Origin of the sequence: Kangiella marina (genome assembly GCF_039541235.1) — a bacterium.
In the GTDB taxonomy this organism is placed as follows: domain Bacteria; phylum Pseudomonadota; class Gammaproteobacteria; order Enterobacterales; family Kangiellaceae; genus Kangiella; species Kangiella marina.
On the sequence record NZ_BAABFV010000001.1, the window covers coordinates 115,200 to 172,870 of the forward strand.

General features: G+C 41.7%; 42 protein-coding genes (2 of these 42 cut by a window edge). 16 read left to right on the forward strand and 26 right to left on the reverse strand.

The genetic code is table 11. The features are described from left to right. Both ABD943_RS00545 and lolD read left to right on the forward strand, forming a co-directional pair. Positions 1-93, forward strand: partial view of a lipoprotein-releasing ABC transporter permease subunit gene (locus ABD943_RS00545; protein ID WP_345291249.1) — the 3' portion only. 1,155 nt of this gene lie to the left of the window's left edge; 93 of the gene's 1,248 nt are visible here — the last part of the coding sequence; the start codon falls outside the window, past its left edge; the stop codon is at positions 91-93. 7 nt (positions 94-100) lie between these two features. Further along, positions 101-817 carry a lipoprotein-releasing ABC transporter ATP-binding protein LolD gene (gene lolD / locus ABD943_RS00550; protein WP_345291250.1) on the forward strand — a complete coding sequence of 239 codons (717 nt, stop codon included), beginning with the start codon at positions 101-103 and terminating at the stop codon, positions 815-817. Positions 818-824: 7 nt separating this feature from the next. Here the strand turns inward: lolD and ABD943_RS00555 are convergent, their stop codons facing one another. Then, positions 825-1,439 carry a DUF2062 domain-containing protein gene (locus ABD943_RS00555; RefSeq protein ID WP_425559449.1) on the reverse strand — a complete coding sequence of 205 codons (615 nt, stop codon included), beginning with the start codon at positions 1,437-1,439 and terminating at the stop codon, positions 825-827. A 75-nt stretch (positions 1,440-1,514) separates the two neighbouring features. Between ABD943_RS00555 and ABD943_RS00560 the strand changes: the two genes are divergently transcribed. From ABD943_RS00560 to ABD943_RS00610, 11 genes are all read left to right on the forward strand, one after another. After that, positions 1,515-3,842 carry a DNA internalization-related competence protein ComEC/Rec2 gene (locus ABD943_RS00560; protein WP_345291251.1) on the forward strand — a complete coding sequence of 776 codons (2,328 nt, stop codon included), beginning with the start codon at positions 1,515-1,517 and terminating at the stop codon, positions 3,840-3,842. Positions 3,843-4,016: 174 nt separating this feature from the next. Next, positions 4,017-4,712 (forward strand): MotA/TolQ/ExbB proton channel family protein, encoded by a 696-nt coding sequence (locus tag ABD943_RS00565; protein WP_345291252.1) that lies wholly within the window; start codon positions 4,017-4,019, stop codon positions 4,710-4,712. Between the two features lie 13 nt (positions 4,713-4,725). Then, complete coding sequence (locus ABD943_RS00570; protein ID WP_345291253.1) at positions 4,726-5,145, forward strand: ExbD/TolR family protein; 420 nt, start codon at positions 4,726-4,728, stop codon at positions 5,143-5,145. 15 nt (positions 5,146-5,160) lie between these two features. Next, complete coding sequence (msbA, locus tag ABD943_RS00575; RefSeq protein WP_345291254.1) at positions 5,161-6,921, forward strand: lipid A export permease/ATP-binding protein MsbA; 1,761 nt, start codon at positions 5,161-5,163, stop codon at positions 6,919-6,921. 5 nt (positions 6,922-6,926) lie between these two features. After that, positions 6,927-7,892, forward strand: coding sequence for a tetraacyldisaccharide 4'-kinase (lpxK, locus tag ABD943_RS00580; protein ID WP_345291255.1), 966 nt, complete (start codon positions 6,927-6,929; stop codon positions 7,890-7,892). A gap of 12 nt (positions 7,893-7,904) precedes the next feature. Continuing rightward, positions 7,905-8,084 (forward strand): Trm112 family protein, encoded by a 180-nt coding sequence (locus ABD943_RS00585; protein WP_345291256.1) that lies wholly within the window; start codon positions 7,905-7,907, stop codon positions 8,082-8,084. Beyond that, the gene (gene kdsB / locus ABD943_RS00590) at positions 8,084-8,863 is read left to right on the forward strand and encodes a 3-deoxy-manno-octulosonate cytidylyltransferase (protein ID WP_345291257.1); all 780 of its coding nucleotides are present in this window, start codon (positions 8,084-8,086) and stop codon (positions 8,861-8,863) included. The genes ABD943_RS00585 and kdsB overlap by 1 nt, the downstream gene beginning before the upstream one ends. 16 nt (positions 8,864-8,879) lie before the next feature. Then, positions 8,880-9,371, forward strand: a complete 492-nt coding sequence (locus ABD943_RS00595) for a low molecular weight protein-tyrosine-phosphatase (protein ID WP_345291258.1) — start codon at positions 8,880-8,882, stop codon at positions 9,369-9,371. Continuing rightward, positions 9,358-9,912, forward strand: coding sequence for a DUF924 family protein (locus ABD943_RS00600; protein ID WP_345291259.1), 555 nt, complete (start codon positions 9,358-9,360; stop codon positions 9,910-9,912). The genes ABD943_RS00595 and ABD943_RS00600 overlap by 14 nt, the downstream gene beginning before the upstream one ends. A gap of 112 nt (positions 9,913-10,024) precedes the next feature. Then, positions 10,025-11,791: an arginine--tRNA ligase gene (gene argS / locus ABD943_RS00605; protein WP_345291260.1), complete on the forward strand. Its 1,767-nt coding sequence runs from the start codon at positions 10,025-10,027 to the stop codon at positions 11,789-11,791. A 103-nt stretch (positions 11,792-11,894) separates the two neighbouring features. Next, positions 11,895-13,328, forward strand: coding sequence for an NAD-dependent succinate-semialdehyde dehydrogenase (locus ABD943_RS00610; protein WP_345291261.1), 1,434 nt, complete (start codon positions 11,895-11,897; stop codon positions 13,326-13,328). A 70-nt stretch (positions 13,329-13,398) separates the two neighbouring features. On the opposite strand, the gene ABD943_RS00615 is transcribed toward ABD943_RS00610, so the two are convergent. From ABD943_RS00615 to ABD943_RS00710, 20 genes are all read right to left on the reverse strand, one after another. After that, positions 13,399-15,009 carry a BCCT family transporter gene (locus tag ABD943_RS00615; protein WP_345291262.1) on the reverse strand — a complete coding sequence of 537 codons (1,611 nt, stop codon included), beginning with the start codon at positions 15,007-15,009 and terminating at the stop codon, positions 13,399-13,401. Between the two features lie 11 nt (positions 15,010-15,020). Beyond that, positions 15,021-16,124 (reverse strand): hypothetical protein, encoded by a 1,104-nt coding sequence (locus tag ABD943_RS00620; protein ID WP_345291263.1) that lies wholly within the window; start codon positions 16,122-16,124, stop codon positions 15,021-15,023. Between the two features lie 149 nt (positions 16,125-16,273). Next, positions 16,274-18,007 (reverse strand): EAL domain-containing response regulator, encoded by a 1,734-nt coding sequence (locus tag ABD943_RS00625; protein WP_345291264.1) that lies wholly within the window; start codon positions 18,005-18,007, stop codon positions 16,274-16,276. A 14-nt stretch (positions 18,008-18,021) separates the two neighbouring features. Then, entirely contained in the window at positions 18,022-18,447 is a 426-nt protein-coding gene (locus ABD943_RS00630) for a response regulator (RefSeq protein ID WP_345291265.1), read from the reverse strand. 12 nt (positions 18,448-18,459) lie between these two features. Beyond that, a complete protein-coding gene (locus tag ABD943_RS00635; protein ID WP_345291266.1) occupies positions 18,460-20,235 on the reverse strand; it encodes a CHASE domain-containing sensor histidine kinase in 1,776 nt (591 codons plus the stop codon). Positions 20,236-20,461: 226 nt separating this feature from the next. Beyond that, a complete protein-coding gene (locus ABD943_RS00640) occupies positions 20,462-20,908 on the reverse strand; it encodes a YqaA family protein (protein WP_345291267.1) in 447 nt (148 codons plus the stop codon). A gap of 60 nt (positions 20,909-20,968) precedes the next feature. Then, a complete protein-coding gene (locus ABD943_RS00645; RefSeq protein ID WP_345291268.1) occupies positions 20,969-24,091 on the reverse strand; it encodes an efflux RND transporter permease subunit in 3,123 nt (1,040 codons plus the stop codon). Next, on the reverse strand, positions 24,084-25,571 hold the full coding sequence (locus tag ABD943_RS00650; protein WP_345291269.1) for an efflux RND transporter periplasmic adaptor subunit: 1,488 nt from the start codon (positions 25,569-25,571) through the stop codon (positions 24,084-24,086). Before ABD943_RS00650 ends, ABD943_RS00645 begins: the two co-directional genes overlap by 8 nt. Continuing rightward, on the reverse strand, positions 25,564-26,958 hold the full coding sequence (locus ABD943_RS00655) for a TolC family protein (protein WP_345291270.1): 1,395 nt from the start codon (positions 26,956-26,958) through the stop codon (positions 25,564-25,566). Before ABD943_RS00655 ends, ABD943_RS00650 begins: the two co-directional genes overlap by 8 nt. A 128-nt stretch (positions 26,959-27,086) precedes the next feature. Next, positions 27,087-27,464 (reverse strand): hypothetical protein, encoded by a 378-nt coding sequence (locus tag ABD943_RS00660; RefSeq protein ID WP_345291271.1) that lies wholly within the window; start codon positions 27,462-27,464, stop codon positions 27,087-27,089. Between the two features lie 226 nt (positions 27,465-27,690). Continuing rightward, on the reverse strand, positions 27,691-28,791 hold the full coding sequence (locus tag ABD943_RS00665) for a GGDEF domain-containing protein (RefSeq protein WP_345291272.1): 1,101 nt from the start codon (positions 28,789-28,791) through the stop codon (positions 27,691-27,693). Positions 28,792-28,940: 149 nt separating this feature from the next. Continuing rightward, a complete protein-coding gene (locus tag ABD943_RS00670) occupies positions 28,941-29,660 on the reverse strand; it encodes a hypothetical protein (RefSeq protein ID WP_345291273.1) in 720 nt (239 codons plus the stop codon). A gap of 35 nt (positions 29,661-29,695) precedes the next feature. Next, positions 29,696-31,114 (reverse strand): CHASE domain-containing protein, encoded by a 1,419-nt coding sequence (locus ABD943_RS00675; RefSeq protein ID WP_345291274.1) that lies wholly within the window; start codon positions 31,112-31,114, stop codon positions 29,696-29,698. A gap of 70 nt (positions 31,115-31,184) precedes the next feature. Then, positions 31,185-35,309 carry a hypothetical protein gene (locus tag ABD943_RS00680; RefSeq protein ID WP_345291275.1) on the reverse strand — a complete coding sequence of 1,375 codons (4,125 nt, stop codon included), beginning with the start codon at positions 35,307-35,309 and terminating at the stop codon, positions 31,185-31,187. Positions 35,310-35,314: 5 nt separating this feature from the next. Further along, positions 35,315-39,481 carry a hypothetical protein gene (locus ABD943_RS00685; RefSeq protein WP_345291276.1) on the reverse strand — a complete coding sequence of 1,389 codons (4,167 nt, stop codon included), beginning with the start codon at positions 39,479-39,481 and terminating at the stop codon, positions 35,315-35,317. Between the two features lie 94 nt (positions 39,482-39,575). Beyond that, complete coding sequence (locus ABD943_RS00690) at positions 39,576-40,415, reverse strand: hypothetical protein (RefSeq protein ID WP_345291277.1); 840 nt, start codon at positions 40,413-40,415, stop codon at positions 39,576-39,578. Then, positions 40,405-42,753 carry a hypothetical protein gene (locus ABD943_RS00695; RefSeq protein ID WP_345291278.1) on the reverse strand — a complete coding sequence of 783 codons (2,349 nt, stop codon included), beginning with the start codon at positions 42,751-42,753 and terminating at the stop codon, positions 40,405-40,407. Before ABD943_RS00695 ends, ABD943_RS00690 begins: the two co-directional genes overlap by 11 nt. After that, a complete protein-coding gene (locus ABD943_RS00700) occupies positions 42,750-45,911 on the reverse strand; it encodes a poly-gamma-glutamate biosynthesis protein PgsC/CapC (protein ID WP_345291279.1) in 3,162 nt (1,053 codons plus the stop codon). Before ABD943_RS00700 ends, ABD943_RS00695 begins: the two co-directional genes overlap by 4 nt. Positions 45,912-45,913: 2 nt before the next feature. Next, positions 45,914-46,273, reverse strand: coding sequence for a response regulator (locus ABD943_RS00705; RefSeq protein WP_345291280.1), 360 nt, complete (start codon positions 46,271-46,273; stop codon positions 45,914-45,916). Next, positions 46,266-48,497, reverse strand: a complete 2,232-nt coding sequence (locus ABD943_RS00710; protein WP_345291281.1) for a hypothetical protein — start codon at positions 48,495-48,497, stop codon at positions 46,266-46,268. Before ABD943_RS00710 ends, ABD943_RS00705 begins: the two co-directional genes overlap by 8 nt. A gap of 679 nt (positions 48,498-49,176) precedes the next feature. Between ABD943_RS00710 and ABD943_RS00715 the strand changes: the two genes are divergently transcribed. Continuing rightward, complete coding sequence (locus tag ABD943_RS00715; protein ID WP_345291282.1) at positions 49,177-50,088, forward strand: pirin family protein; 912 nt, start codon at positions 49,177-49,179, stop codon at positions 50,086-50,088. A 42-nt stretch (positions 50,089-50,130) separates the two neighbouring features. On the opposite strand, the gene purT is transcribed toward ABD943_RS00715, so the two are convergent. Then, a complete protein-coding gene (gene purT, locus ABD943_RS00720; RefSeq protein ID WP_345291283.1) occupies positions 50,131-51,312 on the reverse strand; it encodes a formate-dependent phosphoribosylglycinamide formyltransferase in 1,182 nt (393 codons plus the stop codon). A 110-nt stretch (positions 51,313-51,422) separates the two neighbouring features. Between purT and ABD943_RS00725 the strand changes: the two genes are divergently transcribed. Continuing rightward, complete coding sequence (locus ABD943_RS00725) at positions 51,423-51,776, forward strand: hypothetical protein (RefSeq protein ID WP_345291284.1); 354 nt, start codon at positions 51,423-51,425, stop codon at positions 51,774-51,776. Continuing rightward, a complete protein-coding gene (locus ABD943_RS00730) occupies positions 51,760-52,506 on the forward strand; it encodes a HesA/MoeB/ThiF family protein (protein ID WP_345291285.1) in 747 nt (248 codons plus the stop codon). The genes ABD943_RS00725 and ABD943_RS00730 overlap by 17 nt, the downstream gene beginning before the upstream one ends. On the opposite strand, the gene ABD943_RS00735 is transcribed toward ABD943_RS00730, so the two are convergent. From ABD943_RS00735 to ABD943_RS00750, 4 genes are all read right to left on the reverse strand, one after another. Further along, positions 52,503-53,438: a zinc transporter ZntB gene (locus ABD943_RS00735; RefSeq protein WP_345291286.1), complete on the reverse strand. Its 936-nt coding sequence runs from the start codon at positions 53,436-53,438 to the stop codon at positions 52,503-52,505. The two genes, ABD943_RS00730 and ABD943_RS00735, sit on opposite strands and share 4 nt — an antisense overlap. Then, positions 53,438-54,349, reverse strand: a complete 912-nt coding sequence (locus ABD943_RS00740) for a mechanosensitive ion channel family protein (protein ID WP_345291287.1) — start codon at positions 54,347-54,349, stop codon at positions 53,438-53,440. Before ABD943_RS00740 ends, ABD943_RS00735 begins: the two co-directional genes overlap by 1 nt. 117 nt (positions 54,350-54,466) lie before the next feature. Then, entirely contained in the window at positions 54,467-56,656 is a 2,190-nt protein-coding gene (locus ABD943_RS00745; protein WP_345291288.1) for a carboxy terminal-processing peptidase, read from the reverse strand. Between the two features lie 179 nt (positions 56,657-56,835). After that, positions 56,836-57,671, reverse strand: the 3' portion of a protein-coding gene (locus tag ABD943_RS00750; protein ID WP_345291289.1) for an acyl-CoA dehydrogenase. Its footprint extends 343 nt past the window's final position; the window shows 836 of its 1,179 coding nt (coding positions 344-1,179); its start codon lies off the right edge, out of view — the gene reads right to left on this strand; the stop codon is at positions 56,836-56,838.

Here is a 57,671-nt window from a genome sequence, read left to right on the forward strand (position 1 = left end):
CTATCAGCCTTTGGTATCAGTGTTTTAGCAACGTTATATCCTTCGTGGAAAGCGTCAAGAACTCAACCTGCGGAGGCCCTACGTTATGAGTAATTCTGCTATGAGTGATTCTGTTATGAATGATTCTGCTGAGAATAGTCCAATTATTCAGATTGATTCGTTAAACCGTACTTATAACGATGGCGCTAATAAGGTTCAAGTGTTAACGGATTTAAATTTAGAGGTAGAGAAGGGTGAGCAGTTGGCCATCGTCGGCTCTTCGGGGTCTGGTAAAAGCACTTTACTGCATTTGATCGGTGGTCTTGATAAACCGACCTCAGGTACTGTCTACTTGAACGGAACCAATATCCATTCGCTTTCAGCTAAAGCCCAAGGCGAGTTCCGAAACCGTCATATTGGTTTTGTGTATCAATTTCATCATCTGCTGCCTGAGTTTGAAGCTCAGGACAATGTTGCGATGCCACTCATTATTCGCGGTATGAAGCGAACAGAAGCTCACCAGATTGCTAATGATTTAATCGATCGAGTCGGACTCGGTAAGCGAAGAACTCATAAGCCCGCGGAGTTATCTGGCGGTGAGCGTCAACGTATTGCGTTTGCCCGCGCTCTCGTTACTCAGCCAGACTGCGTATTAGCCGATGAACCGACGGGGAACTTGGATCACGGTACCGCCAATCAGGTTTACGAATTAATGTGCGAGCTTAATCGTGAAATGGGTACCACCTTTATTACCGTGACCCATGACTTAGAACTTGCGGGGAAAATGCAGCGTCAGCTACATTTAGAAGATGGTACTTTAAAGCCGTTGAACCTTTAAAAGATAGTTACTTTTTATCTGAAGACTCAGGCTTGTCCTGAGTTTTTTCGTTTTTAGAAGCTTCTTCTTCACTGTCACTGTCTAAGTGCAACTTATGTAAAAGCTTCTCTTTCCAGCGTTGTTGTCGCGCTTTCCAAGCCATGACTACATGATAGCGCCAGGACAAACTAATGGTGTAATAGCCAATAATCGCTGCAACGGAACCACAAATAAGACAGCCTAATAAGAATGGCTGCCAGATATGGATCAGTTCATTGCCTAACCACTCAAAACTCAACTCAAATTCGAACTCGCTCGGTGGCCAAGATAGCACCCATGTTCCAACCAAGTACGCAAAATAGAACATTGGCGGAATTGTCAGCGGGTTAGTGATCCAGCAAAGCAATACTGAAAGGGGGAGGTTCACGCGAAGCAAGATTGCGGCGCCAGCAGCTAGTACCATTTGAAAGGGGATGGGCATAAAACACATGAATAAGCCCACCGCAAAGGCACCAGAAGCACTGTAGCGGTTAAGGTGCCACAGTCCAGGATCATGAATCAATTTACCAAATATCTTTAAAAAGCGATTATCAGTAACTTTCTTCGGATCAGGTGTAATTTTTCTTAGTAACTTGCGCGGCATAGAGTATCACGGTTACACTTGCGTTAGTTTATAGTACAACACTTATATTAAAGCTTGGATAAGGATTATCCTAGAATGTTCAAATGGATTTTGGGTCTTTTGCTAGGCGCTTGCATTCTTCTGGCGCAACCCAACACACTGTCAACGCTCAGCACTGTTATCTTTCTTACAGTAGCTGCTGCTATTTTGTTCATACCCAAAAAGTATCGTAAACACTCATTACTTTCTGCTTGTGTTGTTTTCGTTAGCGGACTGATGTTTGGACTAGGCTGGTCATCGACTCACGCATCATGGCGTTTATCACAGCAAACTCCATCGCCGCATAATGAAAGCGTGCACATTATAGAAGCAGAGGTCAATTCATTACCAGCTATTTATCCCGAATATTGCCAGTTTAGCGTTGATATCATCAGTAGCAAAACCTTAGAGCTTGTCGATAAAGAACTTCGTCTCAAAGATTATTCAAAAGAGTGTCTTTATGAGCTGGGTGATAAATGGTCAATGACGATTAAGCTCAAACCGATTTATGGCCCAGTCAACGAGGTTGGCTTTGATTACGAATATTATGCATTTGAGCAGGGCTTTGACGGAAAAGGGTACGTTAAGTCGTCGGTCAAAATTCAGTCGGGCACAAGCATCGGTATTAACGCTTTACGCCAACATATTTATAAAGAGCTTGCTCGGTTTAACAATTCAGGACTATTTCAAGCATTATTGATTGGTGAAAAATCGGGCATTTCACGCCACGATAAAGAGCTATTACGTCAGTTAGGGCTCAGTCATCTGAACGCTATTTCAGGGCTTCATATCGCCATAATCGCTGGAGCAAGCTTTTGGCTTTTCTTCAAATTTCTCGCTTTTTCAAACCGCATTATGAACCGAAGTCGGGTAGAGCCTTTGAGGCCAGCCTTGATCATCAGCGCCATGACGGCTTTACTGTATGCGGCGTTAGCTGACTTTTCTTTGCCGACAGTCAGAGCGACTATTATGTGGTGCTGTGTCGTCCTTGCTTTGCTGAGTCAGCGCCAAGGAGCTTTCTTAAGCGGTCTACAATGGGCGTTACTGGTGATTCTATTATTTGATCCATTGAGTGTTTTATCAGCAAGCTTTTGGATGAGCTTCATAGCGGTTTGTGTGATCAGTTTCATGGTGAGTGGGAGAGTGGCGCGAAGCCAAGGGTTAGGCTCAAAGTTAGCTAGTCTGACGAAAATCCAGATCGGTATTTCAACGACACTACTGCTACCCAGCGTGTACTTTTTTCAGCAAGCAACTTTACTGGGGCTTTTTGTCAATATTTTAGTGATTCCGATTTTCAGCCTACTCATACTGCCGGCTATTATCCTGTCTGTGATAGCGTATATGCTGCTGTCAATAAGCTTTCCGATGGAGTGGCTCGACAAAGTCATCTCTTCGTTATTGGGCTGGGGTAAAGATTTAGCGTCTATACTCGATAACATGATCATGGCTTTCTCACTTCCAGCATGGCTAGTGATAGGGGTATTCGCGCTCACACTGCTCTGTCTTTTGCCGCTCGGACGACTCATTTATGGTTTTGCCGCCTTAGGAGTCATAATAGTCTGTTGGCATGCAGTAGTGCCTCCCCATAAAACCCATGAGCCAAAACTTGTAGTATTTGATGTGGGCCATGGTCTAGCGGCATTGCTGACTGATGGAAAACATCATATTTTATACGATACAGGCTATGGCGCAGCCCACAACTCAGCCTTCAACAGCTATATTCAACCTTACTTGTTGAGGAACAATATCAAGCAGCTTGATGCCCTTATTTTGAGCCACAAAGATAACGATCACTCAGGCGGCACCCAGCATATTCTTGAGCAATTCAAGGTACAACAATTGGTCGCAGGACGCTGGGCCCTGGGTAAGTTTCATCAGAGAGAGGTTGAGCTTTGCCAGGCCGGTTACCTAAAAACAATCGGGGCTTTTCAGTTAGAGGTTATACACCCAAACGTATCTAGCACGGGAGATAATAATGACTCATGTGTTTTAAAGGTGAAGGCGAGGCAGGCTGAGCAGGATTTTTCTATTTTAATGACCGGGGATATTGAAAAAGATACTGAGCTCGATTTAGCTGAGCATCAGACCGATAAATTGCGCGCCAATTTACTTCTGGTGCCACACCATGGCAGCAATAGCTCTTCGACTTATCCGTTTATCAAAATGGTGCTACCTGAGACTGCTATTTACTCAACGGAACGCTACAGTCGTTACCATTTACCCAACCAAAATGTTGTCAGGCGGTACCACACTTTTGACGTTAAACAGCTGCATACGGGGTGCACGGGGCAAATTACCTATTTTCTCACACAAGATAAGGCGGATTGGTCCCGAAATGATGCAAAGATCTGGCGTAAGAAGCCCTGTGAAATGACTGAATTATAAGCGTTTTAGGCAAAAGCGGTGGACTTGTTCACAGTTGATGCCAATCAACACTTGCTCTTATTTTGTAGCTACTGCACAATATTTTGATAAATGAATAATAAATGATTAATATTTATACAGTTTTTGCGTTGCCAGCATCGCAAACAATAATTACGCATTGAGGTAATGGGGACCATGGTTATATCTTTCGCAGTCACATCTTCAGCTGTTATCGCAACTGCTGTCACTTCAACGGGCACGCTGTTTGATTTATTCAAAGCCGGTGGCTGGACAATGATCCCAATTGCTATTTGCTCTTTGATCGCAATGGCTATTATGGTTGAGCGGATCTGGGCATTGAAGCGTGAACGTATTTTACCTAAACACTTAGTCGCTCAGGTGTGGACTTGGATCAAAAACGGCCAGTTCGATAAAAGTAAAATGCGTGATTTAAAAAACAGCTCTGAACTGGGCGAAGTATTAACTGCGGGGCTTTTGAATCACCAGTATGGCCGCGAGTCGATGAAGGCGAGTATCAATGAGGCCGGTAGAGCAGTGGTTGTTCGGTTAGAGCGTTACTTGAACACCCTAGGGTCTATTGCCTTGGTCGCCCCATTATTAGGACTTTTAGGGACCGTTATTGGCATGATTAAAGTCTTTACTGTCATGCGTGTTGAGGGTGTTGGTAATGCCGATGCGTTAGCTGGCGGTATTTCAGAAGCACTTATTACAACCGCCGCTGGTATGGCTGTGGCTATTCCAACCTTAGTTTTGCATCGTCACTTTATTCGTCGCGTTGAAGAGTTAGTGACGGATATGGAGCAAGAAGCATTAAAAATGGTGGATGTTTTACACGGTGAACGTGAAATCTTCACTTCGAACCAAGACTAATTAGAGATTAGCTATGTGGTTAAAGAAGAAAAAAGAAGATGTCCAAATTAATCTAACGCCATTGATTGATGTGGTTTTCTTGTTGCTGATCTTTTTCATGGTGTCGACCAGTTTTAAAAAAGAAACCAAAGTCAGTTTAACCTTACCGGAAGCGAATGGGGAAACTCTTGATGCGCCAGCGCAGTCTATCGAGGTTACGGTGACTAAATCGGGCGATATTTTTGTTAACGGTAACGGTTTAGTTAATCGCAACATTGAGACCATTAAAACTGCGATAAAACAATCGTCCACAGACAATCAAACACCTGTTATAATCAGCGCAGATGCGGCTGCTCCTTATCAAGCCGTGATAACGGTAATGGATGCTGCTGGGCAGGCTGGTTTTAATAACTTGACCTTGCCGACTCAGAAACCTGCCACTGATGATAACTAGCGTTTGAAGTAATTCATGTCGGAAAAAAACTCAGAAAAGAATTCAGAAAAAAACTCGGTCATTTATAAGCGATTACTGGGCTATACCAAGCGATATAAATGGGTGTTTCTTGTTGGCGTTCTAGCCAACGTTTTTTTTGCGCTAATTGAAGCGACCTTCGTAAATGCTATTCAGTATCTTATCGATGATGGTTTGAAAGAGCGTGATCGTTACTTCCTGTTAGTGCAAACCCCGTTATTCATTATTGGCGCGATTTTCTTGCGCGGAATTTGCAACTTTGTGTCGACTTACTGCATGGGGTGGGTGGGTCGAAAAGTTGTGCAAGATTTGCGTGAAAGCCTTTACCAGAAGTATATTCGCCAACCCGCTAAGTTTTTCTCAGAGCGCGCTCCAGGTAACTTGTTGTCGACCATGACCTTTAACACTGAGCAGGTCGCTGTAGCTAGTTCAGACGCGATTACTTTAGCGCTGAGAACCGGCGGAACCATTCTTTTTGTTTTAATTTACCTGACCTTGATAAGCTGGCGCCTTACTGCGTTTTTATTCTTTGTCGTGCCGATTATTGGCTGGATTATTCATGTAAGTGCTAAGCGTTTAAAGCGTGTCAGTAGTAATATTCAGAATGTGGTAGGGGATGTCACTAAAACCGCAGAAGAAACGATTAAAGGCAATCAAGTCATTAAGATTTTCGGCGGCGCCAAGCGTGAGATCAAAAACTTCAACAACAAAGCGAACCGTAACCGCCAACAAGAAATGAAGCTTATTGCGACCAAAGGTATTGCTTCACCAGTGATACAAATCGTAGCTGGTGTAGGCTTCGCAGCCATTATGTATTTTGGTAGCTTGGAGCTGCTTGATAATCGCATGACTGGTGGGGAACTGGTGACGTTTATTACCATGATGGGCGTTATTTTAAAGCCAATGCGCGATATTAGTAACGTTAATACTCATCTACAGCGGGGTATTGCGGGCGCGCAAAGCGTGTTTGAAATTTTAGATTTAGACGACGAGCCAGACACTGGGACAAAAGTTATCAAGCGAGCAGAAGGTAAGGTGAGTTTTGACAAGGTCACCTTTGCCTACGAGGCGGATAAAGCCATTCTTCGAGAGATCAGCTTCACCGCAGAGCCTGGGCAATCAATTGCCCTAGTCGGTCGCTCTGGCAGCGGTAAAAGCACTATCGCTAGCTTGATACAGAGACTATACAATCCAGACTCTGGCTCTATTACAGTCGATGATATGGCGATTGAGTCTTTCACGCTTTCGTCGCTACGAGAGCAAATAGCCACCGTCTCTCAAAATGTGGTGCTATTTAATAACACCATCCGTCATAACATAGCTTACGGCCGTCTAGAAGATGCAACTGATGAAGAAATCATCAAGGCAGCAAAGGATGCATATGCTTGGGAGTTTATTGAGCAGCTGCCCCAGCAGTTGGATACCCAAGTTGGTGATAATGGTTTATTACTTTCAGGTGGGCAGCGTCAACGAATTGCAATTGCTCGTGCGATGCTTAAGGATGCCCCCATACTGATCCTTGATGAGGCAACGTCAGCTCTGGATACTGAGTCGGAGCGCCATATCCAAAAAGCTCTGGAAGCATTAATGGTCGGTAGAACGACTATCGTGGTAGCGCACCGTCTTTCAACCATTGAAAATGCGGATAAAATTCTGGTGGTTAAAGATGGCCGCATTATTGAGTCAGGTTCGCATCACGAGTTAATGAATCAAAATGGCGAATATACCCGCCTACAACAAATGCAGTTTAGCGAGTAATTGTTGTGGCAATCTCTAAAAGCCAACAATTCTTCGAGAGCTTATGGTATCGCCCAGCACCTTGGTGGCTTTGGCTCTTCTTACCGTTACAGTTATTGTTACGTTTGGTTGTTTTTACGCGCCGACTTTTCTACAAGCTTGGGGTTTTCCGTTCCGTCAAACTGTCTAAGCCTGTCGTCGTTATTGGTAATATCAGTGTCGGCGGCACTGGCAAAACCCCTTTAGCAATCTACCTACTGCAATGGCTTATGGAGCAAGGTTATAAGCCAGGGCTTGTCACACGAGGTTACGGTGGCACTGCTGAAAATTATCCGTTAGTCATGGACGACGATACCCCACCTGAAATTTCTGGTGATGAGCCTTACCTGATCTATCATAGGACAAAGGCTCGACTGGTGGTTGATCCCGTTCGCAGCCGTGGAGGCCAGACGCTGATTGACCTAGGCTGTGATATTGTCATTTGTGATGATGGTTTACAGCACTACGCACTGAAACGTGATATGGAAGTGGCGCTGATTGATCAGTCAAGAGAGCTTGGCAATGGTTGGTTGATGCCGATGGGGCCGCTAAGAGAGCCGCCAACACGCTTGGAGCAAGTCCAGATGACACTGGTCAATGGAACTGATATGACGCTAGAGCCACAGACCATAAAAGGAGTTGGCCACACTCAGCCTCTAACCAGCAAGTTTGTTAATGGGGTTGCCGCGATTGGTAATCCACAGCGCTTTTTTGATACGCTAATACAGCAGGGTTTTGAGGTTCTTCCCCATAGTTTCCCCGATCATCACCAGTATCAGGGGGCAGATTTTACTGACATAGAAGGGCCTGTCGTGATGACCGAAAAAGATGCGGTAAAGTGTCATCATTTCAGTGAAGATAGAATGTATTATCTGCCTGTCGAGACTCGCCTAACGCCAGAAGCAGAAGCGGCTTTACAGCGTCAGATACTCAATTTATTGCAATACAATTGATTAGAGACAATCATGGACCATAAGTTAATTGATGTTTTAGTTTGCCCCTTGTGTAAAGGTGAGCTGATGTACCAAAAAGAAGCTAAAGAGCTAATTTGCCGTTTTGATAAGTTGGCTTACCCGATTCGTGATGACATTCCAGTGATGCTGGAGGAGCAAGCACGCAAAGTTTCTGCTGAGGAACTGGGTTAATGGCAAGCACTGGCAAAAACCGTTTTGTCGTGGTCATCCCTGCGCGTTTCGCATCGTCACGACTGCCGGGAAAACCACTGGCTACGATTGGCGATAAGCCGATGATACAACACGTATACGAGCGTGCCTTATTGTCAGGTGCCGATAAAGTGATAATCGCCACGGATGACGAGCGTATTAAGCTGGCGGCTGAGGGCTTTGGTGGCGACGTTTGCATGACGCGAGATGACCATGTCTCTGGCAGCGACCGACTCGCTGAAGTTTGTCAGACCTTGGGCTTTGCTGAAGAAGACATTGTGGTGAACGTTCAAGGCGATGAACCTTTTATCTCTCCAGAAAACATCAGTCAAGTGGCCCAAAATCTTTCTCAACATTCTGACTGCGTGATGTCGACCTTGAGCACGCCCATTGTTGAAGATAAAGAGGTTTTCAACTCCAACGTGGTCAAAGTCGTGGCATCTTCCGAGGGCAAGGCGTTATATTTTTCGAGGGCACCAATACCTTGGCAGCGTGGTAGCTTCGAACAGCAGCAAGTTGACGTTCGTCAGTTTTGTCAGCGTCATATTGGTATCTACGCTTATCGAGCCGGCTTTTTAGCCACATATGTCAGCATGCCTCCGGCAGACATTGAGAAGCTAGAATCTTTAGAGCAGCTTCGTGTTATTGCTAACGGCTACCAAATTCATGTAGAAACCGCGCAAGAGGTTCCTGGCTTGGGGGTTGATACCGAGGAGGATTTGGACGCTGCAAACCTCTATTTTAGACAGCACCAACTTTGAGAATGGGGAGTAGGGCATGAGTCAGTTTTCAGTCTTATTTGTTTGTTTAGGCAATATCTGTCGATCTCCAACCGCAGAAGGTGTTTTTCAGCACAAAGTTAATGCCGCTGGTTTAACTGATAAAATTCGCGTGGACTCTGCTGGAACGAGTGCCTTTCATGTCGGTGAATCACCTGATCACCGTTCGCAGCAAGAAGCAAAGAAGAAAGGCTATGATTTATCTTACATCCGCTCACGAAAGGCTGAGGCAAAAGACTTTGTTGATTTTGACCTTGTCATTGCAATGGATCTTGAGAATTATCATAACTTATCGCTTTTAAAAACAAGTGGTTACGATGATAAATTAAAGCTATTTATTCGTGATTATGCGCCGGAGTTTGATATCGAGGAAGTGCCCGATCCTTATTATGGCGGTGCGGATGGGTTTTCCAAGGTGCTGAATATGATTGAGGTGGCGAGCGATAACTTGTTAGAAGAACTCAAGGAGCAATTTAATGCAGCCAGCTGACATTCTGAGCTTCTGGTTCCAAGAATTACAACCCAAAGATTGGTGGGTCAAAAGCTATGATTTAGACAATAGAATCGCTGGTCGCTTTGGAGAGTGTCATTTAGCGGCCTCTTTAGGAGAGCTTGAAAGCTGGCGCCGACAAGGAAGAGAGTACTCTGCATCAGGATTACTTGCTGAAATTATCGTCCTCGATCAATTTTCCCGTAATATCTTTCGCGATAGCCCAAAAGCGTTTGCACAAGATGCTCAAGCACTGACCTTGTCACAACTTGCGGTATCTTTAGGCCTAGACTCTACATTAACCGACTCGGAAAAACAGTTCCTTTACATGCCTTATATGCACAGTGAATCGCGCGTGATACACCAGCATGCCGTGCCACTGTTTAAAGCGCTTGGCGATGACAAAGGTTACAGTTTTGAGCTTAAACACAAAGAAATTATAGACCGGTTTGGCCGTTACCCTCACCGTAATTCGATCCTTGGTCGGCAATCAACTGATGAGGAGTTAGAATTTTTGCAACAACCAGGCTCGTCTTTCTGATAAGAAACCAATATAAGCGTTTAGTAACATAGCAATTCGGGCGGAGTTTTTAGTATAATGCCTGCTTATTCGACCTAATCCCTATCTTTTCATTAACCTAAGAATTATTAGCATGTTAACCACCATTGAACACGATTTAAGCCAATTATTTGGTCAAGCCTTCGAAGCAAACGACTTATCATTCGATTTTGGATCAACAGTTCGCTGTACACGACCAGAATTAGGCGATTTTCAATGCAATGGTGCTATGGCTGCGGCGAAACAGGGTGCCGGAAATCCTTTTGTAACTGCGGAAAAGGTTGTCGCAAGTTTAGCAAGCAATGATGTTATCAAAAAAGTGGATATTGTCCGTCCTGGCTTTATTAACATCTTTGTCGATGAAAATTACTTAGCCAATAAGCTAACAGTGTTCGCTGCTGACAAGACCTTCGGGGCGTCAGAAGACTTATCCAATACCAAGGTCATGATTGATTTTGGTGGCCCAAACGTCGCTAAATCAATGCATGTTGGACATCTTCGAACAGCGATCATTGGGGATTCGTTGCAGCGAATTTTCCGCTTTAAAGGTTACACAGTGGTATCCGATGCACACTTAGGTGACTGGGGCACCCAGATGGGCATGTTGATTGAAGGCTTAAAGAAGCGCCAGCCAGATCTCCCGTATTTTGATAAAGATTTTAAAGGCCCTTATCCTGAAGAGTCGCCAGTCACTATTCAAGACTTAGAAACCATCTATCCAGAAGAGTCAGGACTCTGTAAATCAGACGATGAGGCGGCTGAAAAGGCTCGCCAAGCGACCCTCGAACTACAGAATGGGCGAGAAGGTTATAGAGCCTTGTGGCAACATTTCGTATCGGTTTCGATTGCGACTCTTAAACGTGATTATGGTGAACTGGGTGTCTCTTTTGACTTATGGAAGGGGGAGAGCGACGCTGATCCTTTCATCCCGGTGATCTTGAAGGAGTTGGAAGAAAAGAATATTTCCATTAAGGATCAAGGCGCATTGATTGTTCCTTTTGTGGATGATGCCGGCGAGAAAATCATGCCTCCGCTTATTTTACGCAAATCCGACGGGGCTGTGATGTACGGAACTACGGATCTTGCGACATTGTATGAGCGCGTCTATGAAGATCAGGCCGATATCGTGCTCTATGTTGTTGATGGTCGTCAACAGCAACACTTTAAGCAAGTATTCGCGGCGGCAGATCTCATGAGCATGGATCGCAAAACGGTTTATGAGCACACCTATTTTGGAACCGTTAACGGCAAGGATGGCAAGCCATTCAAGACGCGTACCGGTGGCGTTATGAAGCTCCACGATCTGATCCAGATGGCGAAAGAAGAAGCTCGAAAGAAGCTTGCGGAATCTAACTTCGGGGTTGATTTTGAGGATGCTGAAAAAGAAGAAATAGCACACAAAGTTGCTATTTCGACGCTTAAATTTGCTGACTTGAGAAACTTCAGAATTAAAGACTATATTTTTGACTTAGAAAAATTTAGTGAATTTGAAGGGAAAACGGGCCCTTACTTATTAATGCAAGTAGCTCGAATTAAGTCGATTTTGCGTAAGGCAACGGAAGTTGACGCCGCGCCTGGAGCGCTACAAGCAACCACTGATAACGAGCGTGCGCTAACCTTCAAGTTGCTTGAGTTCAACGCGGCAATGAATAAAACCATTGAAAAACGTGCACCTCACTTCTTATGCGAACACCTCTACAATCTTGCCCAAGACTTCAGCTCTTTCTATCAGAAGCAGCACATTCTTAAGGAAGCTGATGAAGAAAAGCGTGCGAGTCTATTGCAGCTATCTTCAATTTGTTTGAGCCAGTTAGAAGTCGGTTTAGAGTTGCTCGGAATTGAAACTTTAGAAAGAATGTAAGGTAAAAATATACAAATATTACAAACAGTTCTTTTGAAATACTAATGATGTTCGTTAAGATGGCTCTATTATAGAGCCATTTTTTTGGTGTAGAGAAAAGATTATGAATAAAGAACTATTGAAAGAGCAGGCTTATATCAACGGAGAATGGATTTCAGCCACTAACACATTTGATGTGGATAATCCTTTCGATAATGGTGTTATTGCATCAGTAACTGACTGCACAGCAGAGCACGCAGACAATGCGATAGAAGCCGCAAGTGAAGCTTTTAAAAGTTGGTCAAAGACAACAGCAAAGCAGCGTTCTTCGTTGTTGTTAGCTTGGCATCAATTGATCATCGATAACACTGATGAGCTTGCTGAACTATTGACCATAGAGCAGGGCAAGCCACTGTCAGAAGCTAAAAATGAAATTCTTTATGGTGCTTCTTACATCAAGTGGTTTGCCGAAGAAGCACTGAGAATCAATGGTGACTTATTACCATCCCCCGACGGCGAGAAACAGATTCAAATTCATAAGCTTCCGGTTGGTGTCGTTGGTATTATTACCCCCTGGAACTTCCCGCAGGCTATGATAGCTCGTAAGGTTGCTCCTGCACTGGCTGCAGGCTGTACCGTTGTGATAAAACCAGCTTCCGAAACACCTCTCTCAGCATTGGCAATGGCTGAGCTGGCAGATCGTGCTGGCATTCCTGCTGGCGTAATCAATATTGTTCCAAGCACATCATCAAGTGACATCGGTAAAGCACTGACCTCGAACCCTAAAGTTAGAAAGATTTCGTTTACAGGCTCGACCGCGGTCGGAAAGAAGTTAATAGAACAGTCAGCTGAAAACGTACAGAAAGTCACAATGGAGCTTGGTGGTAATGCACCGTTCATCGTTTTTGATGACGCAGATATTGAAGCGGCCACCGAAGGACTAATGGCCAGCAAGTTCAGAAACTCGGGACAAACTTGTGTTTGTGCGAATAGAGTGTTTGTACATGAAACTCTTTATGACGAGTTCATTAAAGTTCTTGGTAAAAAAGTTTCAGCACTTACTTTAGGTAATGGATTAAGTGCCAGTGTTCAAATCACGGCACTGATTAACCAGAAGGGCATCGATAAAGTCTTACGCTTGATCAAACAGGCCACGGATTCTGGTGTAGAAGTTTTGGTGGGTGGAAGCCTAAGCAAAGAGTATCAAAATATTATCGAACCGACTGTCTTGTCAAAAGTCAGTAAAGATATGGAGATTTCTTGTGAGGAAATTTTTGGCCCGGTCGTTGCGCTGATTCCATTTAGTCAGGATGACGAAGTCATAGCTGCCGCCAATGATACCAGCGCTGGTCTCGCGTCTTACGCGTATACCGAAAACAGACACCGTATAAACCGTCTCATTCATGAGCTTGAATACGGTATGGTTGGCATTAACACAGGCAAGTTGTCCAACGAAATGGCACCGTTTGGTGGCGTGAAAGAATCAGGAATGGGAAGGGAAGGCTCGAAGTACGGTATTAGTGACTATTTAGACATTAAGTACGCTTGTATTGATTAGTATCAGCTTACACAGAAAAAGAAAAAAGCCCCAAGTGCGGGGCTTTTTTTTGATTGAGTCACAGTGAAAGTCATTGCTTATAGTTCAACTTATAAGCGGCTCTTAACCCCATAAACAAGCTGACACACATCAGTAATAAGACAATAGTGAAGGGTAGTCCTACGGTAATGGCTGCGGCTTGGAGCGCGCCTAAGGCTTCTTTACCGCCTCCAAAAAGTAGCACCGCGGCAATAACACCTTCCATCGTTGCCCAGAAAACACGTTGTGTGACTGGGGCATCTAACTTGCCACCGGCAGTAATACTGTCGATAACCAACGATCCTGAGTCTGATGATGTGATAAAGAAAATCAGCACTAAAATGATCGCAATGGTTGATGTGATGGTGGTTAGCGGCAAGTTTTCTAGCATTTGAAACAGTGCTAATGAGCTATCGCCAATGCCGTCTGCTAGTTTACCAACATCATTTTTTACTTGTTCAATACCAGAGCGGCCAAACACAGTCATCCAAACAGCGGTCAAAAGAGTAGGAATGATTAATACTGCTGAAATAAACTGCCTTACGGTTCTGCCTTTAGATACACGCGCAATAAACATGCCTACGAATGGTGACCATGAAATCCACCACGCCCAGTAGAAAATTGTCCAGCCCTTATAAAACCCTTGGTCCTCGCGCCCAATCCAGTTACTTAGTGGGATAACATTTTCGGCATAACTGATTAACGTATTGCCGACACCATTTAGAAGCATAACCGTTGAGCCGGCAACAAAAACGAATATCATTAGTAGGGCTGCCAGTGACATGTTGATATTACTGAGTAGTTTAACACCGCCATCAAGCCCACGAACTACAGAAAATATGGCAATAACGGTGACACCGAAAATAATAGCAAGCTGAGTAGTTATGGTGTTTGGGATATCTTCATACAGAAAATGCAGCCCACCAGCGGCTTGACTAGCTCCGAAACCAAGCGATGTCGCTAAACCAAAGATAGTCGCCAGTACGGCAACAGTATCAATAACATTACCGGTCGCACCCCATACGCGATCACCAAAAATAGGGTAAAAAGTTGAGCGAATTGTTAGTGGGAGATTGCAGTTATAAGCAAAGAAAGCCAGCGATAAACCGACTACGGCATATATGCCCCAAGGGTGTAACCCCCAATGGAACATTGTTGCCCCCATGGCTGTTTCTTCTGAGTTCGGAGCTCCCGGAGGGACATTAAATGGCGTTGCACTGTCGCTGGTAAAGTAGCCAACGGGCTCCGCAACAGAGAAAAACATTAAGCCGATACCCATGCCGGCAGCGAAAAGCATTGCAAACCATGATATTAATGAGAACTCAGGTTTAGCTTGTTTCCCACCAATTCTGACTTTTCCAAAAGGCGATAGGAGTAAAAATAAGCAGAACAATACGAAAATATTACCGCTAATCATAAATAACCAGTCAAAATTACCGATTGACCAGTTTTTTGCAGCTTCGTAATAATCGCTCGATTTTTCAGGAAAGAGTAGGGTAAGTATGACGAAAATTACCACAAAAAAAGCCGATGCAAAGAAAACCGGGTTGTGTAAGTCCATGCCAAGAACTTCAACATTGTTCTCCCCGACCTCATGATCAGCGTCGTATTTTTTATGCAATGGATTTGGTGACGAATCGTGCTCTTTTAAAGAGTCACTCATGAAATCCCCCCTTAGAAGTAATAACCAATATTAATGTTTAAGCGTGAATGCCACTTTTCAGGGCCATTGTAGATACCTATACCAGGGCCTCCAGCAAACCACATGTTCTTACCGGCAATCCAGTCTACATAAGTATAAAGACCGTCTTTAATCAGTGTACAACCAGTAACATTTTGTATTGAATCTGTTAGTCCCGGTTTATTCTTGGTTGCTGTGTAGGTGTAGTCGTTATAACAGACCACCTTATCGAGAAATTCGTTGTTGATGGTGAACGTTTTGGCAAGGTTAAAGCTGGTTACATTAGCCTCTGCAGCTATTTCAAAAGGGAAGTCGAACGCCGACATCGCAATACGATTATTAGCGGTTTGAAGCTCAGGAGCAGCTTCAAAGTCATAGTAAATGTGTTGTAACTGCAGGTTCCAGCTATCAAAGTGGCCATCAAAATGTACTGCGGCTGCTATGTGATCACCTTTATTTCCCGTGGTTCGATTGCGAAACTTTCCTGCTTGAAGCGATGCACCAATGGTATGTTCCCCCCATTGATACTGAGCACGGAAATTACCATGACCGTCTTCTTTATTATCGCTACCGTCAATGCTAGCTACATCAAACGAATAGCGTCCGTACCGGGCCGAGTCATCATACTCACTGTTGAAAAAATAGGCTGTATCAAAGGTCCAATCTCCCGACGTTTTAGTCCATTTCGCTCCAGTGTCATAGTCATCCTCGAACCCTAAGTAATATGTTCCCCCAAACCAAAAGCCATGAGAAGAATAGGGACTAATGCCAAAAGGAACTTGTGACACACCAACCGCTAGTCGATTAGACTCGTCAAAATTGTAACCAACTTCAGCATGATGCACTGCATTGAAAGTTTGATAAAATCGAAACTGAGAATCAACGAACCATTTACCTTTGGTAATATCGACATCGACAGCAAAGAGTTCAAAGTCAAATGAGCCATCGCTATCATCATCATAATCTTTCCAGCCGTAATTGAGGCGAACAGCGCCGCCAAGTTTCACCTCTGTCTCATCGCTAAACGCATGAGCAGAACTTGGGGTCAGAAATACACTTAGAAGTGTAGCCGTGAGTACAGAAGTTTTAGTGAACATAAATCCTCGCGCGTACTTTAACAGTTATTTAACTATACTGGTAAGAGCGGAAAATTGATACCTTTGGCAAACATATATGCGCATAACTTATATTATGTTAAATTAAGTATTGAGTAATAACTCTATAAGTTAGCCTGCTTAATCATGAGCTAATTTTGCAGCTGAGAATCACTCGCTTCGATCATGTAGTCGTTATGTAAGAATTTGGTTTGGAAATCATTTGGATGCATCGGTTTTCCAATGAAATAACCTTGTATCATGTCAACTTCCATATTGACGCAAGTATCGAAGTCGAGTTTTGATTCTACCCCTTCAGCGACAACCTTAGTCTCGATCGTCTTTAATAAAGTAATGAGACCGTTAAGCAGTTTAGAGATTTCATTAGTACTGGTGGAACTAGGCATCAGCGACCTATCGATTTTAACAGTATCAATCGGGAAACTATGGAGGTGTGAAATTGATGAAAAACCTGTTCCAAAATCATCTAAAGAAATACGACAGCCTAACTCACTTAAACTATGAATGACTTCTGAGGTAGCCTTGCGCTGAGTTAACAATGCTGTTTCAGTTAGTTCTAGTTCTAATAAACCTGGTTCTACTTTAAACTCGATCAGGCAGTCTTTTATCAGTTGTACTAATTGGTTACTTAGCTGAATTGGTGAAATATTAATGCCCATTAAAAGTGGTTTTTCTCTATCTTGATTCCAAATAGATAGCTGTTGAATTGCTGATCTGACTGCCCAGTTTCCAATTTGTACAATGAGTCTGGATTTTTCAGCTATTGGAATAAAGACGTTAGGCCCTAACGGCTGCCCATCTATTTTTAACCTGATAAGCGCTTCGGCACCGATGACTGCACCATCAACCGAAGAAATAATGGGTTGGTAATCCATGTAAAAGGAGTTGTCTTTAAGCGCTTCTTTTAACTGATTCTCAATAGTGAACTCTGACAAAAACTCTTCTTGCATCTGCCGTTTAAAGCAACTGTATTGATTTCTTCCTAGCTCCTTTGAGCGGAAAAGTGCTATATCAGCAAATTTCAGCAGTTCCTTTTCATTCTTGGCATCATCTGGGTACAGGGCTATTCCAATGCTCGCAGAAATATCAAGATTGAGGTTTCCTACCTCGAAAGGCTCTTGCATACTTCCTAATAATCGCTCGGCTACCCTCTTCGCAGCCTCTGGTGACTCAATCCCTTTTAGCGTTATCGCCAACTCATCCCCGCCTAGTCGTGAAAAAAGCTCGTTGTTTCGTAAAGTCCTCGCCAAACGCTTCACAACTTCTATCAGTAACTGGTCACCCGTGTCATGTCCGTGATTATCATTAACAAATTTAAAATGATCCAAGTCTATTAGCAATAAGCCAAGTTTCTTGTTCATGGTTTCATGTTGTTTTATTTCGTTACGTAATACTTCATCAAAATAATAACGATTCGTCAGTCCCGTCAAGTTATCATGTTCTGCTAGCTCTTTCGCTTTTTGAAAGCTATGTCGTAAGTTTTCTTCTAATTTTGTTCTAGCTTGAGCATTGAGGATAGCTCGTTGCAATCTAAATGCATTGATTTCTGTTTTTATTAAGAAGTCTTGTGCCCCTGCTTTTATGCACTCTAAAGCGATATCGTTGTCGGTAGATGCACTGACCATAATCACTGCAGTGCTTTCTTTAAGACTTTCACTTTTGAGTAGTTGCAATAGTTCCAGACCAGTGGAGGAAGATAGGTTGTAATCCAACAGAATCACATCAAATGAGATCAGTTTAATCAGCATGCTGGCTTCAGATGCACCTTGCACTTCAGAAATGTCCGTTTCAAAATTTGCCCCTTTGATAGCTCGAATCATGGACTCTCTATCAATGGCATCATCATCAATGATTAGTATTTTCATTTTGTCACACTCACTCACCCTTCAGGAAGATGGACAATTTTCCAGTAATTGTCCAGAACGCCAACTATGTCTAAAAACTGCTCTCCAGCTTGTCCTTTAACAAAGTACCCAGCTATGTTTTTCTTGTATGTTTCAACAATGTCCCGTTGCGATTGTGACGTCGTCAGCACAAAAACCACGGTGTCTGAAAGTTTTTCATCACTCCGTAAGGCACCGAGGAACTCGACCCCATCCATACGAGGCATCTGTAAGTCCAGTAAAACTACGTATGGCTTTTTGACAACTCCGTCTTGTAGCATCGCCAGCCCTTCTAGCCCATCTTTAGCTCTAACAATCGGGTTAGCAATTTTCTGTTTCAAAAAGCTGCGCTCAATAGTCATAGCATCGATATCATCATCTTCTATTAGTAGTAGCGTAATATCGTGAGAGTTTTTAGGCATTTTTTACTCCTATTACTTATCAGTCTTACTTATCGGCCAAATCAAAAGCATCGTAGTACCATTTTCTCCATCTGACTCAATCTCAACTGAGCCACCAAAGTTTTCCATGATACGCTTTACAATCGCTAGGCCCATACCACTGCCCTCAACTTCATCTCTGGGTTTTAATGTCTGAAACATTTCTAACACTTTATGATGATACTCTTTGTCAATTCCTGGGCCATCATCGGTTACTTTAATGACATTATCGGATGTCGTTTTCGAGTAACTTACCGTAATTACGCCACTAGTTTGATGATGATGCTTTACTGAATTTGAAATTAAATTTCTCAGCATGATTTCTAGAGGCTCTTTGGGGAAGTTAACATTGATGTCCTGCCCTTTTACTTTGAATGCTTGAGGAATATCCTGTAGGAATACTATGCTTTCAGTTAAGTCTTTTAAATTAACCGAGTCATTTGAGTTAACAATTTTATGTAACCGGGAATAGTCCAATAAATCCGTCAATAACTTTTCCATACGTATGCTACGCTGTTGCAGTAAGTTTAGATGACGCTTAGACTCGTCGGGCAAAAGATCATAACAATCTTCTATTACCCAGCTTGATAATTGCTTAATGGCATTCAGTGGTGATTTTAGATCATGTGATGCGACATAAGTAAATTGCTCAAGATCATGGTTCAGCTTTTCTAATTCTTTAGTCTCTTGCTCTAGAATCTCAGTCATATTGTCTGCATAACTCAGAGCCTTTCTACTGAATTTAGTAATGGAGTAAAACAGAAGAATCAGCATCAAATTAATCAACAGACCACCAATTAGGATAAACCTGGACTGAGTGTAATCAACGGCCTGTTCGAATTCAGTGCTGGATTCTAAATAAAAATCCCATGTTCGGCCGTACATAGGTATCTGAACATTTTTTTCAAAAATGGGGGTATGTTCCTGCTCCACAGCATTTTTCTCATCAAAGATCATCTCCCCGCCATCTTTAATTTTTAGGTTAATCTGTCTTTTTTCTTGAGATAAGGTTCCATTCATTAAGTTTTTCATGATGAAGGGAGCGTAAACCACCCCGATTATTGATCCGACATTTCCTTTTATGCTGTTATTGCCATGGTTCTTGTTAGCGGTTTGTATGCTTTGCTCGTAGAAAGGTACATAAAACAAAAAGCCAGGAGTTTTCTCGGAGTCTTGGACTAATTGGATGGGGCCTGTTATTTGAGCTGAAGCAGTCTCCTTCGCTTTTGTGATTGCATCATAACGGTTTTGTTCAAAGGCGACGTCCAGCCCCAAGGCTTGTTGATTTATTTCTAAGGGTTCAATCAACGCTATGGGCCAATGTTCTGGGTTATTGTGTTCTGGAAAAACCTTAAAGTCCGGGCGCTTTTGTCTTTGAATGGCGATAAAGTCATCCAGTTCTTCTGGCTTTAGATTATAAATAACACCAAGCCCATTGATCCCTGGGTGTGAAGTTGTGATGTCCAATCTTTGGGTGTAAATACTCCACTGCTCTATATCAATCTTATTATCATTGGCGACTATAAAAGCAATACCACCTTCCAATGCATTTTTGTAGATCTCCATACGCTCTATTACTTGAGAGATGGCCTGCTCAGAGTATCGTTCAAATCTAGCCTCATGCTTAATAAGGATGCTTTTATTAGAGTAGTACCAAGCAACAATAGTAAGAATTAAAGAAAAGAATATGACTATCCAGTGGATATATTGAAGCTTGCCTGAGCTTTGTAACTGATGCCTTGCCGTTAACGCTGAGTGTTTTTCCGTCATTCGTTCCAGTTCCTAAAAGAGTACGGTTTTCTCTTCGTGAGCGAAAAGATCTCAACTCCTTACTTTAGGCGTTAAAAACCGACAAGTTCGCACAACATATAAAAAAATTACCACAAAAAAGAGGTTAGTCAACAATAAAATTAACTAGAGCCAATTAGCAAGTCAGATATGACTTGAGTTGTTCAGTTTCAGCGCCGTAAAAGCAAGATTATTGATAATTTAAATGCTAACTAGGAAACTCACCTATAAGAAAGTAAGCAAGTAAAAAGTATCGTAAGAACTTTCCAGTTGTCACTAGAATGATGAACCATAGAAGTTTTACTCTTAAAATTCCGGCTATCACTGTAATCGGATCGCCGATAATGGGAACCCATGCAAACAATAATGCAGTTAAGCCATACTTGTTGAAACGATGCTCTGCTTTAAGAAAGTCTGCATCCGATATTCGCAGCCACTTTTGAATAAAAGACTTGCTCGCCCAAAACCCTAAACAATAATTGATTAACGACCCTAAGACATTGCCTACTGTTGCAATAATAACTAACCATGTTGGTGACAACCCGTTGAGTAACAGGGTCGTCAGCACTAGCTCAGAACTTAAAGGTAAAATTGTTGCGGATAAAAACGCAGCGACAAATAATCCTTGATAACCATAATCAATCAGGAGCTCCATAAAGCTCCCTCTTAAAGTTATTCAAATTCAACATGGCACTTTTATCAGTCTGGTTAATAATCAAAGTTTTAAGCATTTCTTTTTCCACAAGTAGAAAATAGCTGGGATAACGATAAGCGTTAAGATTACGGCACTGGCCATGCCGCCAACCATGGGGGCGGCAATACGACTCATTATTTCGGAGCCGGTGCCTGTTCCATAGAGAATCGGCAATAAGCCGACGATGATCGACAACGCTGTCATCATGATAGGACGGACTCGCTGTCCCGCTCCCGTATCAACAACGTCTTTTAACTGTTCGATAGTTGGTGACGTTCCTAACTCGCGAGCCTTTTTGAGCATGGCTTGGTACGACTGATTCAGATAGACCAACATAATGACACCAATCTCAACAGCCACACCAGCAAGGGCAATAAAACCTACGCCAACAGCAACGGAAAAATTGAAGCCTTGCAAATACATTAACCAGATACTACCGACCATAGCTAATGGTAACGTTCCCATGATGATAGCGACTTCGGCGAAGCTCTTAAAATTCAAGAACAATAACAGCACTATAATAGCTAATGTTAATGGGATGACATAAGTCAATTTTTCTTCTGCTCGAAGCATGTACTCGTATTGCCCCGACCAATTGATGGCATAACCCGCTGGTAGATCTAACCTTTCAGATACGACCTTCTGAGCATTTTCAACATAGGACCCAAGATCCACATCATTAATATCAACCAGTGTCCAACCATTCAGTCTTGCATTTTCACTTTTGATCCCAGGTGGACCATCTTTAATTTTTATGCTCGCAATATCGCCAAGGGCTACTCGTTGCTTGCTTGGCGTTACAATGGGGAGCTCTGCTAATTTCTCTGGCGAATTTCGATACTCTTGTGGGTAGCGTACATTGATTGGATAGCGCTCTAAGCCCTCAACAGAGTAAGAAACATTCATCCCTCCGACTGCGGCACTGATAACACTTTGGACATCTTGAATACTGAGTCCAAACCTCGCTGCTTTAAGCCTATCAATATCAATATCAATGTAACGTCCCCCTGCTACTCGTTCTGAATAAACCGAGCTGGTTCCTGGTACATTCTTCAATATCGACTCTAACTCTTTGCCTATACTTTCTATGACTGAAAGATCTGGCCCAGATACCTTAATACCCACAGGCGTTTTAATGCCAGTGGCAAGCATATCGATACGAGTTTTGATTGGCATAACCCAGGCATTTGTTAATCCTGGAAATTTAACTAATTGATTAAGTTCATCTCTAATCGTATCGGTGGTAACCCCTTCTCTCCACTCTGACTTAGGTTTAAATTGAATAAAGGTTTCAATCATGGTTAATGGCGCCGGATCGGTAGCGGTCTCTGCACGACCAATCTTGCCAAATACCGTTTCAACTTCCGGTACCGTTTTAATTAACCGATCTGTTTTGTGAAGAATTTCTCTCGCTTCTCCTACCGATAAACTGGGGTAAGTCGTCGGCATGTACATAAGATCACCTTCATCCAATGGCGGTATAAACTCAGTACCAATTTTATTGGCTGGCCAAAAACCGATAACAAGAATAACAACCGCCCCTGCGAGAATGCTTTTGGGATAGGTTAACGCTGCTCGAAGAACAGGCTTGTAAAGAAAGGTAAGAAAGCGGTTAACTGGATTAGCATGTTCTGCGCGAACTTTGCCTCGAACAAAGTAGCCCATGAGCACTGGAACCAGCGTAATAGCCAATGCAGCTGATGCAGCCATGGCGTAGGTTTTTGTGAAAGCTAATGGCGAAAACATCCTGCCTTCTTGTGCCTCTAAGGTAAAAACCGGCACAAAACTAACCGTAATAATCAATAAACTAAAGAACAGCGCAGGCCCAACTTCTTTAGATGAGTTATAAACAATTTCCCAACGGTTTTTAGCAGTTAAAGGGGTTCGTTCCATATGTTTATGCATATTCTCAATCATCACAATCGCACCATCGATCATGGCGCCAATGGCGATAGCAATACCTCCAAGAGACATGATGTTCGCGTTTAATCCTTGGAGTTTCATGATGATAAAGGCAACTAAAATACCTATTGGTAAACTAATAATGGCGACGAGAGAGGAACGTATATGAAACAAGAAGACAATGCAGACTAAAGCAACGACCCCAAACTCTTCTAGCAGCTTATACCAAAGGTTGGTCACGGCATCTTGAATGAGTCCAGAGCGGTCATAAACGGTGACGATCTCCACACCTTCTGGAAGACCTTTTTTAAGTTCTTTAAGTTTCGCTTTAACACCGTCAATGGTTGCTTGTGCATTTTCACCATAGCGCATGACGACAATGCCGCCGACTACTTCACCTTCACCATTCAGATCAGCGATACCTCGTCGCATTTGAGGGCCGGTCGTAATCTCAGCGACCTCTCCCAACAGAAGTGGCGTTCCTTTAATATTGGTTCCAAGAGGTATGCTTTTTAAATCATCTGTACTATCGATGTAGCCACTTGCTCGCACCATGTACTCGGCTTCTGCCAGCTCTACGACCGAAGCTCCGACTTCTTGATTGCCTTGCTGAATAGCATGCCTCACCATTCCCAAAGGAATGTTAAGGGCTCTAAGCTTTTCCGGGTCCACTTTGACTTGATACTGCTTCACCATACCGCCCACTGGTGCAACTTCTGACACACCAGCGACCGTTTGTAATTCGTACTTTAAAAACCAATCCTGAATGGAGCGTAATTCACTTAAATCATGCTGCCCAGTTTTATCAACCAATGCGTAAAGATATACCCAGCCAACACCGGTTGCGTCAGGGCCAAGCTGGGGTTTAGCAGTATCGGGTAAAGTTGGTGCAACCTGACTCAAGTACTCAAGCACCCTGCTTCTCGCCCAATAAAGGTCGGTATCCTCATCAAAGATCACATAGACGTAAGAGTCACCAAAAAAAGAAAAACCTCTAACGGTTTGAGCGCCCGGCACAGATAACATTGCGGTGGTCAAGGGATAAGTAACTTGGTCCTCAACCACTTGAGGTGCTTGGCCTGGATAATTTGTTTTGATAATGACCTGAACATCAGACAGATCTGGGATAGCATCAACGGGCGTATTCTTAAAGGAGTACACTCCCAGGCCAGCAATAATGACAGTGGCTAATAAAACTAAAAAGCGGTTTTTAATTGACCACTTAATGGTTTGATTAATCATGCTGATGCTCCTTCATATCGTGGTGTAACTGTGTAATGAAGAATCCGCTATCACGTACTTCAAAAGTGAAATCAATAGTCTCTCCAACACGAAACTTATCAAGAGAGACTGATGAGCCCACATCAAAATCCATCGTCATAGGATCACGGTTCCACTTCTCAATCGCGCCACGAGAAATATTGACTGTTTGACGTTGCCTATCAATCGAGTTAACAAGGCCAGTGACCCTAGCTGAGGGCAGCATATTTGATATCGTCTTACTATCGCTATCTGTAAAACGTTTAAAATCTGACTCAATACTGGATTCAGAATCAATTAAGAACTGTCCACTCAAGACCACATTATCGCCTTCAACCAAACCACTCAGAATCTCTACCGAGTTATTCGTTGTGCGGCCGATATCAACACTCACGGATTTAAACTTACCATCACCAAGAGCTAAAACCACTCGATTATTATCCTCGGTACGAATGACGGCACTTTGTGGCACTTGTAGGACCATTTCATCGGTCTTGGTATTAATAGCAATATCGGCGAACATGTTTGGTTTTAATTGGTGCTCAGGGTTGTCAAACTCTAACCGAACTTTTGCAGTACGATTAGTTGAATCAACCATCGGATAAATATAGTCGACTGTTCCCAACCAGCTTTTAGACGGCAAATAATCAAGCTTCATCTTGGCCGTCTGGCCCTTATTAACGTAGGGGGTTTGACGGGCAAACAACTCAACTTCGACCCATACAGTATCTAGGCTTCCGATGGTCATAAACCTAGTTCCAGGCTTAATAAAAAAGCCTTCTCTAACATTTAGGTTATCGATGACACCATCTGCTTCGGCATAGAAAGTGACGTTTTGCAGCGGCTTACCGGTTTGATTGATTTTTTGAAGTTCATCGCTACTAAACCCGAGCGATTTTAAGCGCTGCTTTGCAGCGAGCAATAATGATTGGTTATTGCGCTTTTTGGCCAATAAGTACTCTTGCTGAGCATTAACTAATGCCGGTGAATAGAGTGTGTACAGTGGTTGACCCGCATCAATGTACTGTCCGTTATGACTCACATAGAGCTTTTCAATCCAGCCATCGGTTCTTGAGTGGATATGTGTCAACGTCGTTTCATCATACGTAATATAACCAACCGTATTCAGTCTATCGATAAGTGCCGACTTTTGAACTTGTCCAGTTTTAACGCTTAAGTTATTGATTACCTTTGGGTGAATTTTTATCGTTCCTGGGGTGTCCTCATCATCTCCACCCTCTTCATAAACAGGAACTAAATCCATGCCCATAGGAGACTTACCGGGCTTATCTCGACGGTAATTTGCATCCATCGGAGCAACCCAGTACAAAGGTTCGTTTTTAGCAGACATTTTTGAGTCAGAACTATCGCTATCATCGGCGCCGAATTGAGTTGCCGCAATCATGGCGATGATTCCTAAGGCAAAACCAGTTATAGCGTAAATCAGTGGTTTTTTAGTCATGGTTTTCTCCTGAAGAATCGTTTATTTGCTGATGGGTTTGGGCTGTCGTCTGTAAAGATTCAGTCGGTGTGTTAATTAGTGCCATTAATTCTTTAGCGTTACTAGCCTGGTAGTAATTAGCGCGAACTTTAGTCTTTTCAATCTCAACCGCTATCTCAAGAGCCGTTAGCTGTACATTAACCTCATCTATCCGAGCTCTAACTAACTCAGCAAAATCTGCTTCATTGTTGCTATAAGCGATCATAGAGGCTTCCCCCTGTTGTTTTACTTGCGGAGCTAAAGTCTGGCTATATAAGGACTGGCGTTGTTTTAATCGCTGAAGGCTAGCAAGTTGCGTCGACAGCCCTGAGTTGAGCTGATTCAAGAGTAAAGCTTTTTCTTCTTTTTTAGCTTCTTTCATAAACACAGCACTTTTTACATCTTGATCTTGCTTACTGTCGGTAAAAAGTGGCAAGTCAAAGCTAACGCCTACGCTAAAAAAGTCAGGGCGCTCCATACCATCAGGAGCATTCTCACGAAAAGCGTAGCTACCGTTTACTGTAAACTGTGGTTTATACGCTTGCTCCTGTAGCTCAACAGTTTTCAGTGAGGCTTTGATGTCGGTATCTATTGCTTTAACTAAAGGGTGTTGCTGCTGAGTCTTATCTCTTGTGAGAAGCGTAATTATCGGTAATTTTTGACTAACAAAGTTATGATTGTTATTGCTATAACGTGATAAATAACTCTGTGGCAAGGGAACATATTCGCTTAATTTACGAATAGATGTGTCGAGCTGTGCTGAAAACACAGTGACTTGATCATGCAGCTTGGCCAGTTCCAAGTCAGCTCGGATCATTTCCTGTTGGCTGGTTTTCGACAGTGCTGATGTGTAGCTAATTTCGGCAGCCTCTCTTAGCTCTTCAAATAAGTACTGTTTATTAGCAATAAGAGCTATGCTCTGTTGTGCTTTATAGACATCAAGCCACAAACTACTCACCATCATAATCAACTGGTTTTTTCGGTTTTCCCTCAGGTGAGGTTCTAACCCTGCCGTCAGCTTATTAATATCACCTTTGATTTCAAGTGAATCGCCGCGTGCGAAACTTTGACTTAGGCCAAGTTTGAACTGGGTCATTGCTTGACTGTTTAAGCTAAAATCATCAACAGGAACGTTGGCAAGATTAATCGACGCCTTTGGGTCCGGTAAACGAGATTGTGACTTTGACTGAGACAGTAACGACTTTTCTTTGAATGTGCTCTTTTTCAACCAAGGGTCATTCTCTAATGCCATAATCAGAATCGACTCTAAAGTATAGCCATAACCTTGATTTTTACTTTCTGCTGCAAAAAGAGTTTCAAACTGAATCAATGCAATAAATATTACGGTAGCAATTTTGAGAGTGCGCATAACCTTCTTCTCTAGTAAAACATTTTGGCGTACGATTACGCCACTAAAGGAGGTTGAGCGATTTATAACTTATTCTAAACGGAAGTATAAACGGCCCACCAATTTCGTAAGGATAGATCTATCCTGCGTTAGCTTAAAATTGGTGGCTTATAGAGAGAGTGAAGCTCGAGGGACTCGAAGTTTCGATAATATAAAGAAATATGGCTAGATTGGCGGTAATGCTCAATTGACGTTAGGCTTGAACCAAGCATCATGACAACACAACTGGCCATATCACATCCAGATGACATGTCGCAACAAGGCATAACTGGCGTAGTGTCCATGGAGGATTCCGTGCCATGCTTACTATGATCCATTTGACTATGATCCATTTGACTGTGATCGACGCCCATAGTCATCTGGTTAGGCTCCGAAGTCATGTCACAATGCTGATTAAAAGCCGTAAGCTGCCCCGCTACTGATAATAGCGTTAACAATAATATGAGGCGAATGGCTTGTAACGTCATAACTTTTCCTAACCTAAGAAAGTACATTGTATTTCAGTCAGCCTTCTATGGCAAACTTAAGAACATACCTTTACTCAGCTTTACAACGAGCCTAAATAGCATTCCTCAAGTCGCAATGGGAGGGAAGTAGCAGAAAAGTGTGCCCTCTCGAGGGGATTAAAGTCTTCACAACTGGCTAAAAGGATAAGTTACACTTTACAGAATTGATATGTTTATCTCGCAGAGATTAAGACTCTGAATTAAACACTGTAAATCGGTTCTTACCATTCTTTTTTGATTGGTATGCAGCAACATCAGAGTTATGAATCAACTCTTCTATGTCATACACACTCCCTTTAAAGTCTGTTGATGCGACTCCAATTGAAGCAGAAATGATTTTACCATCGTCGCTAGACTGGATTGAAAGACTCTTAATATCAGACAAGATGGACTTACAGATACCTTCAATATGACTTTGGTTGCTACCATACAACAGTACTGCAAACTCATCACCCCCCGTTCTAGCGACGAAGTCTAGCGGTCGTTTACAATATTTTTTGATGATGGTAGAAATTTTAACAAGCGCGTCATCTCCAGCTACATGCCCGTATGTGTCATTGAGCAGCTTAAAATTATCTAGATCAATTGTGACTATCGAGAGCATGGACTGTTCACGTTTAGCTTGGTGATAAATACGGTGTAGATTCTCCACGAAATATCGACGGTTAAATACCTGAGTCAATTCATCATAAATTGATATGTGGTAAATTTTTTGTACCAGCTGATAATTTTCCTTCAGGATGAAGTAACAAACTTTATTGGCAATTAAGCAGCATACTGAGAACAAAGTGTAAAACGCTGTTAATAGGGCTATATTAATCACCGGCATTGACGTTAAGTAATACACCACTGCGGCTGTAACGATTAGAACGACTGCACAAATAGCCCCAAATAAAATAGGTAGCCCCAGTAATAAACAGGAATAAAGTAGTAGCATGGCCATCCCGACTTTTGGGAAAAAGCCACCACTCATAATTACTGTGTAGTAGACAAAACCATGAACTAACCCACTGGCGATCCCTAAATAAAGCAACAGCCCAAGATTGAAGGTATAATCGAACTTGTCTTTTCTCCAATAAGTCCAAGTAATGAACATTAGAGGTACTAGAACCAAAAACAATCGAGCAGGAATAGTTTGTTGATAAACAGCAGGAGGGAATCGAAAGTCGGCAATTGTTGAGAGAATATAGTAAATTAAGCCGCCTAGAAGCGCCCATTTCTTTAGCTGCAAGCTCTGTCGAATTAAGTATTGTCTCTTGGTTTCATTCTGAATGTAATGAACTTCCACTCTACTCCCCGCCATAAAGTCATAAAAATCAAACACTTATTGTTAGAGCTATTAAAGTCACTTATAAAGCGTTAAGCCTATAATTGCTATATTCGCAAGGTGTTTCAATAATCATAGCAGGTTTAGCAATACAGTCCATTCTCTTAAGATTAGAATACCACTTTATATTGAAGGCCTATTGCTGTGTTATTAACGTCAGTTCTTCGATATTGGTTAATACGCCATTCAGCAACTAGGTAGAAGTTCTCTGTCAATTGATAACCGAGTTGCGTTTCAGAAACAACGGGGTTGTTTGGAATTACCGGAGCTGTAGTCTCATTAAAGGTATGATCGATAAACCCTGACAAGTACAGTTTGTCTGATAGGTAGGGAAACTTCATGAAGTAAGCATGCTCCATTTGCCATACATGGTTGGGGTCATTATCAAACTGTATAAGATGAAAGTTTATGGCGTACTTAAGGTGAATGCTTGAAAAGAAATCTTCCAGCGCGCTGGTGTCATTCAGTCGCCACCTCAACCCAAGTCTGTGCCTATCATTGTCTTGACCAGTTCTGAAGTTAGCTTGCACTGTCGCATCAAAAGGCGTTCCTTTAAACTTCCACCGCAAGTTTTGCTCTGTATAAAAGCCATCCAGATCATTAATGTAATGCTTATCACCTTGGTTATAAAAGTTATTGAGACTGAAATAAGATAGATTATCACTGAGATTCGCACCCAAGTTAATCGTAAACACGCTGTCGTTGGTCACGTCAGTTAAATATGGGTAAATATTGATATCGATAAAGCCCTTTGCTTTTTGTGAGCTATTGGCTGCTTGTGTCGTTAAAGCTCCTAGCATCAAAGTGGTGAAGACCAGTAATTTATTCATAAGTTTCCCGCATCATACCCTCATCATAATTGTCATTAGCTATACTCTTTTCTTAGAGCTGCTAGTGCCTTTTGTGCCTTCACTCGTTCGTCGATATTTTTAAGCTCTAGAACATATTGAACTGTCCCGCCGACTTCATGTTCCGTCAGTGTCACTTCAAGGAATGTACCATCTTTTATCGTTATTTGTGTTACCGTGTTTTCCTTTATCTGCTCTCCTTTAGGCGTAAATACACTCTGTTGGCTCGGCTCATACTGAAAGCCTGTAAGAGACAGTGACTCTCCTACGAGTTCCGAGTGATCAATGCCGAGAATAGTGTCCACAGAACGGTTAGCAAAGAGGACCTGGTTGCTACTATCGAAAGTGATTACTCCACTACTCATGACTTCTAGCATGCCTTTCAGTTTCACTTGCTCTATAAGTGCTTTTCTAGACATTTGTTTCGCGAGTGTTGAGGCTCTTTTACTGGACGATGCTAGCAGAATAAATAATGTTAAAAGCATCGCGTCAATGATGATACCAGCGACAAGAATCATGAGGGGCTGCTTACTTGCTTGAACAGTTCTAAACAACTCAGATGATTGAATCGTGAATTTCCATGTGCGCCCGTACATCGGAACCGCTACCGTTTTGCTATACATTGGGTTAGAGTCATAGTTTTTTGTACCCTCAGTAAGCTCATCGTATAGTATTTCACTTTTATCAGTTACTCTAAAGTTAACTAATCTGTTTTTATTATGAAGCGTTCCCTGCATTAAACTCTCTACCACAAAAGGTGCATAGACTAGGCCTACAAATTGTTTTCTTCTTTCTTCAAGAGTTTCTGGGGGAGCTGCTGAATCATATAAAGGTGAAAATAATAAGAAACCTGGGGTTCGTTTAACATCCTGCACCAGAATAATAGGGCCAGTTGCCTGAGCTCTGCCTGTATCTCTCGCCTTTTTAGCTGCTGTAATTCTGTTGTTTTCATGAGCCATATCAAGACCAACTGCTTTCGCGTTAGTAGCCTCCGGTTCAATATACTGAATCGGCCATAGTTCATCACCCTCATGCTCTGGGTGTATTTTAAAATAGGGTCTTTTGGCCTGCTGCTCTGCAAGATAGGCATCCTTTTCCGTTCTTGAAATTCTAGTGATATACCCTATCCCATTGATACCCGGATAACGTTTTTCGACCGATAAGCTTCGCGCAAACTTTCGCCAATCGGTAAGCGATACTTGATTATCATGGCTCTGATAGTTAGAAACACCTGACCATAATGCTGTCTCATACTGCCTCATCCGATCTTTCACTAATGGAATGAGCAAATCAGCTTGGTAGTTAAACTGGGCTTCTTGCTTTTTCTGCAGCTGTACACTGGATATGTACCACGCAGATAATGTCAACAATAAAGATGACACCACGACGAACCAATGAAACCAATGCAGGTTTTTTAGTGCTTTTGTTGTCTTCATAAGACGAACCCCTAGTGCGTTACAGTCAACGGTTAATACCTTCAGCTATAAGTAATAACCTTGTGATTTATTAAAGCTTGTTGGTTAGCCAGCCGCCCTTCTGTCGTTTATTAAGCCGTTTAAGCTCAGAAATTGCTCGATTAACGCTAATACGATTATTGGCTAAATCCTTATAGATACTGTTGGCGTTTTTACGACGTCTCACAGCATCTCCTAGGTCAAGTATCTTTTCTAAAAATGAAGCTACTTGCCCCTCAAATATTGATTTTTTCTTGTGATCTGAGATTGCAACTGAATCTTTTATATCGTCATATTCTTTTAACTGCAATGAATAGTTTTCTTCAAGCATGGTGACTTTTTGCTGTAGAGCATCATCTTGAAATAATCGCCGTTTCTTTAATTGATTGATACACTCCGCTATCGCTTCAAACGAAAGAGCTCCATACTCTTTGAAAGACACCAAATCATCAACTGCCTGTGTAACCTGCTCACTTAACGTATTGCTATTTAAGACTTTCGTAATGGCTTTCGAGCACTTTTCCCACGCTTCCCAACGATAAACAAAGTCCAGCCCGGTTCCCTTGATATTCTGTAACCCCATTATATTGTTGGTAATTCCTATTGGGGTTGTTTCAATTACTTTCTTGAGAATTGATTCACCAGGCAAGTGAGGATCTTCAATAACAATGACTTTATTCTTAATGAGGTTATAGCAGTAGGCGCTAAATGTTTTATTTGCATCGTTAGGTCTTGATGTTCTGACTTTTTCGACCACTTCCTCATACTGCTTTAATTCATCAGTCAATTTATCATAAAAAGATTTGATGTCGTCGTAATGAGGGAATAAGTTTAATTTCTTCACGATGCTATCCAGTGAACCTTCTGCATCAAACATCGCCTTGATATCTTTTTTAGAAGACTTAGAAAGCTCTGCAAGAGTCGCTGATAGTCTTAATGTGACATGTTCTTTTGTACTATGGACTCTTAATTTATTGGCAAATGACTGTAACTTCTGAGTTAAATCATCCGAACTTAATTCATTCTCACCCTCTTCGTATAAATAGAACAGCTCTTTATTATCTTCCCATGCTTCTCTGAGGTACTGCATAAAACCATTCAGATTAGTACCAATCAAGTAGTGGCTATCGACATAAAGATCTCTTAACAACATTTCAGCAAAAACTTTTGAGCGAGGCACCCTATCCGCTCGGTTGTTAATCACTGTACTGACCCAAGATCCTGGCGATTCAATGATGCTGAACTGGTCAAATTTCATACGTTGCCAGTTGCCTATAGCACCAAGGCGCTCATTCGCCGAGTTACCCATGACGTAGATTAAGGTTCGATCATTAACATGACTAACGGGGTAAGTTTTCAATACACCCAAGTCTAGAACCACATGATCGGCCATAGCTTTCAGTGCAAAGTTAGAAGAAACACCTAAAAGCTCGCAAAGCCTTACGACCAAGGCAATGTTGTTAGGATGCTCTTCATAAGGAAACCTTTCTAGAACATCGTCGGTGATAATGCCAGATTCATACCAACTCACTTTATGACATTCGGTATTCAGTTCTCTACAAGCGTTATTCAGGATAGGATACATCAACTCTTCAGTAGTAATCAGTGTCGAGTCTTTAGGAATAAACTCAGTCATTACTTTAGGGATATCGTAACCTGCCGGGCCTTGGACATCTTCATGATCGGGGTAGGTATTGGTAATGGTGGCATAGTCATCACGCATCCAGTGCTTCTGTAAAATATGGACGTAAGATGGAGTTAAGCCCATACACTCCCAGAGGAAGACATCAGCTTTGAGTTTATGGGAAAGGTTCAGAAGGTTAGATTGCTCCCAGATAGTAGCTTTATCGTATGGTCTAAACAAAAACACTTCATTTAACTTTTGATGATGACGTCCAGTCAGAAACATGGCTTCGCAGCCGGTTGTTTTAGACACGACGTTGAGTCCAAGACCTGAAAAAACAGCAGCCTTTAATCGCTCTGTACCCGACTTTCCTCTTGTCCCCCACCCTCCGATGGATAATGGTATTCCTTTTCGAACACGATTGATCTGGCTATTAACCCAGGCATGCTTAAGGAAAAACAAGCTAAAAATACCAATGATAAAAATGGTTAGCTGAGTTAAGTTGTTAGCATATATCGAATTGAAGTAGTTTTTTAAATTAGCCCAATATTCAGAAGCCAGTGGAATTACTGGGATTGAGAAAAATTGTGCGATAGATGGATGGCTACTCGCTTTTTGACTCTTATCTGTCACTCCGCCTTGATAGAGGTAGTCGTTGTATCTAATCTCAAAACCCATTCGACGTAAAGCTGCAATATAATCACCAGTGTGTGCACCAGTGCTGTTTCTTAGGTTTGCTATTTTGGCAAAGTTGACCGTCAAATTAATCTTGGCGATCATTCGTTTAATAAAACTTTTCGGTGGGTTTATCGTCGTAACACCATCGGTAGAGTAAATTTTAAAGGGTTCAATCGGCCAGTTTTGATCGAGACATGAGATCAGCTCATCAACAAGGGGTAAGAATTGTCGATTCCCCCCTTCTTCCTTGTCAAAAACAGGTTCCCCTGGCACTTTTGTTTGGGTTTGTTCTGCCATAATCGGCGAGGCGATTAAAGTATTATCGTAATACACTCTTCCCACTGCGTGCTTATGGCCTTGGCGCTTGTCGCTGGCTGGTTCTTTTAGTTCATATAAAATACGCCACAATCTAAATTTAAACTTATTCCAGCGACTGACTCGAAGATATTTATGCGTAACGCTTACATTGAGTGGAAAATCATTCTCACTGAGCAGTGTTAGTAAGCGAGAAATATCTGAGTTGCTGAGTTTGTCTAGATTGGGAATGTTAAGGCGCTTTCGTTTCGATAATGGTAGCTGCTGTATTTGAGTGGTTAACTCTTGCAGCAGATTCTTTCTTTCGCTATCTGATTGTGCCCAAATGTGGTTAATGGTTAACGACACTAAGCGGCGCATTTCAGACGACACGATTTCCTTACGGTAATTCACCAATTGCCCGATGATATCTTTACTAACAGCAGAAACCTTTTTCTCAGTACAGGAAGCTGTGATACGTCTAATGCTTCGCAGAGCAACTTTTGCCACGAAGTCACTATTCGCTAAACGAGCAAAACAAAGCTCTAGAACTCGTATCAGATCAGATTCACTACTTAAGGTAACCTTACTCAATCTGTCGATGGCCACTGCTGCAACCTTATCCGAAACTTCCCTCTCAATAATTTCCCCTAAGGTGCTTAAGTAAATATCAAACTCGGTTATTGGTAGGTGCTTTATGGCTTGCTGCCTTACAAAATCACTCGGATAAGCCGTGAGCTTGGGGTAATACTGAGAAAATTGTTCAGAATTTGGTTGATGGGACAAAACCTTAGCTAAATGAGCCAGTAGAAATATGTCGGCCTCTTTCTCACTTAATAGTTTATCGACGACTTTGGTAAAAATTTCAGGGTAAGCATTACCAAGGATTGAAAGTGAATACTGCTGAAGTTCACTGGGTTGTGATGGATCTTGTGGTAGCAGCGCAATGTAGTTTACGGCATTACCATCCATAACTGAGTGGATCTCACTTGTGTTAATTTTAAACGTCAATATTGACGCAGAATGTAACGCATAAGATTGAACAAAAGTACTGCTTGTATAAGTTAGTCCCTTAAAGTAAATCTTGCTTATATTGTTTTTCAAATCAGCGTCAAGCTCATCGCTTAGCTGAGATGAAGAAAGTTGCGATAACCAGTAACCTAAACGATTAAACAAATATGCTAACTTACGTTCTTCGAGGGTCAGTGTATCTTTATGCCGCTCCGATACAGCATCAAAATCAAAATATCGGTCTAAAGCTTTTTTATCTTTCCGACTATGGAACCCTTTCAGCCTAGCGGTAAAGGTCAATATGGTCTGTCGCTTTGATTGTTCGGATACGGACTCAGAGTAATCTCTCTGAAAATCCATAAACAATGACTCACTGACTTTAAGTTCTTTAAAAATAGTGTTTATACGAGATGTCACCATTTCCAATAAAGCATTGAGCTCATCAACCTTCTCTAGTCGTTTGGTTTTAATTTTTTTATAGCGGGCCTTGAGCTGAGTAATATCATCTCGATAAACCTTAAGGTATAAAGGGGCAAGCTCATCGGTAAAGTAGTGTTCAGCTAACTTCATCTCTATTAATTCCTTTGTAAAAAGTCATAAGTTGAAATTCCTGAGAATACTTTTTCAGATGGCCTTAGAGCATTGAGGTAGTTACCTTGATGATCTGAGTAGCGTATACCAAGGTAAAAGTAATCCGACTTATCCTCTATATCTCTGACATAATCTGCGTATAAAGTCAGCATGTTCTCCTGCGTTTGGTAAATATTCCAATCCAAATTTACTTGGAGTTGTGAGGAACTAAACTGTTCAGCTCTAAAGTCATCACTAAAATAGAGCTTGTTTCGTATTCTGGTTGAGTAATAGAAAGCATTTATTTTTCCGCGTAAGCCAAGTTGAGTGCTGAATTGATCGACTGAGAAAAGGTCGGCATTAGACTTTACACCAACTCCAGCGAAAGTATGAAAGTCTACATAAGGCTTTAGTACAAGCTCAGAGCTGAAGCTTATCTGCTTATCATGGTTTTGCTTATAATCACTCCAAACAAATGTTGGATAATCATTACGAGGGTCGTTAATTTGATTGAAGTTTTTTCTATAGACTAAGGAAAGCTCAGAATTAAAGGCTGCCCAGTCATTATAGTCATAATTTTTACCTAAGGTGGCTTCCCCACTAAAGATAAATGAGCCGCCAAAGTCACTGTTATAGTACCACCCGGAGAGGCTAAAGAGTTTGTAAAAATAGTCTTCTCTAGAGTGATCGTCATACAATAGTTTGGAGTTTAAAGCTTGGTAATCGCTGGAATGATAAAGACCAAGATTTAGCCCTTGATATTGATTATCGTCTTCTCTGTGACGTAACCGATACTTTACTGCCTGAAAACTTTCTAAATCGCTGAATGAGGATTCTTGGTCCAACGTTCCTTGAGTTCCTGTCTCTAGCGATAAGTCTTGATAGTACAGGCCTGCACTCCGATCAACTGTTAGCGGTAACTCTGCCACCATATCGACTAATTTGGTTTCGTCGGAAAATAATTGTTTATTTGGGTCATAAAGGTAATCGCCATACTTTCCAGTGTACCTGTTGTCAATATGACCAGTATAAGTGAGCTCATAGAGTTTATAATATCGACTGGAATTTAAGTTAAGCTGCGAACGATTCAAGCCATATTTAACAAGTGTTGTTCCATCTGAGTACTCGACAAGTTTATAAATGTTACCAGGGTAATTTCTGATATAGTCAATGACATCGTTACTTTGATAAAAACGCTGTTCGGTTCTGTTATCAAGGTTTTCTATTTGTAAAAAAACATCACTCACATCAACCGAAGGTTTTAGCCAGAGCTTTAACTCAGCAGAGTGTGATGTAATGGTGAAGTTAGCTTTATTTTGCTTTGGGTTTAACGCCACTTCTCTGACTTTGCCATTCCCAGTTTGGTATAAAATGGCTATGTCCTGACGCATGTTTTTGTATAGCTGAGGGATATATGCTGAAAAACGAAGCGTTTTACCTATATCGTACCGAGATAGATTAATAGCTAGCCGGGACTGATTCGATAAATAATACCGTGGTATTTTTGTATCGCTCAGCGCTAGTAAACTTTGTCCTCGCTTAGATTTAGGCAGGTAATCAGTCGTAGGAATAATAAGCATATCTCCCGTTGACAGATCGGGGACCTCCAGCCAATCATAATAATCCATGAGATACGACTCAAAACGCTTTATTGCTCTATTCTGAGTTTGACTAACCACACTCATTATTTCTTTTGCAGAGTCTATATGGCCTTTTATCGCTTTATTCCAGTTTTGATAGAGTTTGGTATATAGTGCTAGAGGCTCACTGCTTAGCATACTATTACTGTCAGGGGCTAAATACCTCTCAAGAACAAACACCATATCGTTCGAAGATTCAAACTCAATCTCAAGGCTGTCTTCTGAGACCTGCAGATACACAAAGTCGTGAGTTCCAATATATACACTGTTACCAAGTGTCCAGTTTTGCGACGGAAAGCTTGAGAGTGGGACGTCTAACTCAGTGTCACCCAAGTGAACTTTTAAAGTTTGCCGCGCGTCAACATCTGAGTCTTCTGTATAAATTTGGGCAATTTTAATACGGTAATGGCCCGGGTTATTAACCGGTATTTTAGTAGCTATATTAGCTTTCAGAGAATAATATTGCCTGTAGATATCATTCTCGATTGAATGAGCAACTTTAGTGTCACCCAATGCATATGGATATTCATAATAGTGCGCATACATTGGGGGGGTTATCTCACCGTCTGTGTTCTTAAACAACTCTTCTACTTTATACTTAGCTTCACACTCACTAGTAGAAAGGTAGTCACGATACACTTCACAGTAATTATTAAGCGTTACCTGGGAAATGTTAGTGTGTTGAATCTGAAGAGTGTTTAAGCCGGCAAAGAATAAAGCGTTTTCAAACTGATGGGTGAGATAATAATACTTTACCAGTTCCAACAATGTCGACTTTTTAGGTTTTTTAATGAACAAGTACTGAGCTACAGCTAAGCCATTATAATAATTTTCATCATCAATAAGGCTATCGTAAAGTGTGGTTAACAGGTCTTCTGATAAGGCCTCTTTAGCGTTGTTTACGACAAAATACATCAAGTAGTCACGCTGAAGACTGAAACTGGGTTCGTTAAGTTGTTTAAGTTTATCTAAGACCTCTCTAGCGCTGACATTGGCTTTATAATCAGGGTTATAGTACTTGGTTTCAAAATCATCTTCAGCAGTATAAAAGCGACTTAAATGCTGATAATAGCTTTCAGCTGACTGGCACTCATTCGACTGATACGACTGAACACCAAGTTTGTTATTATTATAAGTTGCTATAAAACAATCTATGCTCAAGCTGTCTCTACTCAACTGCTCGGTTGTGTCTAGACTTTTCTTACTTTCTAAAACAGACAGATCTGCAAAGAGGTTTTCTACATTACTTTTTATGCTGTAGGCCTCGGTCTTACCAATAGGCAATGTTAAGTATTCGCTAGTAAAGTTCGCAGTTGTATCTTGGTCTACATCACTCTCATTTATCAACAAAGGAGCTTTTGAAAACTTTTTGAAGAGCGGGTCAAATGTTAACTTTAGAGTTTTACCTCTCCCTGCCTGAATATCGATAATGGCATTAGTCTCAAAGCTTTCTGGAGTTAGTAGGTCCAACTTCAATTGGGACTTCTTCGAATCGACATTTTCGTAAGTGATAGTATTATCGAGTTCATAGAAGCGCTTTCGAGTGTAAAAATCGTGATAGTTTTCAGGCTCAACAATTATTGGGTTGTTTAACTTTTGATCGTAGCCTCTCTCTACTCTCTCCTGCCGTGCGGAATAGGCATCTTTAAATGACAAGTTGGTTGAGTCAAGTGGAGAGTAAGTTTTATAAAAGGTGCCATCTTTGATAGCCGACAAACTACTCAATGGATAACGTTCTGTAAAAGCTTCAATCTCACCAGTCAACTCGTTCCTAAAAGACAATTCGTTATAGGATAAGATCAGATGCTGTAATCTCTCCTGCTCGTCGAGAAGATCATCTATATAGCTCGTCATGTAATTAGAGGTATGCAAATAATCTTCAGTAGAAAGAGAGTCAAAGTTGACAAAAATAGACTGGCTAGCGCTGAGGGTTAATATGTCTCCAGATTCTACTTTCAGCAAGGTACTATGGCTTTGACTGAATCTTTTATGCTGAAAATGCCTTCTATAGTCCCACTCTGCTGTGTAATAGTAATCATCGAGAAGTGCATTGGTCTTAATATTTAAAAGGTAGTCTTGTCTGCTTTTGCCATTCCTGATAGCGCCAGTCAGATCCATGTAGTGGTTGATTTTAATATAGCCGGTGAAAGGTACCGTCACTTCAACACTGCTATCAGCTGCTAGAAAAATCGATTTTTGCAAACCATTGTGGTGTAAAAACTCATGCTTTATATAAGGCTCGTCTGATAATAGTATAGGATGAAATGCACTAAAGACTGACTGACGCTTATCTGAGAGTTTTTCTAACGTAAAATTATCCTCGTTGCTTACCGTTAATCGTAACCAAGCCCCTTGATGAGTAGTTTTAAAGTAATGATATTCGTTTTCACCTACCTTAAAGAGCGATGCCTCGTGGAAAAAACCTGAACCGGAACTTTGAGCAGCCCTGATGGTTCCATCGGTTTTAAACCTAACAACACTTCGGGCCCCTATGTAATAATAGACTTTGTTGGTCTCAGTCTCGGAAATCACTGTATACTCTGAATCATCAATTTCAACCCAGCGATAGTCCGTGGTCGCTTTTAAAAGCGAAGCAAACATTAGCAAGCCATAAAAGATTAAGGACTTAACCTTCATGCATGAGTTCCCCTAAACAAGCTCTAAACGACTTGGAGCGTTCTTTGTCTGATAAAAGCCCTATTCTTGTTTCATAACTGAGCTCAACTTGAATGAACTTGTCGCTAATCCCCTCTGCGCGCACCGACTTATTCAAAAAGTTCTGAGTTCCCCCGAGTTCTGAAACGTTCGTACCGTATAAGTACACGTTTTCAAATCTGCTATCAAGACATTGATAGAGTTTTTTGGTGGCGTCAGAAGCCATCGAGTGACCTGAGCTAATAATCATATCCGCCTGAAGCCCTGCTTCAGTCTGCCTCTTCCCCCTAGCGAACCCATGGAGCTGTATAGCGATAAGCTCTTTGTTTTCTATCATTAGGTCGAGTGCAACTTTATTCAGCAACGTTGGATCCGTTGATGAGTCTGTAACGGCCCTTGAAATAGACGCCATATAGCCGATGGTATGCGACATTCCGCTCATTAGGTTGAGTAGTATCTGACCAGTGAAAAGGTCATTGTGTGTGTGTGTAGCCTGTAAAAACAACTTTGGTTTAGACGGGCCTTTACCCAGTAAAAAATAACCTTGATGACGAGAGCTGGATAAGTAAAGGCAGGTTAATTGTTTATGGTCAGTAAACTCAAAGCCTTCTGTAGAAAAGCTGGTATATAAATCATTCACAGCTTGCAGTTGTTCGGAGGTGGCCTTTTCAAAAATTCTACCAGGAACCTCTGAGCCACAATCACCAAGCGGTGCCGGTTCGAATGTTTTATTATCCATTAATAGAACAAACGATAGACCTGTAAGCAGCAGAAGTAATATTAGTGCTATGGCATAGTGTTTATTGCTCATAATAATACTCTCTTGTTATTTCATTACCGCCGTAGTGGCTAAGAGACAAGCTTACATAGCATTCCTCACAATCTTTGGTTGATACCTCGAGGCTGTAATCACCCAAATCAAGGTCATCATTTAAGACAAAAAATTGACGCTCATAAAGTATGCAGCCTTCGCATTGCGATAAATTTGCTATGCTTTCCGATGTGCTCAAGCTCGTGTCATCGTAGATAATTTTCAAATAGTCGGTGGTGGTAAGTGTATTGACGCTACCAGTTTTGCTTTTTAACTTTAGACTAAGTGTTTTCTTGCCGGCACTGGTAGCTAGTAACTTTATATTAATAAGTTGCTTATACTGTTGTAAACGCTGAATCTTAAAGCTCATTTGGTCTTGAATTTTAATGAAGTCAGACCAAGACACTTTAGTATCTGTCTCACGGATGAAGTTAAGATAATAACGATAGTTGCCATCCGCGTTGATACGGTACTGCTGAACTGAACCGTTAGGAACTCTAGGTAAGTGAACGACGGTGAATGCTTTTTTAGATTTAAAACTTAAGTCGCGACCAGCCAATCTAACACTGCCTGAAGGGTTTTCTTTATCACCGATAATGATTAACTTGGGATTAATCATTTCTTTGCCAGTAGCGTTGATATCTTTAAAGCGTATCTGTCCACGAAGAGTAGGTACTCGGTAATAAGAGTTACCGGTAAAGCTTGTATCAGAAGGCTGCTCAGCCAATAAAGCAACCCTTTTGGAGATTGTGCTCGTTTCAGGATAGAGTCTTTCAAATTCTGTTTCTTCAGTCTGTGACAATCGATACTTATCGATTTGTTCTACCGGTATGTACCCTTTGTTCCTCAGTAAAGACAAATGCTCCGAGCTCTTAATTGCCAGCCAGTCTTTATAAATAATATTAGAATCGGTTTCTTTTGTATTGATAACTTTCAAGCTCGGGACGGTCGAGAAAGTATTATAAAAAGCGATCAGGATTGGCTCATAACGTGTTTTAAGTGTAATTTCAATCGGAGCAAAGTCACTTGGCGTAACATCAAGTACCGCCCGGTTAGATGTATCAATGATACCCTCTTCTGAGTGGATACTGAAAGGGGCGAAAGGGTCTTGGCGATAATTTCCTTGGAAGCGCTCATAACTCCTTTCAGTACGTTTAGAACCTGCGTACTGCACATGAATATCGTACTCACTCACAGAAGAAGCACCAATAATTTCAGCCTTAAACCTTTGTCTCTGCCCCGGAATTTGAGTGGTGCTATAGCTAATTAAGGCACCCGGCTTTAAATAATAATAGTAAACACTTAAATCTGGTCGTTCAATATTCTCGTTATCGTCAGTCTCATTCAATACAAACCCAATCGCCCGGGAAAAGGTAATTTCGTATTTTCCAGGCTCAAAAGAGATGAGCTTTCCGGATGATAAAGTCAACTCACGACTGGACTGCTGTCCATCAAGCGACTGGTGGTTTAGCAGAGCTTTTACCGGGGCTGGAATTCCTTCTATACTGTTAAATTCGAACGATCCAGTCGTTGTTGATAACACATTAAAAGTATAGGTATTCCCTTTCGGCAAATACACAAATCGAAGATCAAGCAGCTCTAGACGGCTTAGTGGGACTAATGAGCTCCGTTCCTTGTACTCATAGAGGTCAGCCACTTGGATAACTTCTTCTGATGAAATGACAGGTGAAATTCGACTCCAAAGATTGCTATACAAATTATGAATTTCGGTACTTGATAGCTTCTGTACGTCAAAGGGGTAACTTTTAGCCAGTTTTTTCTTCTGCGCGATAGAAGTTCGAGACCACTCTGTTGATGAACGATTAGCCGTTTTAGACTTTTGGATAAACGCTCGGACAACATAGCTACTAAAATCACCGCTATCCACCTCTATCATTACTTCGCGGGAATTACCCAAGCGAACTTCTAACAGTCGACTACTACCAACATTCAAATCGTCATTAAACAAAAATGGATGCTTAAGTTCGTTGAGCGTAATGTCTTGATAAGGTTGTTGGGTAGAGCTTAGCTCAAACTCACTGCTGTCATCGCCGTATGAGACTTTTAGAGTATACTTGACGTCCGTTTTTTCGTTAGCATATTGCTTATCTACCAGAGGGTATATCAGCAACTTAAAATTGGTTGCATTAGAAGGCAGTTGATACTCTATAGAGTGTCCTGTCTGTGCTCTCTGAACTCTGTGAGTGGTATAGTCTCTAAGTAACTCGCGATCATCAATTTGCCTATTGGTGAAGGTTTCCTCGTAGACTGTATACAAGTAATAACTGATCGGCAATACGATCAGAAAGATCAACAAAAATTTAGCTAATATTCTCATCTAGGCGCCTCCAGCCATGTGGCGCGTAAATCCAAGAATGTACTAAAGTCTGTCCTGTCGATTTCAATGTCATTGATACTGTTAACGTTTCTCACTGCCACCAGCTGGTTATCTCTTTTGATCAATAAAAACATCTGATTAGTAGGCTGGTCAAGGAATAAGCTATAGCGATACTCATCCCTTTGTTTAACTTTAATCAGGTAAGCAATATTTTCTGTTTCAAGATAACTTTCAAGATTACGCTTTGCTGCTGCAGGGAACCGCTCGGATGATAACTCCTGCGACTCGAAGTACTGTGCAATATCGCCCTCTTGATAGGTAAACTCTAACAGTTGAAAATGTTTTCTTAACCACCATAAACTTTTATTCAGCCTCAAGCTCAGGAATAATGATGGTGATATCCAGTGAGTGAATATCGATTTATTAGCATGATAGCGAAGTTGATTTGTCAGACTATTGCCACTAAACATTAACTGGATATTATCGGTGCTACTGAATTCAATACTTAAGCCGGTGAGCATAGATTGTAGCCTTTGCCTCACTTCTTGGCTTTCATTGATTTGCAAAGTGTTGCTATCTTCTGTGATGACCACATCATTACTTATATCATGCTGATCACGATTAAAAGTCCTAATAAGATGAGCTACGCGATATGACAAGGTTTCTTCGTTGAACAGCAGGTAATGAACAATACCAAACAAATGGGTCGGGTTTTGAATACTGAGTAAGTTTGAACTTCCATCAGTATTAGTAAACGAATGGGCGCCAGCAATAAGTAATGCCCTTGCGTTTGATGTATCAAACAAAGACACGCCATATTCGTAAGTCCCTAGCTCTAAAAGTGGACGAGGCACTTCAATTACATCATCCGAATCACTGTTTAGCGCAAAAACGTAAAGACCCCAATGTTTTTGGCGTTCATCATTATCAATTTCACTTAAAATTAGGTACTCCTTGTTTTGTCTATCGTACTCGTACAAGGTGTACTGGTAGTTAAATATAGAGGCTAAAGAATTTAGTTTTTGCAACGCCAAAAAGTCACTCTCAGTCCAGTCACTTTTGGCTTTCTCCAACAACGGTTTTACGGGTTCCAGAATCTCATCATAAAAAAAGTTAAGTTCGTACTCTTTGGGTACTCTGTATGATTCGCTGTTACGACGAGAAATAGCCAATTTATTACTGTAAAGTTCTTCAAAAAGGTACGACTTAATGCTGAGGTTGGTATCCAATGTCTCAACATCAGCCAGGTTATGAGAAGCAAGAACATTTAACTTTGAAGCCACTCTTCTATCAATCAATAATTCGATGAAAGGAACGTCTGACATACGACGCTGCTGATTTTTAAACTGAGGTGACTTCCATAGCACCTTTGGAGAGTTCAGTAACTCGCTCAGACGATGAAAATTTAGCCCTACTGGAATATCACCCCTTACCCACATATAAGAATTTCCTGCAGAAGTAACCGTATCATCAAACTTTCGTGCCGTTAGTAATAAATCAGACGTTGTCGAGGTTCTCAGCTGGAGAATGGCTCGTTTGTTAAGGGCATTGTGAAACTGATTAAAAAATGTACTTGAGCTCAGTAGGTCATCAGAAGAACCATCGCCATTGACTGCATGTGGATTGCTCGAAATGGCGAGATATTTAACATTGGTCAACTCAAAAAGTGAGAAGATAGAGTCAAATGACAATCGTTCATCAATCCCTCTAGGCGATGACAAAATAATGTGTTGTGCCTGAGGGTTATAGTTAAGCGCAAACATACCCCTAGATACATCTCTTGCGGGGTATAAAAAAACGTAGTCCTTGTAGGTAGCTATTCTGTAGCCAAAGTCATTAATAGAGATAAGCATTTCATCGCTTATCTGCTCTGGATTATCAAGCCTAGAAAGCTGGTTAATGACGTCACTGAATAAAAATAATTCTTTAGGCGTCGGCTGAACGACATAGTCTTCAGACTTAACTTCATAAAACTGTAGTTTCTTTTCATTGAACCATGAACTGAAATTTTCGATAGGATGCGGTTCTATAATGATCTGCTCACTATCAGATTGTTCAATATAGTTAATCTTTGCGAAAGTTAATGAGTAACCTATAAATGTTGCTAAAATAATAGCTGTTAGTGACGTTTGCAGAGTGGCCCTGGAAATATGTATGACATACTCTTTGTCATGCATCTTAATTGCTATCAAGGTACTTAATAAGTAACCAAAAGCAAAGTAATCAGATGTTTTGGTATAAGGCGATAACCACTGCAAGTAATACGCCAAGGCGAACTTATAAAGGATGCCGATGGTAAAGAATAGGACAATCTTTTTCGCCCCAAGAAAGTTCTTATTAGCAAAAAATGGTAGCTTCATCGTAAAGACTGCGATCCCCAGAATGATGAAGGTTTCTAAAAAAGTAACTAAAATCTTCTGTGGATCATACCACTGTAAAGCTAGCAGCGAGGGGATCAAAATACCACTGTATTCCCAGCCGTACAAAAGATTCATTCGTGAAGCGATATAGGCGCAAACCAGCAGAATAATATAGCTTTTAGGGCTCGATAGGATCGCTAATGAAATCTCCTCATACATAAAGCTGAGGTTTTCGACATTAAAATTGGTCAAGTTCACCAGCACAACAGTGATGATAAAGTAAGTGATGGTAATGCCGGTTAGCGCATGAAATATTCCTCTTACAAGGCCTGTTTTCCACATCTGGTTTGCTAACAAAGCGATAACGATCAAGCCGAAACTATGAAGGTCATTTTGAATGCTTAAAGGTTCTCCTGTGTATTCTGATATTTCTGCGGATAAATATGGGAATAACGTTGAGTCAAAAATAAGTCTGACAATAACGCTGACCAGAATAATCAGAAAGAATCGATCCCGTCCAAAAAAATGACTTAACTTGAGCTGTATGGTCAATCTGTCGCTGATGTAACGGCTAAGAATATAGGTGACGATCGCCTCGAATATAACAACCCAGAACGATACTGGCTTAACAATCAATAGCGGAACTAGATAGCCAGGAACTACTAAGCCAGATAAGACCCAGCCAAAGCGTAAATTAAAGAAGGCAACAACTAAAACACCAATCCAAACAGTAATGACCAGAGAGCTGGATAAGCTCCCTTCAGGAAATAGGTTTAGTGGGAATAGTGATTCAAGCACTCCTAGCTGCCTATAAGTTTTGTGATTTCAAGCGTCAATCGTTCCGCTGACATCGGCTTTTGTATAACACAGTCAACATGAACCCCCTTCTTCTTTAGTTGACGTTCTGCATGATACTCTTTAGTTATGATGATAATTTTTATGCGAGGTTTTATCTCTTTAATGACATTTAGAAGTTCGAAAATGTTAACGCCTAGAACGTGTAACTCAGAAACTACCAACTCGATATTTTCAGTTTCAAGTAATGACTCGATATTAGCAGCCTGGTTCTTAATAATCGCTTCATGCCCCATTCGCGAGCAAAGCTTCTCGAGTAGATGAGCAATATTTTTGTTTGACTCTAGTATAAGAATCTTACTCATACAAACTCCTTATCACAGGCAAAGTGATCTCAATACTTGTACCCTCTCCTACTACTGAGTCTACGGCTAGTTTGCCACCATAAGAACTAATTTGCTCCACAAAATAGGCGTATTTATTACCGAACTCCCCACTAAAGCCATCAGCGTCAGATGTTTGATTAGCGAGCAGACCATAACCCTGGCTATCAAAGTGAACGATAACGTTTCCTACATCATCAGTTCCTTCTTCAGGAACCGACTCAGACAGCATGACTGTTAGCGTTGAGTTTACGATCGAGTCTGAATAAAGCGTATCTAAGCAGAACTCCAATACATCCACGAGGAAGTAATAGTCAGTTCGTACTTTAGACATAACATTAGGCGCAGTTTTTTCAATGAGAATATGCTTTTGAACAAACGTATCTTCTTTAGTCGATAACGCTTTATTCACTAAACGCAACACATCAACAGGGTAAGCACGTTTTCGGATAAACTTATTAATCTCAACGTTCAACTCGCTTGGGGCTTTAAGGCCAGCTGAAGAGTCAATCAACGAGTCAACGGTGCTTGATAGATCTGTTCCGGAATCATCTACGGCAATCTTCAAGACTGTTTCAGTTAACTTATCCTTGAATTCAGCGTTCAGAGCATCAAGATAACCATTTCGGACATCCCGCATTTCTTCAATGTTTAGAACCCTGACAAAACGAAGCAGTATACCCGAGTAAATATCAGCTTCTTGACCAAAGTAACTTAACTCCAAGACATATGAAATTTGCCCCCATGTTTCATCAAAAGGCAAGGTTATCTTGCTTTTTTCAATTGACAGTTGTATCAAACTTTTATTTAGCGAGTCCCTATCAAGACCTGTCAATACGGATAGTAAATTAATTAAGTTGAGATCATACAGGTTAATTTTGTAAGCAATGGCAATTTTTATAGCAACCTTGTTAGCGTGCAAGATTTTGCCATTTGAGTCATAAATAGCATGAGCTTCAGTATTGGCATCAAAAGCTCGTTTAATCATTGAATACTCGTTAATAAACTTGTCACAAGTAAACCTGATGTGTCGACCGTAATCGTCCTCCTTTTTCTGCACCCGGTTAACATTCAAGTACTTTTTATTAGCTGACAAAGCAACGGGGATGAAGTCGTCGGCCAAATGCTTTAAGTGATGCTTGCGAGACTCCAAATAGAAATAGGTGTTTTTACCTGTACCGGCAGATGATGGTTTCTTGTAGTGAAGGATGAATGCTTTATTTTGAGTAACCTGAACCGGGTAATGCTCAAACTCGTCCAAGTTATCCTGTAAATCATCCAACACCCTATATATAGCGCCTTCGCTAAGTTCGTAGAAATAGTACTTATCCCCTACCTCAATGCTCATGATTAATTTATTAATATCATGTAACTGCAGAAAGTACTCAAGAAACTCAATTAAGAACTCATTTGAGCCATGGCTAGTTCTGGTGATGTTTGTTGTGTTGGATTTCAAGACTGGAAACAGTCTGCGACCAATAATATTTTTGGTTATGGCATCCTGGTCAAACCGGTTTGGCATAAATATTGCCGGTGTGATAATCGATACCAAGAGTCCCTGAATAGGAAAGTAGATATTGCTGACATTAAGCAGTACATAAGACCCAATAACTGCAAACCCACACAACAACGAAGTGACTTTTATTAGCGATGTTGTCGCCAAGGATAAAACGAGAAGGCTTACCCCCGCCGCTAAAATGACTAAAAGAGGGATGCTTAAAAGTGGGTTGGGAGTCACTATCGGCTTATTATTAATAACCGTTTCGAAAAGATAGCCTATATAGTGACCATAGTTTGTGCTTCTGGTATCGGTCAAAGGCGTTGGGATCACTGTATTATGTCCAGCGATGAACAATACAGACTTCCCTTCGAATAAAGATGGCGCTAACGACTTATCTAAAACGTCCTTGTAATGGACCGTTGGCAAAAAACTACTGCCGTATTTATAGTCGATAAGGATGGAGGCGTCGGTTGAAAACTCAAAGTTTCTACCGGCTTCCAATACAATGTCATTACTTAGAGATATCAGGTTGGGCTCATAGCTAATCAGCAAACCATCAATATAGTTTGGTAAGTTCATCGAGAATATCGATAAGCCTTCGAGATCCTGGTATTGCTCTACTTCTAAACTATCATTCCCTGCTCGAGACCTCTGCTGAACAATTTTAAGCCTATCTAACTCTCTAAAGTAATTTCTATTGGCCATAAGGTCTGGTTGGACCCCAAAAACATAAATGTTTTGGTCAGTCCACTCTGTCAAGGTACGTAAGGATTCTTCCAAATCACCTGCCGATAGTCGGTTATCATCAACCCTGACGGTAATGGTTTGAAATTCAAAGTCACTGACAAAGGAATATTCTTGGAATAAACTTAAGAAATACGTGTTTATACTCGTGAATAGGCCACTTAAGCCCAAGGTCCAAAGAACAACTAGGGTAACTGCCAGTTTTTGTAGTTTTTCTTTCTTAATGCCCGTCGCTCCAGGAAATCACGTCTCAATCAAATATTATCATAATAATCAGATAGTTAAATGTATTTTTTTGTAATACTTAATGCGATCTTTTATTGGCTGTATAGGAAGCGCATCTTATTATTAATGATTACTCATCTTACCAGTATCTAATTGGTTATGTGAATACTCTGTGAAGCCTTATAAACAAATAATCACAAGCCGAACATACTCGTCATAAAACACTGGTTGTCCACAAAAATCGTTGATAAGCCTGTGGAAAAGTATCAGCAAGTCATGATTGTGGACTTTTAGTGAGTATGGTCATTTTTAACTCACTTCATAATGCCGGGGATTGATACCGGATATGAGTAATTGGTATTAGAATCGTAGGTCTAACCTTGTTATTTTGGAATCAATCAGCTGGGAGAATATTATGAGCAACCTACTCCAATCAAAACCTGATGCCGAATGCACGGATCAACCCTGTAGCAGCATCAAACAGATTATCGAGCCCAAAGAAAAAGATTTAGGCGGCTTTTGTGTGCGCAGACTTTTTCCAGCAGTAGGCGCTAAGTCAGTTGGTCCCTGGGTTTTCTTTGATCACATGGGCCCCGCCACATTCTCTCCCGGCGATGGCGTTAACGTCCGTCCTCATCCCCACATAGGTATCGCCACCGTGACCTATGTATTTGAAGGTGAGATACTTCACCGAGACTCTTTAGGCAGCTATCAAACGATAACGCCTGGAGACATTAATCTTATGGTTGCCGGTAAAGGCATTGTCCATTCCGAGCGCGAGCGTCCAGAAGTTACGCAATTACCTCATGAACTTAATGGTTTGCAGTTATGGATGGCATTACCGATCGACAGTGAAGAGATTGAGCCTGAGTTTCACCACTATCCTTCCTCAACCATTCCCACAGTAACATTAAATGGCATAAAAGTTCGTGTCATGATGGGAAGTGCTTACGGGGTTAAATCGCCAGTGAAAACCTTTGCAGAAACCCTATATTTAGAGTGCTTACTAGAGCCTAAAGACAGCTTGCCTATGCCCAAAGCCGAAGAGTTAGCTGTTTATGTTGCCAAAGGAGCTATAGAGATTGATGGCGTAGTCGTCGAAGAGTATTCAATGGCGGTATTAAACCCTACAGAGAACCTTGAGATTAAGTCTCTTAACAGCAGCCGGGTCGCTATTATTGGCGGCGAAAATCTTGGCAAGCGTTTTATGGAATGGAATTTTGTATCAAGCTCCAAGGAGCGAATAGAACAAGCGAAGAGAGACTGGAAAGAAGGCCGATTCCCGAAAGTGACAGGCGATGAGGAGGAGTTTATTCCCCTCCCCTAACTAGTGGCATACTCTTTGGAAGTATCTAGACTATAATTGCTTCTATAAAATTACTTTCACAGAACTAGAAGCACCACGCGCTTTTGAACGTGCTTTATCAATAGAGTCAGCTTTCGCTAAAGCGACCCCCATACGACGTTTCCCTTTTACCTCAGGCTTTCCAAACAACCTTAAATGAGTATCCATATCGAGAAGAGCCTCATCAAGGTGACTAAAACTGACCTTGTCCGAATCCCCTTCTACCAATATCACTGAAGAAGCCGAAGGCCCATTCTGTCGAATGACTGGGATTGGCAAGCCTAAAATCGCTCTAGCGTGGAGTGCGAACTCTGACAGGTCTTGCGATACCAGCGTCACAAGGCCTGTGTCATGAGGTCTTGGCGATACCTCGCTGAAGATAGCCTCATCACCTTTGATGAAGATCTCAACACCAAATAGTCCTAATCCCCCTAAATCATCGGTGACTGCTTTTGCCATATATTGGGCTTGTTGCAGTGCCTGAGGTGACATGGCTTGAGGTTGCCACGATTCACGATAATCACCATCTTCTTGCGTGTGACCAACCGGCTCGCAGTAATGAGTACCATTAACCGCACGAACCGTTAGCAGCGTAATTTCATAGTCAAACTCAACAAAGCCCTCGACAATTACCCGACCTTCTCCTGAGCGGCCACCTTCTTGTGAATATTTCCACGCGGTTTCAACGTCAGATTCAGACTTGATTGTTGATTGACCTTTACCGGAACTACTCATGACTGGCTTAACCACACAAGGGATACCGACATGCTTTACCGCTTCTTGGTATTCTTCATAGGTGTCAGCAAACTGATAAGGAGACGTTGTAAGGCCTAAGTCCTCGGCTGCTAAACGACGAATACCTTCACGATCCATGGTTAAGTTAGTCGCTCTTGCTGTTGGGATAACCTTAAAACCTTCTTGCTCCAATTCAAGAAGCGTCTTTGTGGCAATAGCTTCTATTTCAGGAACGATAAGGTGTGGCTTTTCTTGCTCCACCAGCGCCCTTAAAGCTGCACCATCTAACATATTGATTACAAAGCTTTTATGAGCCACTTGCATGGCCGGCGCATTGTCGTATCGATCAACAGCAACAACCTCAACGCCAAATCGTTGAAGCTCTATGGCGACTTCTTTACCGAGCTCTCCTGAGCCGAGCAGCATCACTCTTTTTGCAGTTTCAGAAAAAGGGGTTCCAATCTTGGTCATAATAGGGCTTGTTCAGAATTTTTAGCTAGATTATCAGTCGCTAATGCTGCGTGCAACTTGTTTGGCTCTATGGTTAAATTACCCAAAATATTGTGTTCTGAGATGACTAAATGAAAGCCAGTATATTCCTTTTCTTTGTAGGCATTGCTTTACTAAGCCCAGCGACAGTTAATGCTGAAGACGCCTGCCCGGATTACCGTAAATTTGACGAAGGTAACATCATAGACTCGCTGAAATCATCCAAAACAACAACTGCTTGCGAATTACGACTGCTAGAACATGTGCGCTCTCGATTAAATACTAGTGACAAGCCTAATAAAAAACTCTTACGAGCCTACGATCGCCGTGCATCTAAAGCGATTAAAGATAATCGTCACATTACAGAGCAATTAAACCAACATGCTTCACTGCCAAGCACTTTAGCAGAACCACAACAGAAAGGTTTTTATGTTAACCCAGTCTGAATTACTACAGTACAGCCGCCATATAATTCTTCCGGAGATTGATCTGGCAGGTCAGGAATCCATTAAAAGCAGTCATATCCTTATCATTGGTATGGGAGGTTTGGGCTCACCCGCGGCATTGTATTTAGCCGCTGCTGGTGTTGGAAGTTTGACTATAATCGATCATGACACCGTTGAAACCTCTAATTTACAGCGTCAAGTTATCCATGATCTAGAGAATATAAGTCAGTCCAAAGTCACTTCTGCTGAACAAAGTTTGTCGAAGCTGTCAGCCCACTTAAAAGTGCATTCAATTCAACAAAAAGCGTCTCTTGAGCTGCTCAATTCACTGAGTGATAAACATAGATTTACAGCAGTATTGGATTGCAGCGATAATTTTGAAACGCGCTTCATGTTGAATCAATGGTCAATAGACAGTGGCATACCGCTTATCTCAGCTTCTGCAGTTGGTTTTACAGGACAACTGGCCGTCTTCAATCAATCAACAGAAAACGCGTGCTACCAGTGTCTTTACAGTCAAACAGATTTACCCGAAGGAGACTGCGAAGACCAAGGTATTCTATCTCCTGTGGTTGGCACTATGGGAACTTTGCAGGCAACTGAAGCTTTAAAGTTGATACTAGGGCTCGGTACGATGAAAAAAAGCTATCTGCTTAAGTATGATGCCTTAGCGACCGAGTTTAAACGCTTTAGTATTACAAAAGATCCTGAATGCCCTATCTGTAGCTAGTACCATTTCTTAAACTTAAACCAAAGCATTAGACCAATCGCTATCACCAAACATAATCCAGAAACAACCCAAAAAGCGTTGTTATTCTCCGTTCCTGGTAGGCCCGCCACGTTCATCCCCAACATTCCAGACAAAAATGTTAAGGGTAAAAATATAGCCGATATAATAGCCAGCACGTAAAGACGGTTGTTTTGTTCATAACCTATTTGAGTCAGCAACTGCTCTTGCAAGGCCATAGAGCGCTCACGAGATAGCTCCAAGTCTTCTAACAGTCTCGCTGTTTTATCTCGGTCATCTTTTAGCTCTTCAAGTAACTGGCGAGTTAAAAGTGGGCTCTCACAACGAATTAATTTGTCGAGTGCATCTTTTTGAGGCGTTAAGTAGCGCTTAACCGTCGCTGCCTGACGACGAAGGTTACCAAGCACACTACCCATGCAACGACTATCAACAGACTCAATCCGATCTTCCTGATAATCCAGCTCTTCCTCAAACTTTTCAAAGAAATCTTCAATTCTAATCGCAAGCCTTTCAATCAATAATGCTAAAAACTCACCCGGTGTTTTGGGGCCGATACCACTTTCCAGGTTTTTAAAGATATCTTGTAGCGATAAACTCGATCGATTACAGCTTGTGATGACTGTAGTGTTGTTCATCCACATGCGGATCGAAATCATATCTTCTGGATCGGCATCAGGATTAAGGTTTACGCCACGCAAGCAAATCAGTAATGACTCTTCATCTTGATACAGCACAGGACGTGTTTCAGCTTTCAATAACTGCTCTTTAAACACACTGTTTAGTAAAGGACTTTCATCCAACCATTCACAGTCTTCTTCAATCGAGTAATTCATCCTGTACCACCGATAAGCTCTTGGAACATCATCGGTTTCAGTAATTAATGCCCCTTTATTAGAAATGTCTTTATAGTCCATTACTCATCACCTTTCTCGCCATTATTAGGTTTTTTGCTACTCCGCTGATCACTGATTGAGATTGGGAAGTTGGCTTGGTCATCAAACTTGAAGTGCAAGTCTCTTTGCGGGAATGCAATGACAATACCCTCTTCCTTGAAGTGTTTGTTGATACTAAAGCGTATATCACTTCTGATGACGCGTAGCTCTCTAACAGCACCCACCGTCGCCCAAAACCACAAGTCAAACACCAAAGCACTATCGGCAAAATCTTCAAAGATTACCGCTGGCGCGGGATCATCGATAACAGACTCATGGTCTTTAAGAATCTTTTCAAGGATAGCTTTGACCTTTTCAATGTCGCTACCATATGCCACTCCAACTCTAACCGAAGTGCGAATATTGGGGTCAACCAATGTCCAGTTAATCAAGTTGGCTTGCAGTAAACTACTATTCGGCACAACCATATGAGCTCCATCGATCCTCTTGATCATGGTCGAACGGTTTCCAACCTCAATAACTCGTCCCAAATGCCCTTCATATTCAACGATGTCATTAATTCGCACTGGTCTTTCTGACATCAAAATCCAGCCGCTGATGAAATTGTCCATCACTGTTTTAGCGCCAAAGCCGACACCGATAGCAACTGCACCAGAAATAAAGGCAAACGCGGTCAGAGGAACGTTAAAAAAGGATAAGGTGGTGACAGTAATTAACGCCAGTAAGATAAAGAAAATAAGGCGCTTTAAGATAACCAAGTTATCTTCTGCCATTTTGAATTTCGCTAAAATTTTGCGAGTAATAAACTTCGAGAAGTAATGGCTGAATAATGCGGCAATAATAATGAATAAAATAGCCAACAATAACTGCGACAAAGTCACGTCGAACTTGTCACCAATGGAGAATAAAGGTTTAGAAAGTAATTCTTGCATAATTGATAGTCATTACAAAGTTATACCAATCATAAAATATTAATAAAACCTTGTATATAAAAAAGCCTTAACTATCTGTCAGTTAAGGCTTTTATTAATCCTACATTCAAACAAAGTTTAGATATCAGTGTTACTCTTCTCAAAAGCTGCGATTAACTCAGGCTTTGACTTAATGGTAATCAAGTCAGCGAGAATGTTTGCAGCTTCTTTCAATAACACATCAGGCTCATCTTCTTTGTTTTCATCTTCAGCTGTCTCAGCTTCTGATTCTGCTTCTTTTTCCAGCTCTGCCAAAGGCTCTAAGCCTTGCAGTTTACGCTTGATATTCTCACGCTTAAGACGTAACTCATCATTTTTTTGCTGTTTCGCAAGTCGAGTCTCATAGTTCAATGACACTAACTTGTTGTCACGCTCAACTTTGGCACGCTCAATATCATCAACAAAGAAAGAGAATTCTTCATTGCTTTCTTTGCGCTTCTCATGACGAAACTGTAGGTACGGCATAAACTGATCTAGCGTTCCAGCAGGTTGAAACTCTGCTGTTTTTATCGTATCCCACGTCAAAGCATTGTCGTAGGCACTTTCACCATATTTTTCAGGATCAAAGATGGTCGGGAACTTGATATCAGGCTGCACACCTTTATTTTGAGTACTCGCGCCTGTCACACGGTAGTACTTTTCGACAGTAAGCTTTAATGCACCAACGTTAAGCTCAGGGTTGCGTAAGTAGCGATTTAAATCCGCAACGCTTTGCACCGTCCCTTTACCAAAAGTATTTTCACCAATGATGAGGCCACGCCCATAATCCTGAATGGCACCGGCAAAGATTTCAGAGGCTGAAGCGCTAGAACCATTAACCATTACCGCTAAAGGCCCATTGTACAGCGACACGCCATCATCATCTTCGAGCACTCGCAATTGACCACCACTGCTTTGCCCTTGAACCACGGGGCCTTTATCAATAAAGAGGCCAACCAAGTCAACAACTTCGCTGAGTGAACCACCGCCATTGTTACGAAGGTCGATAATCAAACCGTCAATCGAGTCTTTTTTCTTTAACTCAGTAATTAAGCGCGCCACATCTTCGGTAGTGCTGGTTATATTGTTCCCTTCTTCACCATCACGAGCCGCAGCTTCAGAGTAAAACGACGGTAACTCGATAACTCCTAAATTAAATTTTTCACCGTTCTGCTCTACTTCAATGGTGTCCGATTTCGCAGCTTGGTCTTCAAGCTTAATCTCTTCGCGAACGATTCTGACCACTTTCGGCATACCATCACCCGCTTCGGTGAAAGGGATAATTTGTAACCGTACTATGGTACCCGCTTCGCCTCGAATCAAGTCGACAACATCATCATTTCTCCAACCAATCACATCGACCATATCACCTTTATCACCTTGAGCGACGCCAATGATCTTGTCATTCTTGTGGATTTGGCCGGATTTTTGCGCAGGACCTTTATTCACGACTGAGACAATTTTGGTAAACTGATCTTCTTGTGTCAGTACAGCGCCAATGCCTTGTAACTTTAAGCTCATGTTAATGGCAAAGTTCTCAAATCGGCGCGGCGTGTAATAGGTAGTATGCGGATCAATTGCCGAGCTGACCGCATTCATGAAATAACCAAAGACATCTTCGCTGTTGGATTGAGATAACCGGCGGATCGCAGAACGATAACGGCTTTTTAACTTGTCTTTAATTTCTTCATCCGTTTGTTCGGCAAGCTTTAGATTCAAGGCATCATTTTTGACACGCTTACGCCAAATGCCATTCAACTCTTCTTCACTTTTCGCCCAATCTGCTTCTGTACGGTCATAGGCAAAAGTTTCATCTTCATCGAATGTAATCGGCTTTTCTAACAACTCCAGAGCGTATTTGTATCGCTCACGGAAACGCTCTTCAAATATTTCAAAGAATGAGTAAGCCATCTCAAGCTTGCCGGTTCTAAGCGCATCATCGAACTTATCTTCATAAACTGATAACTGTTCAATATCGCTCTGATAAAAATAACTACGATTTGGATCAAAAGTCTTTATAAGCTGCTTAAAGGTTTCTTTTGATAATTCATCATCAAATTTGGGGTGTGAATAGTGGCTTTGCATTAATAAAAATGCCACCAAGCGTCCTGTCTCGCGGAACTTCGTTTCCGGCTCCATCCCCATACTGGCTGGAGCTGGGAAAGAATATTCTTCCTCTTGAAGCTGTGTCTCAGATTGGTTTGATGCCTTATCTGCGCCAGTATCTGCTACTGATGCAAATGAAATGCTTAACGTGAATACGGCTAGTAACCATTTTTTATCTATCATTCATTAACCTTTGTGTTTGCCACCGTCTTTCTTAATAGACTTTCTTACCTTCCTAAGGTTGCGTAAATTTACGTAAAATACAAGCCTTAGAGTGTTAAAAAGTGTGATTCCAGCCTTTCTTGTACAAAAAAAGAGCCACAAGGACTCTTTTTTGTATGAAATTCAAGCACTTTGACAGTTTACATAAAAGCCTGAATACCGGTCTGTGAACGACCAAGAATTAACGCATGGATGTCATGGGTCCCTTCATAGGTGTTGACTGCCTCTAAATTCATGGCGTGACGAATAACATGGAACTCATCACAAATACCGTTACCGCCGTGCATATCACGAGCCATACGAGCGATATCTAGAGCTTTACCGCAGGAATTACGCTTAACCAGCGAAATCATTTCTGGTGCAAAACGTTTCTCATCCATCAAGCGCCCTACACGGAGAGCCGCTTGTAATGCAATGGTGATCTCGGTTTGCATGTCTGCCAGTTTCTTTTGGAATAACTGGGTCGATGCTAATGGCTTGTTGAACTGCTTACGATCCAAACCGTATTGACGCGCAGCATGCCAGCAGAACTCAGCAGCGCCCATAGCACCCCAAGCAATACCGTATCGAGCACGGTTCAAGCAGCCGAACGGCCCTCGTAAACCTCTAACCTCAGGGAACATGTTTTCTTCAGGGACAAAAACTCCATCCATCACGATTTCGCCTGTGGTTGAAGCGCGTAGCGAGAATTTGCCATCAATTTTTGGAGCCGACAAACCTTCCATGCCCTTTTCGAGGACAAAACCACGGATATCGCCTTCATCATCTTTACCCCAAACCACAAAAACGTCTGCAATCGGCGAGTTGGTGATCCACATTTTTGTGCCGCTCACTGAATAACCACCTTCTACTTTCTTGGCGCGGGTTTTCATGCTTGCAGGATCTGAACCGGAATCAGGCTCAGTCAAACCAAAACAACCGACCCACTCGCCTGTAGCGAGCTTGGGTAGATATTTTTCTTTTTGTGCTTCAGTGC

Coding starts and splice junctions, on each gene's coding strand:
- argS (WP_345291260.1), top strand. CDS start 10,025: ATGTTAACCACCATTGAACACGATTTAAGCCAATTATTTGGTCAAGCC.
- ABD943_RS00615 (WP_345291262.1), bottom strand. CDS start 15,009: ATGAGTGACTCTTTAAAAGAGCACGATTCGTCACCAAATCCATTGCAT.
- ABD943_RS00725 (WP_345291284.1), top strand. CDS start 51,423: ATGAAAGCCAGTATATTCCTTTTCTTTGTAGGCATTGCTTTACTAAGC.
- ABD943_RS00585 (WP_345291256.1), top strand. CDS start 7,905: ATGGACCATAAGTTAATTGATGTTTTAGTTTGCCCCTTGTGTAAAGGT.
- ABD943_RS00610 (WP_345291261.1), top strand. CDS start 11,895: ATGAATAAAGAACTATTGAAAGAGCAGGCTTATATCAACGGAGAATGG.
- ABD943_RS00555 (WP_425559449.1), bottom strand. CDS start 1,439: ATGCCGCGCAAGTTACTAAGAAAAATTACACCTGATCCGAAGAAAGTT.
- ABD943_RS00570 (WP_345291253.1), top strand. CDS start 4,726: ATGTGGTTAAAGAAGAAAAAAGAAGATGTCCAAATTAATCTAACGCCA.
- ABD943_RS00680 (WP_345291275.1), bottom strand. CDS start 35,309: ATGAAGTTAGCTGAACACTACTTTACCGATGAGCTTGCCCCTTTATAC.
- ABD943_RS00745 (WP_345291288.1), bottom strand. CDS start 56,656: ATGATAGATAAAAAATGGTTACTAGCCGTATTCACGTTAAGCATTTCA.
- ABD943_RS00705 (WP_345291280.1), bottom strand. CDS start 46,273: ATGAGTAAGATTCTTATACTAGAGTCAAACAAAAATATTGCTCATCTA.
- ABD943_RS00660 (WP_345291271.1), bottom strand. CDS start 27,464: ATGACGTTACAAGCCATTCGCCTCATATTATTGTTAACGCTATTATCA.
- ABD943_RS00655 (WP_345291270.1), bottom strand. CDS start 26,958: ATGCGCACTCTCAAAATTGCTACCGTAATATTTATTGCATTGATTCAG.
- ABD943_RS00635 (WP_345291266.1), bottom strand. CDS start 20,235: ATGACGGAAAAACACTCAGCGTTAACGGCAAGGCATCAGTTACAAAGC.
- lolD (WP_345291250.1), top strand. CDS start 101: ATGAGTGATTCTGTTATGAATGATTCTGCTGAGAATAGTCCAATTATT.
- ABD943_RS00560 (WP_345291251.1), top strand. CDS start 1,515: ATGTTCAAATGGATTTTGGGTCTTTTGCTAGGCGCTTGCATTCTTCTG.
- ABD943_RS00695 (WP_345291278.1), bottom strand. CDS start 42,753: ATGAGAATATTAGCTAAATTTTTGTTGATCTTTCTGATCGTATTGCCG.
- ABD943_RS00620 (WP_345291263.1), bottom strand. CDS start 16,124: ATGTTCACTAAAACTTCTGTACTCACGGCTACACTTCTAAGTGTATTT.
- purT (WP_345291283.1), bottom strand. CDS start 51,312: ATGACCAAGATTGGAACCCCTTTTTCTGAAACTGCAAAAAGAGTGATG.
- ABD943_RS00715 (WP_345291282.1), top strand. CDS start 49,177: ATGAGCAACCTACTCCAATCAAAACCTGATGCCGAATGCACGGATCAA.
- ABD943_RS00670 (WP_345291273.1), bottom strand. CDS start 29,660: ATGAATAAATTACTGGTCTTCACCACTTTGATGCTAGGAGCTTTAACG.
- ABD943_RS00730 (WP_345291285.1), top strand. CDS start 51,760: ATGTTAACCCAGTCTGAATTACTACAGTACAGCCGCCATATAATTCTT.
- ABD943_RS00675 (WP_345291274.1), bottom strand. CDS start 31,114: ATGAAGACAACAAAAGCACTAAAAAACCTGCATTGGTTTCATTGGTTC.
- ABD943_RS00595 (WP_345291258.1), top strand. CDS start 8,880: ATGAGTCAGTTTTCAGTCTTATTTGTTTGTTTAGGCAATATCTGTCGA.
- ABD943_RS00710 (WP_345291281.1), bottom strand. CDS start 48,497: ATGGCCAATAGAAATTACTTTAGAGAGTTAGATAGGCTTAAAATTGTT.
- ABD943_RS00630 (WP_345291265.1), bottom strand. CDS start 18,447: ATGCCTAAAAACTCTCACGATATTACGCTACTACTAATAGAAGATGAT.
- ABD943_RS00735 (WP_345291286.1), bottom strand. CDS start 53,438: ATGGACTATAAAGACATTTCTAATAAAGGGGCATTAATTACTGAAACC.
- ABD943_RS00740 (WP_345291287.1), bottom strand. CDS start 54,349: ATGCAAGAATTACTTTCTAAACCTTTATTCTCCATTGGTGACAAGTTC.
- ABD943_RS00650 (WP_345291269.1), bottom strand. CDS start 25,571: ATGACTAAAAAACCACTGATTTACGCTATAACTGGTTTTGCCTTAGGA.
- ABD943_RS00565 (WP_345291252.1), top strand. CDS start 4,017: ATGGTTATATCTTTCGCAGTCACATCTTCAGCTGTTATCGCAACTGCT.
- kdsB (WP_345291257.1), top strand. CDS start 8,084: ATGGCAAGCACTGGCAAAAACCGTTTTGTCGTGGTCATCCCTGCGCGT.
- ABD943_RS00600 (WP_345291259.1), top strand. CDS start 9,358: ATGCAGCCAGCTGACATTCTGAGCTTCTGGTTCCAAGAATTACAACCC.
- ABD943_RS00625 (WP_345291264.1), bottom strand. CDS start 18,007: ATGAAAATACTAATCATTGATGATGATGCCATTGATAGAGAGTCCATG.
- ABD943_RS00640 (WP_345291267.1), bottom strand. CDS start 20,908: ATGGAGCTCCTGATTGATTATGGTTATCAAGGATTATTTGTCGCTGCG.
- ABD943_RS00690 (WP_345291277.1), bottom strand. CDS start 40,415: ATGAGCAATAAACACTATGCCATAGCACTAATATTACTTCTGCTGCTT.
- msbA (WP_345291254.1), top strand. CDS start 5,161: ATGTCGGAAAAAAACTCAGAAAAGAATTCAGAAAAAAACTCGGTCATT.
- ABD943_RS00645 (WP_345291268.1), bottom strand. CDS start 24,091: ATGATTAATCAAACCATTAAGTGGTCAATTAAAAACCGCTTTTTAGTT.